The sequence below is a fragment of the Ensifer sp. ENS09 genome, assembly GCF_014852425.1.
Taxonomy (GTDB): Bacteria; Pseudomonadota; Alphaproteobacteria; order Rhizobiales; family Rhizobiaceae; genus Ensifer.
In genome coordinates this window covers 281,710-322,816 of record NZ_JACVBP010000007.1, presented here as the reverse complement: position 1 = coordinate 322,816, position 41,107 = coordinate 281,710, and the positions used below count along the sequence as shown (strand labels likewise).

Here is a 41,107-nt window from a genome sequence, read left to right as displayed (position 1 = left end):
GGGCGTCATAGGCCGAACCGCCGACCAGGCCCTCGTCGGTCACGAAGCCGGCAGAAAGCTCGGCATTCATGTAGGCGATGATTTTGCGGACTTCCGCCATGGCTTCCGGGCCGATGCCGTCGCCGGGCAGAAGGAAGAGGTTGCGCACAGTCATGGATAGTCCTTCTCGCGGGGGGAAAACCGGCTGCATGTTTCTTGAAATCGCAGTCGATTTAAGGAAACATGCAGCCCTCCTAAGTTCTGCAGCGGCCGCGGTGCGCCTGAACAGGCGCACCGCGCTGCCGGGCGCGTTCTAGCGCAACTTCGTATCGAGGGAAATCGGCGAAACGAAAGATTTGTGCGCGGCCGCGAGCGACATGTTCCCGACGGAACAGCTGATCAGCCGGGGGACTGCGATGATTTTTTCAGAAACCGCGTGCCTGCCCGGCCATCGATCCTCAAGGAGAAAGAACATGCGCAACTTCGTCCACGCCGTCGCCGCCCATATCCGCGCCACGACCAAGAACCTGACCTTTGCTGGCCGTCCGTCCGCCCGGCGCTCACCGGCCTCGTCCTATAGCTGGCTTAGCTTTCCTCTTGACTGAATCGGTGCCTCCGGATCGAATGCGGGCAACACAACTGGGAACCCGCCATGTCCGAGACGCTGCTGATCGGAGCCTTTCTCGCCGCCCTCTCCTATGTCCTTATTCCCGGGCCGGCGTTTCTGGCGCTCCTCGGCATCGGCGCCGGCCAGGGGCGCAAGGCAGGCGCTCTGTTCATGGGCGGGCATCTTGCCGGTGACGTTCTCTGGTCGACCCTGGCGCTGGTCGCAATCGTCGGCGCCCGCTCCGTCGGCACGACGATCTTCGATATCCTCGGTCTCTTCTGCGGCGCCTATCTCGGCTGGATCGGCTGGACGGCACTGCGCGCACGCCCCGCCGGCGAAAACCGTGCGCTCGTGACAGTCGAGCGCCCCCTAAGGCGCGGACTGATTTTCGGACTCACCAATCCCAAGGGTTATCCGGTGGCGCTCGCAACCTTCACCGCGCTGCTTGCCAGCTCGGCCAACGCGCTCGAGTTCGATGCGCTGCCGGCGCTGCTCGGCGTCTCGCTGATCGGATTTCTCTTGGCCGATCTGATCCTGATCGTCATCATCGGCACCTCGGTCGTGCGGCGTTTCTACCGACGCCACGAACTCACGATCGTCCGGCTCTCCGGTCTCCTGTTCATCGGCTTTGCCGTTCAGGCGGTCTGGCACGCTGCCCCCGGGCTTCTCGGTTTGCGCAGGCCTTGACGGCAAGCCGCCTCACGACCACCTCCATTGCCTCCGCGTCCTGATGTCATAGATCACGACGCCCCTCCCCGGCCCCGCGTCGGACCGCATGCGAAAGGATTTCTGATGACCACCAGCACCCCGCTCAATCCCGCGCTCACCGCATGGACCGGCCACGAAGGCCTGCCGCGTTTCGACCTGGTGAAGGACGAGGATTTTGCTCCGGCGTTCGACGCGGCTTTCAGGGAACATGAGGCGGAGATCGACGCGATTGCCGAAAACCCGGCGGCGCCGACCTTCGAAAACACGATCATTGCGCTGGAGATCGCCGGTGACGGACTGTCGCGCGTATCCTCGATCTTCTGGAACAAGGCCGGCGCCGACACCAACGAGACGATCCAGGCGCTCGAGCGCGATATCGCGCCGAAGATGTCCCGGCACTATTCGAAAATCGGCATGAATGCGGCGCTGTTCAAGCGCATCGACACGCTGTGGGAAGGGCGCGCAAGGCTTGGCCTCGATCTTGAAGCGACGCGCGTACTCGAGCGGCACTGGAAGGGTTTCGTCAAATCCGGCGCCCAGCTCGCGAAGCCCGAGCAGGAGCGGCTGGCAGCGATCAACGAAACGCTCGCCGGTCTCGGCGCCAAGTTCGGGCAGAACGTGCTCGCCGACGAGAAGAGCTGGGTTCTGTTCCTGGAGAGCGAGGAGCAACTCGCCGGGCTACCGGACTTCCTGCGTGACGCCATGGCCGCAGTCGCCGAAGACCGCGGCCAGAAGGGAAAATACGCGGTCACCCTGTCGCGTTCGATCATCGAACCGTTCCTGACCTTCTCCGACAATCGCGAGCTTCGCGAGCAGGCCTTCCGCGCCTGGATCGCGCGCGGTGAAAGCGGTGGCGCGACCGACAATCGCGGGCTGATCGCCGAGACGCTGGCGCTGCGGGCGGAAAAGGCAAAGCTGCTCGGATACGAAAACTTCGCGTCGCTGAAACTCGACGACACCATGGCGAAGACGCCTGATGCCGTGAACGGCCTCTTGATGCAGGTATGGGAAAAGGCGGTTGCCCGTGCGCGCGAGGAAGAGGCCGAGCTTGCCCGGCTGGTTGCCGACGAGGGCCGCAATCACGACGTCATGCCCTGGGACTGGCGCCATTACGCCGAGAAGCTCCGCGCCGAGAAGTTCAATTTCTCTGAAGGCGAACTCAAGGCCTACCTGCAGCTCGAAAAGATCATCGAGGCCTGCTTCGATGTCGCCAAGCGCCTGTTCGGCATTACCGCGACGGAGAAGAAGGGCATTGCCGCCTACCATCCCGACGTGCGTGTCTTCGAGATCAAGGATGCATCCGGCAAGCTGGTGGCGCTATTCCTCGGCGATTACTTCGCCCGGTCCTCGAAGCGCTCGGGTGCCTGGATGAGCTCGTTCCAGTCGCAGCACAAGCTCAAGCTGAAGAACGGTGCGGAAGGCGAACTGCCGATCATCTACAACGTCTGCAATTTCGCGAAGCCCGCCGAGGGCAAGCCGGCGCTGCTGTCGCTCGACGACGCCCGCACGCTCTTCCACGAGTTCGGACACGCCTTGCATGGCATGCTATCCAACGTCACCTACCCTTCGGTGTCGGGCACGGGTGTGTCGCGCGACTTCGTCGAGCTGCCGTCCCAGCTCTACGAGCATTGGCTGACGGTGCCGGAGATCCTCAAGCGCTACGCGGTGCACTACCAGACCGGAGAGCCGATGCCGCAGGCGTTGCTCGACAAGGTGCTGGCGGCGCGAAGCTTCAACTCCGGTTTTGCAACGGTCGAGTTTACCTCCTCCGCACTGGTCGACATGGCCTACCACACGGCCGCGGTGACGGCGGAACCGATGGCGCTCGAAGCCAAGAAGCTCGATGAGATCGGCATGCCGAAATCGATCGTCATGCGCCACCGCAGCCCGCATTTCCTGCACGTCTTCTCTGGCGACGGCTACTCGGCCGGCTACTATTCCTACATGTGGTCGGAAGTGCTCGACGCGGACGCGTTTGCCGCCTTCGAGGAAACCGGCAACGCCTTCGATCCGGCCATGGCCGCTCGTCTCAAGAACAACATCTATTCGGTCGGCGGTTCGATCGATCCGGAGGATGCCTACAAGGCCTTCCGTGGCAAGCTGCCGAGCCCGGATGCGATGCTGGCGAAAAAGGGCCTGGCCGCCTGAGCCGCGCCTATCTCCGATCACGCCATCCGGCGTGATCGGTTGTTCCAAAGTCCCCGCGCCGTCTCGCAAGCAGCCTCGTAGTCGTCGTGATTGCGCAGGCTGAGAAGGGCGGCAGCCGCCGTCGTGACGATGGTGGTTTCCGCGCGTTGGTCGCGGGCAGCACCGGTCCAGACGGCTTGCCAGTATTCGCGGCTGCTCAAGCCCGTGCGCGCTTCGGCTGGCGGCGCGATTTTCGCGGGAATGATGAGGTCCGATGGTTCGCCCCCGACAAGACGGAAAAGCGGCGTCTGGCGGTAGGGCGTGAACTCGGCGTGGTCGCGGGTGTTGCCGAGGATCGTCAGTTCGCTCGTTTCGAGCAATAGAGCGATGTCGCGGCTGAGCGTGCGGCTCGAAGGATTGGCGACGCCGAGCAGGCTTGCCCGCCCGCCCATCGGATTGATGAGGTGAATGGCGGCGTTCAGCGGCATGCGCATCTCCATCAGCCGATAGAGTCCCAGCAGACGATAGACCTGTGGGGCAAAGGCCGACAGCGGCAGGTAGGCGATGCCCGCGGACCCAAGTGCAGCCTTCGCCGCTGCGATCGACGTGCAGACCGGGATGCCGGCTGTGGAAGCGGCCACCTCGAGCTTGTGCCGCTCCTGACCCTTTTCACCGTAGCTTCCATGCAGCACGACGCGATGGCCGGCATCGGCGACGAGCCGTGCCGCATGCAGGAACCAGGGCGCAGTCTTCAATTTCGGCGAGAGGTAGCAGGGCCAGTCGAGGTCGGCGATCCCGCTTCCCGGTTCGATCGCACCGATATGGCGGCGCATGGCGCGCACGAAGCCGGCCACCTCCACCGCCGTCGGCCCGCGGTAGTGCAGCACCGTCATCAGCGCGCCGATCTGCACCGGATCAGCCTCCCCGGCAAGGATGATGGCCAGCGCGTCCTCTGCCTCCTCTTTGCTCAAGGGTCGGCTGCGGCCGGCGCCGGTGCCGACAGTCGCGATGCAGCGCGCCAAGCGTCGTTCAGGGGCGGCGTCGTCACCGATTTCGGCCAGCTTTGCGGCGAACTGTTCCGGCGCCGGCTCCCCCTCAAGCAGGCGGCTTGGCCGGACCGCCAGCGGTGGTGCGTCGGTCAGGGCCTGCCCTCCCCAACCGGCGTGACCCGTCGCTGTGGGGGCGGAGGCAGTGGAGCGTGCGTCAAGCAGGGCTTCGGTCTCTGCGGCAAGTGCGCGCACGCGTAGCCGCAGAGACTCGGCAAGCGGGGTCGGGCGCAGCCCGTGACCGGTGCGCAGAAACAGCGGATCAGCATAGTCCTCACGCAATTGACCGAGCAAGCGGCTCATCGCCGAGGGCTGCAGGCCGACGCTTGAGGCGGCACGGCTGACGCTGTTTTCGCGCAGCAGCGCGTCGAGCGCCACCAGCAGGCGCAGCTTGCTCAGATCCGTCTGACGTTCGTTCGAGACCGGCTTTCCAACTGCTTCGCCCGTTCGTTCTTCCGCCATGGTTCGTCCTGCCTTCCTGTCTCATCCGGCATATTCGCGGGCGCTGTTTTGCGTCGTTTCGTATTTGGAACCGTTCCAAAACAGCGTCGTTGACCGCCTCCCTCGCCAATAACTAAGTGGAGTTCATTACTCAAGATATATGCGGGGCGAAGATGATGAAGCGGATGGGGCTTGCGACCGAAACCGAGGGGCAGCGGCAAGGGGCCCGCCGGAACCGGTGCGGTCCGGGCGGATGGTCACGTCGTTTCGTCTGCGCCTGCCTTGCCGGCACGGCGTTGACAGTGCCGACGGACGCCTTGGCGCAGAAGGCCGAGGAAGAGGATAAGGAGAAAGCGACCGAGCTTGAGCAGATCGTGGTGACGGCGACCGGATTCGAGCAGAACGTCAAGGATGCGCCGGCGAGCATCACGGTGGTCACGGGCGAAGACCTGCAGAAGCGGTCGTTCCGCGATCTCACCGATGCGCTGCGTGACGCGCAAGGGGTGGCGGTGACCGGTGTCGCCAACGAGCGCGACATCTTCATCCGCGGCCTGCCCGGCTCCTACACGCTGATCCTCGTCGACGGCAAACGCCAAAGCACGCGCGACGCGCGCACCAACGGCAATTCCGGCTTCGAGCAGAGCTTCATCCCGCCCGCCGCCGCCATCGAGCGCATCGAGATCGTGCGCGGCCCGATGTCGTCGCTCTACGGTTCCGATGCCATGGGTGGCGTCATCAACATCATCACCCGCAAGGTCGCCGACAGCTGGACCGGCTCGGTCACCACCGACGGCACGATGCAGCAGCACAGGCAGTTCGGCAATTCAGGCCAGATGTCGTTCTACACCAGCGGTCCGATCCTGAAAGACACCCTCGGCGTGCAGATCTGGGGCCGCGGCCTGAAGCGCGGCGAGGACAAGTTCCTGTCCGGCATCACCGGCGCGAAGGAGCACGATCTGACGGCGCGGCTTTCCTATACGCCGAACGAGGATCACGACTTCTTCCTGGACGGCGGCACGGCGCGGCTGAAGCGCGACGCCAATGTCGGCAACACCATTGCGCCCGGTCCGCGCGCCGTCAGCACCTACAACGAAAACGACCGCGATCATTGGTCGTTTTCCCATACCGGACGCTGGGGCCCGACGACGTCCGACTTCTCCATCCTGCAGGAATGGGCGGAGCGTCGGAACTACAATTACAGCCAGGCGGACGGCCGTTTCATCAAGCAGCCACGCGCACCCGAAGTCCGCAACACCGTCATCGACGGCAAGTTCACCACCCCCTTCGATCTCGGCGGCAGCCACACGCTGGTGACCGGCGGGCAATATTTCGAGGCGCGGCTTTCCGACCAGAATCCGGGTCGACGCACGGGCAAAACCGAAACTTTCTCGGCCACCCAATGGGCGCTGTTTGCCGAGGACGAATGGCGCATGGTCGATGACTTCGCGCTGACCACCGGCCTGCGTCTCGATCACCACGAGGAATATGGCTACCATCTGAGCCCACGCATCTATGGCGTCTGGAACGCGACCGACATGCTGACGGTGAAGGGCGGCGTCTCCACCGGCTTCCGCGCGCCCGATATCCGCAGCATCGCCCCGGGCTATGCCTACACCACCGGTGGCGGCGGTTGCACCTACGGGCCGACCGGCACCTGCGGCGTCATCATCGCGGACCCGAACCTGAAGGCCGAATCGAGCACCAGCTATGAAATCGGCGCGGTTTGGGACAATGGCGATGTCATCCTCGGCGGAACCTATTTCTACACGGACTTCCGGGACAAGATCGCCAACATGCCGGTGATGGACGCCTCGGGCAATCCGGTCCGTTGGAGCGAGGAACCGAACTACCGCCTCTGGTACAACTACAACATCGACGACGCGATTATCCAGGGTGTGGAACTGACGGCGACCTGGAATGCGACCCCGGATCTGACACTTCGCGCCAGCTATACCTATACGCAGTCGGAACAGCAGACCGGAGATTTTGCCGGCTTCCCGCTGGCGCGCACACCGGAGCACATGGCCAATCTGAGAGCTGACTGGTTCACGCCGGTCGAAGGGCTCGAGGCCTGGGCATCGGTCAACTATCACGGCGAGGAAGTCTCTGCCGGCCCGCGTGTCTCGACCACCAGCGGCAAGCCTGTGAAGATCAACGGCAAAACGGGCTACAAGTATGATGCCTACACCACCGTCGATATCGGCACGAAATATGATGTCGGCGAAGGCCTGACGCTGAACGCAGCCGTCTACAACCTTTTCGACAAGGAAGTGGAGCCGACCGATTTCAACGCCGTCGGGGAAGGTCGCCGTTTCTGGTTGAGCCTGACGGCGACATTCTGATCATCCGGCCGGCCCTTCCCGGCTTCGGATCGAGAACAGACGGCGCCTTCCCGGGCGCCGTCTGCGCTTTTCTCAAGCGCCCCTCTTTCTCAAGCGTTTTGGTCCACGCCAAAAGTCGATAGCAGGCTTTGCATCCGCTGCGCCGCCAGTTCCGGCCGGTCGAGTACATTGGCGCGGTCGGCGAGGCGGAAGATGTCGGCGTAGTGCAGCACCCCGCGGGCGGACTGCATGCCGGCGGGCATGGTGAAGTGGCGCTGGTGACCGTTCAGCCAGGCGAGGAGAACGACGCCGGCCTTGTAGTATTGCGTCGGCGCTTCGAAGATCTTGCGGGACAGCGGCACGGTCGGCTCGATCACGCCGCGGAAGGTCGCTAGATCGCCTTTCGCGAGTGCCGCCAAGGCCTTGGAGGCAGATGGCGCCACCGCATCGAAGATGCCGAGCAGCGCGTGGCTATACTTCGTGCCGTCGCCTTCGATCAGTTCGGCATAGTTGAAGTCATCGCCGGTGAAGCAGAGCACCCCTTCGGGCAGGCGATTGCGCAGTGCCACTTCCTTGGTGTTGTCGAGCAGCGAGATCTTGATGCCTTCAACCTTGTCGCGGTTGGCCTCGATGATCGACAGCACCGTATCGAGCGCCTTGTCGAAATCCTCCGAACCCCAGTAGCCCCGAAGCTGCGGATCGAACATGTCGCCGAGCCAGTGCAGCACCACCTTTTTTCGGGTCTGGCCGAGGATGCGGCCATAGACGTGGCGATAATCGTCGGCGGAACGGGCGACGCGGGCAAGCGCCCGGCTTGCCATCATGATCGCCCTGCCCCCCTCGCCTTCGACAAAGCCGACCTGTTCCTCATAGGCCGCAATCACGTCGTCCAGCGACCGCGCGTCTGCCGGGGCGAGATGATCGGTGCCGGCGCCGCAGGCAAGATCAGCGCCTGGAATTTGCCGCGCTTCGCCGAGCGAGCGGCGGATCAGTTCCTGCGCGCCCGGCCAGGCAAGGCCCATGCCGCGCTGGGCGGTGTCCATCGCCTCGGCGATCTTGAAGCCCAGGCTCCAGAGGTGATGGCGAAACGCCATGGTCGCGTCCCAGTCGATCGCCGGATTGCCCCAGGGATCGAGGTCGCGAAGCGGATCCGAAACCACATGGGCGGCCGCATAGGCGATGCGGTTGAAGGTCGGCGGCGTGCTGGGCCGTTCGATCGGCGTTCCGGTCAGACGATACTGTTCAAGCGAACCGTCTTGGCACGGCAGCGTCAGGCTTGTCATTGGGGTTGGTCTCCTCCGCGGACGTTTGTCTTGGAATACTTTGGATCGTTCCAAATGGCAAGCGACAATGTTTTTCAGGTGAGTGCCTCTCCTCTTGGTGATTGCGAATTTCCGATAATATTATTGAAATTCAATCGAATATTCTGCCTATAGCGCAAATCTTAACGTCTCTCTGGATGTCTTGTCTCTGCGTCGGGCGCGGCCGGACTCGAAAAAAGTGATCAGCGAACACTTGACGAAATTGGAACGTTCCAATTATGAAAGAGAAAAGCAGGCAGAAGAATTCGGGAGGATGCTGTGGTCAAGGAGAGGGTAACGGTCATCGATATTGCGCGCGCCGCCGGCGTGTCGAAGTCGACCGTGTCGCTCGTTCTTCAGGGCAGCTCGCTCGTCAACGAGACGACACGCGCCAAGGTGAATGCCGCCATCCGCGATCTCGGCTACGTCTATAACCGTAGCGCCGCCAATCTTCGCCAGGCGAAGTCCAAGATCATCGGCATCGTCGTCAACGATCTCACCAATAGCTTCTTTGCGGAGCTCGCCGTCGGCGTCGATGCGGTCGTGCAGTCGGCTGGCTTCGTGCAGTTCCTTGCCAATACCGGCGAAAAGATCGAGCGCCAGCGTGAAGTGGTGGCGTCGATGCGTGAGCACGGTGTTTCCGGTCTCATCGTCTCCCCGGCGCGCGGCACGGAAGCGGCCGATCTCGCGCCGCTGGTCGATAGCGGCATTCCGGTCGTGCTGGTCGTGCGCGATATCGCGGGTGCTGAGGTTTCCTCGCTGATTTCAGACAACCATGCCGGCGCCATGGCTGCTGTGCGTCACCTGATCGAGCGTGGCCACCAGCGCATCGCCTTCCTTGGCGGCTTTCCGGATACGGCCGTTTTCGAGGCGCGCATGCGCGGCTACCGCGACGCTCTTGTCGAGGCCGGCATGCCGGTTTCCGAGGCGCTGATCATCGGTTCGGCGCCGTCGCGTGCCGGCGGGGTGACGGCGGTGGAGCAGGCGATGATGCTCGCCGACCGGCCGACGGCCGCTCTCTGCTTCAACGATGCGGTCGCTTTCGGCGTCTGCGATGGTCTCCGGGCCCGGCGGCTGGAGCCGGGCGCAGACTTCGCCGTCATCGGTTTCGACGATGTGATCGAGGCGAAGACAGCAGTTCCGGCGCTGACGACGGTGTCCGTCGATCCACAAGGCATGGGCCAGCGGGCCGCCGAGTTGCTGTTGAAGCAGATCAAGGCCGGCAAGGCGGAGCCGGAAACGATCGTCGGTTCGGTCCGTCTCGTCGTTCGCCAGAGCTGCGGCGCTGCAGTCGAGAGAAAAAGGGAGGCACTGGCATGACGCGATGGGGTCTGATCGGCGCGAGCACGATTGCGCGTGAATGGGTGATCGGCGCGATCCGCGCCGCCGGAGGCGATGTCGTCTCGGTCATGAGCACCAGCGCCGAGCGCGGCGCGGCCTATGCCGAGGAGAACGGCATCGCCAAGTCGGTGACTTCGCTTGCCGAACTGGTCGGCGATCCCGATGTCGATGCCGTCTATGTCTCGACCACCAATGAGCTGCATCGCGAGCAGACCCTGGCGGCGATCGCCGCCGGTAAACACGTGCTTTGCGAAAAGCCATTGGCCATGACGCTGGAGGATGCGCGCGACATGGTGAGCGCGGCGCGGGAAGCGGGTGTGGTGCTTGCCACCAACCACCATCTGCGCAATGCCGCCAGCCATCGGGCGATGCACGATGCGATCGCCGAAGGCAAGATCGGCCGGCCGATTGCTGCTCGCGTCTTCCATGCGGTCTATCTGCCACCGCATCTCCAGGGCTGGCGGCTGGAGCGGCCGGATGCCGGCGGCGGCGTCATCCTCGACATCACCGTGCACGACGCCGATACGCTGCGCTTCATCCTCAATGACGACCCGATCGAAGCGGTCGCCATCAGCCATAGCGCCGGCATGGGCAAGGAAGGCCTGGAGGATGGCGTCATGGGTGTCATCCACTTCCGCTCCGGCGTCATCGCCCAGTTCCACGATGCCTTCACCACCAAATATGCCGAGACCGGGCTTGAGGTGCATGGCACCGAAGGTTCGCTCATCGGCCGCAACGTGATGACGCAGAAGCCGATAGGCACGGTGACGCTGCGCAACGCCGATGGCGCGAGCGAGCTTCCGCTCGACCATGCCAATCTCTACGAAACCGCACTTTCCGCCTTCCATGCTGCCGTCAGGGGCGAAGGCCGTGCTTCGGCGACAGGCGAAGACGGCGTCTGGTCGCTGGCAACGGGCCTTGCCGTCGTCAAGGCGGCGGCCACCGGCCAAGCCGTGGCGATCGAAACGGGACTTTGAACTGATGTCGATGAGCAAGCATATCTCGCCGGCCGAAGCGGCCGCCCTGATCCCGGATGGTGCCGTCGTTTCCGTCTCCTCGTCCAGCGGACTCGGCTGCCCCGACCTGATGCTGAAGGCGATCGGCGAGCGGTTCGAGACGACCGGCCATCCGCGCGACCTGACGACGCTGCACCCGATTGCCGCCGGCGACATGAGCGGCATCAAGGGTGTCGACTACATCGCCAAGAAAGGTCTGCTGAAGAAGATCATCGGCGGCTCCTACCCTTCCGGCCCGTCGAGTGCCGAACCGCCACTGATCTGGCAGATGATCGGCGCTGACGAAGTGGCCGCCTACAACGTGCCGTCCGGCATTCTCTTCGACATGCACCGCGAAGCGGCAGCCAAGCGCCCGGGCGTGATGACCAAGGTCGGCCTCGACACCTTCGTCGATCCGTCGCGCGAAGGCTGCGCCATGAACGCTTCTGCTGCGGCTGAGCCCGTGGTGAAGAAGGTCTCGTTCGAAGGCGAGGACTGGCTCTACTTCAAGGCGATCGCGCCGCAGGTGGCGATCATCCGCGCGACGACGGCCGACGAGCGCGGCAACCTCACCTATGAGCACGAGGGCGCCTATCTCGGTGGGCTCGACCAGGCGCTTGCCGCCCGCAACAATGGCGGAATCGTCATTGCCCAGGTCAAACGCATCACCAAGGAAGGTTCGTTGAAGCCGCATGACGTGCGTGTGCCGGGCGTGCTGGTGGATTACGTCATCGTCGACCCCGACCAGAAGCAGACAACGCAGACGCTCTACGATCCGGCGATCTCCGGCGAGATCTTCCGGCCGCTCGACAGCTTCCGGGTCCCAGAATTCAATATCCAGAAGGTGATTGCCCGCCGCGTGGCGCAGGAGCTGCAAGCCGGCAGCGCCGTCAATCTGGGCTTCGGCATTTCGGCCAACGTGCCGCGCATCCTGCTCGAAGAAGGGCTGCATGGTGCGGTCACCTGGGTGATCGAGCAGGGTGCCGTCGGCGGCGTGCCGCTTCTCGACTTTGCCTTCGGCTGCGCTTCCAATGCCGATGCCTTCATGCCCTCGCCCTACCAGTTCACCTACTTTCAGGGTGCGGGCTTCGATGCCTCGTTGCTTTCGTTCCTTGAGATCGATCGCCACGGCTCGGTCAACGTCTCGAAACTCTCCTTCCGTCCGCATGTGACGGCCGGTGCCGGCGGCTTCGTCGACATCACCGCACGGGCAAAGAAGATCGTCTTCTCCGGCATGTTCAATGCCGGCGCCAAGCTTTCGATCGCCGACGGCAGGCTGGTGATCGAGAAGGAAGGCAAGCTGAAGAAGCTGGTCAACGAAGTCGAGCACATTACCTTCTCGGGCCGTCGCGGCATCGAGCAGGGCCAGGACATCACCTATGTGACGGAGCGCTGCGTAATGAAGCTGACGCCTCAAGGGGTGATGTTGACCGAGATCGCGCCTGGCGTTGATCTGCAGGCGCATATTCTCGACCAGTCGGAATTTCCGCTGATCGTTTCCGACAGGCTGAAGACGATGGATGCTGCCCTGTTCCAAGAAGCGTTGATCGGATTGGAGCTGCCGAAAAAGCCGGCGCGCCGGCTTCAGGGAGGCGGTCGTGGCTGAGGGCCGTATTCGCATCGAGGTTGATGGGCCGATCGCGACCATGACGGTTGCCCGTCCAGACAAGCTCAACGCCTTCGACATCGACATGCTGAAGGCGCTGGCAGCCGCCTGCGATACGGTCGAGGCCGACCGCAACGTGCGCGTCGTCATCCTCACCGGCGAGGGCAAGGCGTTTTCGGCCGGTGGCGACATCAAGGCGTGGGGCGGCATGGATGCGCCTGAATTCGGGCATGACTGGGTGCGTTTCGGTCACCGCGTGTTCGAGCGGCTGGCGACCCTGCGCATGCCTGTCATTGCGGCCCTCAACGGCCACGCGCTCGGCGGCGGGCTGGAGCTTGCGGCGGCCGCCGATATCCGGATGGCCGAGGCGCAGATCAAGATCGGCTTGCCGGAGACGAGCCTTGGCATGGTGCCCGGCTGGTCGGGCACGCAGCGTCTCGTCTCACGCTTCGGCGCCCAGATCATCAGGCGCATGGTTCTTGGCGGCGAGATGTTAACCGCCGAGGCTGCCCGCACTGAGGGTTTGGTCGACGCCATCGTCGAGACCGGTACGGTGCTTGCCGCCGCCCGCGACTACGCAGCGCGTGTCGCCAAACGCGGGCCTGCGGCGCTCGAGATTTCGAAACTGATGCTCGCTTCGGCGAATGGCGAAGACAACGGATCTGCGGTCGAGGCACTCGGCTCGATCCTCGTCGCCAAGACCGGTGATCTTAAGGAAGGCGTCGCCGCCTTCACCGAGAAGCGTGAAGCTCAATTCAAGGGAGAATGGTAATGACCGTGCTCGTGAAGCCCAAGCCGATCGAAGGCCACAAGGTTCGCGCCTTCCAGATGCTGATCGACGGCAAGTGGGTGGATAGCGCCGAAGGGCGCACGATCGAGCGCGTGGCGCCGGGCCATGGTGTTGTCGTGAGCCGCTATCAGGCCGGCACCAAGGCCGACGCCGAAAAGGCGATTGCCGCTGCCCGCCGCGCTTTCGACGAAGGCGCCTGGCCGCGCATGACCGCATCCCAGCGGTCGCTGGTACTGCTGCGTGCCGCCGACATCATTGCCGAGCGTGCCGACGAACTCGCCTATCTCGATGCGATCGAATCCGGCAAGCCGATCAGCCAGGCCAAGGGCGAACTCGGCGGTGCCGCCGATATCTGGCGTTATGCGGCGGCCCTTGCTCGCGACCTGCATGGCGAGAGCTACAACACACTCGGCGACGGCACGCTTGGCGTCGTCTTGCGCGAGGCGATCGGCGTCGTCTCGATCATCACGCCCTGGAATTTCCCGTTCCTGATCGTCAGCCAGAAGCTGCCCTTTGCGCTTGCGGCGGGTTGCACCACGGTCGTCAAGCCGTCGGAACTGACCTCGGCTTCAACGCTGTTGCTCGGCGAGATCCTCGAAGCCGCCGGCGTCCCCGCCGGTGTCGTCAACATCATCACCGGCACGGGGCCGGAGGTCGGCGCGCCGATGACGACGCATCCTGATGTCGACATGGTGTCCTTCACCGGCTCGACCGGCGTCGGCCGCCTGACCATGGCCAATGCTGCACAGACGCTGAAGAAGGTCTCGCTGGAACTTGGCGGCAAGAACCCGCAGATCGTCTTCCCGGACGCCAATCTCGATGAGTTCATCGATGCCGCAGTGTTCGGCGCCTATTTCAATGCCGGCGAATGCTGCAATGCCGGCTCGCGGCTGATCCTGCATCGCGATATCGCCGACGAGGTGACGCGCCGCATTGCCGAGCTCTCGGCCAAGGTCAAGGTCGGCGATCCGCTTGATCCGGAAACCCAGGTGGGCGCGATCATCACGCCCCAGCATCTGGAGAAGATTGCCAGCTATGTTTCTGCCGCGTCCAAGGACGGCGCCGCGGTCGCTCATGGCGGCACGGCGCTCGATCTCGGCATGGGCCAGTTCATGGCGCCGACGATCCTTTCTTCCGTGCGGCCGGACATGGCAGTGGCGCGGGAAGAAGTGTTCGGGCCGGTTCTTTCCGTTTTGACCTTCGAGACGACCGAGGAGGCGATCCGCATCGCCAATGCGATCGACTACGGCCTTTCGGCCGGCGTCTGGAGCCGGGACTTCGACACCTGCCTGACGATCGGCCGCCGCGTGCGTGCTGGCACCATCTGGATGAACACCTTCATGGACGGTGCGTCGGAACTGCCCTTTGGCGGCTACCGCCAGTCCGGCCTCGGCCGTGAACTCGGCCGGCATTCGGTCGAGGACTACACCGAGACGAAGACGCTCAACATGCATATGGGGCCGCGCACCGGCTGGTGGATGCCGCGCTAAGGCTGAAACAAGGGAGGAGAGGACATGCGGACGACGGGGGGAGCAATGGGGCAGGAGGCAGCGTCACGCGACGCCGTCCTGCACGCCGTGTTCGCCCGCTCAGCCGGCCGTGCCGAAGCTCGATGGGATCTGCGGACAGAGCAGCAGCTGGAGCTTGCTGATGTCGCTCTCGCCGCCGATCTTCTGCAGAAGCACCCGGCCCATGTCTTCGCCGGTCGCCGTCAGGTCCTCGTAGATCGTTTCGACCTGCGGCTGGATGGCGCTCAAGAGGTGCGAGGTCTGCTTGGCGACGATGTCGTATTCGCGCCCGAGCGTCAGGCCGCAATCGCTCATGCCGGTGATGGTCGCCAGCGCACAGACCTCGCCGCCGCACATGAAACTATCCGGCGGATCGGGCTCGGCATAGCGCTGGCGCACACGGTCGCGGATCGCGCCAGCGGGGCTGTCGAGGTCGATGCCGGAGAGGATTTCGTAGGCGCAGCCCGCCTCGCGCACGGCGGTCATGAAGCCGTGCTGCAGATGGCCGGCAAAGGTGAAGTCCGCCGGCCCGCTGATCAGCGCGGGCTTGCGCCTGCCCTTGGCGATCAGGCGCTTCGTCGCCTGGTAGGAGAAGGTGAAGTTGTCGTAGTCGACATAGGGATGTGGGGTGGAAAGCTCCGTACGCCCATGGGTGACGAAGGGAAAGCCGAGATCGGACAGCAATCGGACGCGGGGATCGAGCGGTTCCGTGCGCGAGAAGATCAGGCCATCGGCCATCGCGTTGCGGGTAATGTAGTTGACCGCTTCGACATTGGTCGAGTTCAGGAAATTCGGCATGACGATCAGGTGGTAGGCGGTGCCCTGCAGCGCCTTGGCGATGCCGCTCATGATCGAGGTGCCGTAGCCGAGAATTTCTTCGTGCGGATCGAGCAGCACGCCGATGACATTGGTGCGGCCGGTCTTCAGGCGCTGGGCGGCCCGGTCGGGCGAGTAGCCGATCTCGTCGGCGACCTCGCGCACCCGCTTTCGGGTCTCGATGGAGATCTGCGGTGCATCGGAGAGCGCGCGCGAGACGGTGGTGACCGCAAGGCCGGTGATTTCCGCGATCGTGCGAAGGGTCGGCTTGCCGCGCTTGGCGGTGGCGCCGCTGTCTTCGTGGTGGGCGGGCTTGGAGGGATCGGCCAATGCTAGTCATCCTGAGAACGGGCAAGAGCGGGTTTTGTAACGTGGCGCGAACGCTTAGGCAATCGAATCATGAAAACGTTTTAAATCTCGCATCGCGGCATGGATTGCTGCGCTGCAATAGCTAATGTGAGCTATATAATTCAGTAAATTCAAACGGTTCCGAAGGTGCTAAAGTACAAAATGGCGGAATGCTTGACTTGCTGAATTTATAACGTTTTAAATGGCCAGCCGCTGGCTTAAGCGGCGCGAATTCCGGGGTGGAGGAGGTTCCGCCTCGTTAACTTGCAAACGGGAGGAAAACGATGCGCAAGTTGATGACGACGACGGCCGTTGTGGCGCTGATGATGGCGGCCACCGCCGCGCGCGCAGCCGAAAATGTGGAAGTTCTGCACTGGTGGACATCGGGTGGCGAAGCCGCCGCACTCGACGTTCTGAAGAAGGATCTGGAAAGCAAGGGCATCACCTGGACCGACATGCCGGTCGCCGGCGGTGGCGGTACGGAAGCCATGACGGTGCTGCGCGCGCGCGTCACCGCAGGCAACGCTCCGACCGCCGTGCAGATGCTCGGCTTCGACATTCTCGACTGGGCCAAGGAAGGCGCACTCGGTAACCTCGACGAGACCGCTTCCAAGGAAGGCTGGGACAAGGTGATCCCGACCGCCCTGCAGCAGTTCTCGAAGTATGACGGCCACTGGATCGCAGCACCGGTGAACGTGCATTCGACCAACTGGGTCTGGATCAACAAGGCTGCCCTCGACAAGGCAGGCGGCAAGGAACCGACCAACTGGGACGAACTGGTTGCCCTACTCGACAACTTCAAGGCTCAGGGCATCACGCCGATCGCCCATGGTGGTCAGCCGTGGCAGGATGCGACGATCTTCGACGCCGTCGTGCTTTCACTGGGCACCGACTTCTACAAGCAGGCTTTCATCGACCTCGACCCGGCAGCGCTCGGCGGCGACAAGATGAAGGAAGCCTTCGACCGCATGACGAAGCTGCGCTCCTATGTCGATGACAACTTCTCGGGCCGTGACTGGAACCTCGCTTCCGCCATGGTCATCGAGAATAAGGCCGGCCTGCAGTTCATGGGCGACTGGGCCAAGGGCGAGTTCCTGAAGGCCAAGAAGGTGCCGGGCACCGATTTCGTCTGCATGCGCTTCCCGGGCACGCAAGGCTCCGTGACCTTCAACTCCGACCAGTTCGCGATGTTCAAGGTTGCCGACGACAAGGTTCCGGCCCAGCTCGCCATGGCTTCGGCGATCGAAAGCCCGACCTTCCAGTCGGCCTTCAACGTCGTCAAGGGCTCGGTCCCGGCTCGCACCGACGTTCCGGATACGGACTTCGACGCCTGCGGCAAGAAGGGCATCAAGGACCTGGCGGAAGCCAACACCAACGGTAAGCTCTTCGGCTCCATGGCCCATGGCCATGCCAATCCGGCTGCCGTCAAGAACGCGATCTACGACGTCGTGACGCGTGAGTTCAACGGCGAACTGACGTCCGAAGAGGCCGTCAAGGAACTGGTCTCGGCCGTCGAGGCCGCGAAGTAACGGGCTCGCTCCGGGGCGCGTACTGCATAATTCCTTAGATCCGCATGGATTAAAGGACAAAATTATGCAGCAACTTAGGTGTTGCAGCGACCTTAGCATGTCTTGCGAGACACGCGGCGCTGCTAGGCGCCCCGGGCACCCCATTCCGACATGCAAGCGCCGTCGAACCACCGTGGCCAATAGGACGCGGGGAGGGGCGCTTTGATACCCAGAACCTCGCGCGGATGCCGATATCAGGGTTGTGCCCGACGGCCGCGCCAGAAGTGGTGAACGTTCATGGATAGCCGCAGTCGCCTGCAGGACCTGATACCGAAGCTGGTGCTTGCCCCGAGCTTCCTCATCGTCCTGATCTTTGTCTATGGTTTCATTGCCTATACCGGCTTTCTGTCGATGACGGACAGCAAGATGCTGCCGTCCTACAATTTCGTCGGTTTAAGCAACTATACGAAGCTGTGGGCGCTGCCACACTGGTGGCGGGCGGTGAGCAACCTGGCGATCTTCGCCGCGCTCTATATCGCCATCTGCTCGGTGCTTGGCCTCGGCCTTGCGATCCTGCTCGACCAGAAGATCCGCGCTGAAGGCTTCCTGCGGCCGATCTATCTCTATCCGATGGCGCTTTCCTTCATCGTGACCGGTACGGCCTGGAAGTGGTTCCTCGACCCTGGCATCGGCCTTGAGAACACCATGCATCTCTGGGGCTGGGAGAGTTTCTCGTTCAACTGGATCAAGGACCGCAACTACGCGATCTACTGCGTCGTCATCGCCGCCGTCTGGCAGTCGACCGGCTTCATCATGGCGATGTTCCTGGCCGGCCTTCGCGGCGTCGACAACGAGATCATCAAGGCCGCCCAGATCGACGGCGCCAAGACCTCGACGATCTATCGCCGGATCATCATTCCCTTGATGCGGCCGGTGTTCCTCTCCGCCTTCGTCGTGCTCGCGCATCTGGCGATCAAGGCCTACGACCTGATCATCGCGCTCACCGGCGGTGGGCCGGGGCAGGCGACCGAGCTGCCCGCGACCTTCATGTATTCCTACACCTTCACCCGCAACCAGATGGGCATCGGCGCGTCCTCGGCGATCATCATGCTGGTGATGATCTTCTCGATCATCGTTCCTTATCTCTATTCCGAAATCCGGGGAGCAAGACGCTGATGAGCGCTCCGAGCCCAGACAACATCATCTCGCACAACCGCCTTACCCGCGCGCTGATCTACACCGCGCTGATCCTCTTTGCGCTCTATTCGCTGCTGCCGCTCTATGTGATGCTGGTGAACTCGGTGAAGCCGCTCGACGAGATCCGCCAGGGCGGCATGCTCAACCTGCCGCAGACCTTTACGCTCGAGCCCTGGCTGCAGGCCTGGTCGACGGCACAGATCGGCGTGCAGCCGACGGGTCTCAAGCCCTTCTTCATCAACTCGATCCTGATGGTCGTGCCGGCCGTGGCGATCTCGACGATCATCGGCGCGCTCAATGGCTACGTGCTGACGAAGTGGCGCTTTCCCGGTGCCAACATCTTCTTTGCCATGCTGCTGCTCTCCTGCTTCATCCCGTTCCAGATCGTGCTGATCCCGATGGCGCGCATTCTCGGCATTCTCGGGCTCGCCGGTTCGATCTGGGGCCTGATCTTCGTCCATGTGATCTACGGCCTCGGCTTCACGACGCTCTATTTCCGCAACTACTACGAGGCGTTCCCGACCGAGCTGGTGCGCGCGGCGCAGATCGACGGGGCCAGCTTCTTCCAGATCTTCTGGCGCATCCTGCTGCCGTCGTCCGGCCCGATTATCGTTGTCTCCGTCATCTGGCAGTTCACCAACATCTGGAACGACTTCCTGTTCGGCGCGTCTTTCTCCGGCCCCTATTCGACGCCGATGACGGTCGCGCTCAACAACCTCGTTTCGTCCTCGACAGGCGTCAAGGAATACAACGTTCACTTCGCGGGCGCGATCCTCGCCGCCCTGCCAACGCTCATCGTCTACATCGTGTCCGGCCGCTACTTCGTTCGCGGCCTGATGTCGGGCGCCGTGAAAGGATAAGCTCATGTCTTTCTTGAAAATCAGCAACCTGCGCAAATCCTATGGCTCGCTCGAGATCCTGAAGGATATCAACCTGGAGATCGAAGAAGGCGGCTTCCTAGTGCTGGTCGGCCCCTCCGGCTGCGGCAAGTCCACACTTCTCAACACCATTGCCGGTCTGGAGCCGATCACATCGGGCGAGATCGCCATCAACGGTCGCTCGGTTGCCGATCTGCATCCCTCGAAGCGCGACATCGCCATGGTGTTCCAGTCCTACGCGCTCTACCCGAACATGACGGTCGCCGGAAACATCGCCTTCGGCATGGAAATCCGCGGCGTGCCGAAGGACGAGCGCGATAAGGCGATCAAGCAGGTGGCGGACATGCTGCAGATCGGCCATCTGCTCGACCGCAAGCCGAGCCAGCTCTCCGGTGGTCAGCGCCAGCGCGTCGCCATGGGCCGGGCGCTGGTGCGTAACCCGCAGGTCTTTCTGTTCGACGAACCATTGTCCAACCTCGATGCCAAGCTGCGCGTCGACATGCGCACCGAGATCAAGCGGCTGCATAACCGCATGAAAACGACGATCGTCTACGTGACCCATGACCAGATCGAGGCGATGACGCTGGCGACGAAGATCGCCGTTCTGAAGGACGGCGTGCTGCAGCAGTTCGGCACGCCGGCCGAGATCTACAACAACCCGTCCAACATGTTCGTCGCTGACTTCATGGGCTCGCCGGCGATGAACCTTTTGACCGCGCGCATCGAGAAGAGCGGCTCCGATATCGCGGTTGCGCTGGCGCGCCCGAATGCCGAGCCGCTGAAACTCGCGGTGCCGCAGGCCAACGGTGCGCTGTCGGCCTATGCCGGCAAGGATGTCGTCTTCGGCATCCGCCCGGAAGCGCTGACCGATCCTGACGGCGCCGACCGCAACGCCAAGGTGGTTGCCGAGGGCGAATGCCTGATCGAAGTGGTCGAGCCGGCCGGTTCCGACACCTTTGCGGTCACCCGTCTCGGCGGCAAGGAAATCGTTGCCCGGCTGAGGGCGGATGCCCGCATCGCGGCCGGCCAAACGTCGCGGCTTGCCTTCAACCTCGACAAGGCGGTGTTCTTCGACCCGCAGAGCCAGCAGCGGATCGCGTAACCGATCATGCAGGAGCAGCCGGACATCGTCATCATCGGGTCGGGGATCGGCGGCTCCACGCTTGCGGCGGGGCTTGTCGGCTCCGGTGCCCGCATCGCCATCCTCGAGCGTGGCGAGCGCCTGCCCGACACGCCGGAGGCGCGCAGCTACAGTTCGATCTTCGTCAAGGGCCATTTCCGACCGAAGGAGATGTGGCGCGAGCCCGACGGGACCGCGTTCAATCCGGGCAACTTCTATTTCGTCGGCGGCAATTCCAAGCTCTTCGGCGCGGTGCTTTTGCGCTACCGGGCCGAGGATTTCACCGAGATGCAGCATCTCGGAGGTGTTTCGCCGGCATGGCCCTTCCCCTATGAAGAGCTGGAACCGTGGTACGGCAAGGCCGAGCAGCTGTTCGAGGTGCGCGGCGAACTGGGGGACGACCCGACGGAACCGTTCCATAGCTCCCCGTATGCTTTCGGCCCGGTGCCGGACGAGCCGGCCATCGCCCGTGCCCGTGCCGAGTTGAAGGCGCAGGGGCTACATCCGGCGACCTTGCCGCTCGGCGTCGATATCGACACGTGGCTTGCCGGCGGGCGCACGCCCTGGGACGGGTTCCCGAACACCGGCAACGGCAAGAAGGATGCCGAAACCGCATCGCTCGCCGTCGCGCTGAAGGATCCGAACATCGAGCTGATCACCTCGGCGCATGTCGACACGCTGGAGGCAGGCCCGGGTGGTCGGATCGAGGCGATCCACTACACCCACAGGGGCGAGAAGAAGACGCTGTCGCCGAAGCTGGTGATCCTGTCGGCCGGCGCGATCAATTCCGCTGCCATCCTGTTGCGCTCCCGCGACGGCAAAGGGCTTGCCAACGCCTCCGACCAGGTCGGCCGCAACTTCATGAACCACAATTGCAGCGCCATGCTGGCAATCAACCCGTTCAAGCGCAACGACAGCATCTACCAGAAAACGCTGATGCTGAACGACTACTACCTGACCGGCGGCCGGGACGGTCTGCCGCTCGGCAACGTCCAGCTTCTCGGCAAGATCAACGGCGACATCCTGAAGGCCAATGCGCCGGTCTGGGGCCCACGCTTCGCCTTCGACCTCATGGCCGGCCATGCGATCGACTGGTACATGATGACGGAGGACCTACCGAACCCGGAAGGCCGCATCATGGTCGACGGCAAGGGCATCATCATGCAGTGGCGGCGCTCTAACATGGAGGCGCTTTCCAGTCTTGAAGCGAAAATGCGCGCGCACTTCAAGGCGGCCGGCTATCCGATCGTGCTCTCTCAGCCCTTCGACAAGCGCACGCCGTCGCATCAGTGCGGGACGGTGCGGATGGGCAAAGACCCGAAGGACGCGCCGCTCGACGTCTATTGCCGCGCCTTCGACCATCCCAACCTCTTTGTCGTCGACGCCGGCTGCCTGCCGACATCGGCGGCCGTCAATCCGGCGCTGACGGTTGCTGCCCAGGCGCTCAGGGTCGCCGACCATATCCTTGCGAAGGAGATCCGATCATGACGTCATCGACGCGTCCCGTCGCCATCGTCACCGGCGGCCGCCGCGGCATCGGTCTCGGCGTCGCCCGCGCGCTCGCCCGCGAGGGCTTCGACATTGCGCTTACCGGCCTGGGTGCGGCAGACGCGACGACCGCCCAGACGCTATCGGAACTATCCGGTGAGCATGGACGGGCCATCTACATCGAGGCGAATCTGGCCGATGTCGGCGGTCATGCGGCGACGGTCGAGCGCGTCCGCGCCGAGCTCGGCCCGATCCGCTGCCTCGTCAACAATGCTGGTATTGCCTCGGTGGTGCGGGGTGATTTCCTCGATATGCTGCCGGAAAACTTCGACACGATCGTCGCCACCAATCTGCGCGGTACGGTGTTTTTCACCCAGGCCGTGCTCGTTTCGATGCTGACCGACCCGGCAGACCGAACGCCGCGCTCGATCATCAACATCACCTCGGTTTCGGCGACGATGACCTCGCCGGAGCGGCTCGACTATTGCATGACCAAGGCCGGGCTTGCCGCCTTCAGCCAGGGGCTGGCGCTTCGGCTTGCCAATACCGGCATCTCGGTTTTCGAGATCCGTCCGGGCATCATTCGCTCCGACATGACCGCCGGCGTCTCGGCGAAATACGATGGCTTGATTGATGGCGGACTGGTGCCGATGCGGCGCTGGGGCGAGCCCGACGATATCGGCAATATCGCGGCCGGGCTTGCCGGCGGCAAATTCGCCTTTGCCACCGGCTCGGTCATCCAGGCGGATGGCGGGCTGTCGATCGGCCGTCTCTAGGAACAGGCAGGACTTTTGAGGCTCGCAAGCGGGCAGGGTTTGAGTTGAACACGTCGAAAATTTGGAACGTTCCAAATAGATGGCGGCGGAGGGACGACAGGGAATGAGCTACGACTACATCATCACCGGCGCCGGCCCGGCCGGCTGCGTTCTCGCCAATCGCCTCTCCGAGGACCCATCGGTTCGCGTGCTTCTGCTCGAAGCCGGTGGCGGCGACTGGAACCCGCTGTTCCACATGCCGGCCGGTTTTGCCAAAATGACCAAGGGCGTCGCCAGCTGGGGCTGGGAGACCGTGCCGCAGAAGCACATGAAGGGCAGAGTGCTGCGTTACACTCAGGCCAAGGTGATCGGCGGCGGCTCGTCGATCAATGCCCAGCTCTATACCCGTGGCAACGCTGCCGACTACGACCTCTGGGCCTCCGAGGACGGCTGCACCGGCTGGGACTATCGCAGCGTGCTTCCCTATTTCAAACGCTCGGAAGACAACCAGCGCTTTGCCGACGACTACCATGCCTATGGCGGACCGCTCGGTGTCTCGATGCCCACGGCGGCGCTGCCGATCTGCGACGCCTATATCCGCGCCGGACAGGAACTCGGCATTCCTTACAATCACGATTTCAACGGCCGCCAGCAGGCGGGTGTCGGCTTCTACCAGCTCACCCAGCGCAACCGCCGCCGGTCGAGTGCGTCGCTCGCCTATCTCTCGCCGATCAAGGACCGCCGCAATCTGACGGTCCGCACCGGCGCGCGCGTGGCGCGGATCGTGCTCGAAGGCACTCGCGCCGTCGGCGTCGAAGTCGTCTCGGCCAAGGGCAGCGAGATCATCCGGGCGGATCGCGAGGTGCTCGTAACCTCCGGCGCCATCGGTTCGCCGAAGCTGCTTTTGCAGTCCGGCATCGGGCCGGCCGATCACCTGAAATCGGTGGGCGTCTCGGTGAAACACGACCTGCCCGGCGTCGGCGGCAATCTGCAGGATCATCTCGATCTCTTCGTGATCTCGGAGTGCACCGGCGACCACACTTATGACGGTGTAGCGAAACTCCATCGTACGCTATGGGCTGGATTGCAGTATGTGCTCTTCCGCTCAGGCCCGGTGGCGTCCTCGCTGTTTGAGACCGGCGGTTTCTGGTACGCCGATCCGAACGCCCGTTCGCCGGATATCCAGTTTCATCTCGGTCTCGGCTCCGGCATCGAGGCGGGCGTCGAGAAGCTGAAGAATGCCGGCGTGACGCTGAATTCCGCCTATCTGCATCCGCGCTCGCGCGGCACGGTGCGGCTCTCGTCTTCCGATGCGGCGGCAGCACCGCTGATCGACCCCAACTACTGGGAGGATCCGCACGACCGCAAGATGTCGATCGAGGGCTTGAAGATCGCCCGCGAGATCATGCAGCAGGCGGCACTGAAGCCCTTCGTTCTGGCGGAGCGCCTGCCGGGCAACTCGGTCATGAGCGACGAGCAGTTCTTCGAATACGGCTGCGCCAACGCCAAGACCGATCATCACCCTGTCGGCACCTGCAAGATGGGGACGGATGCCTCGGCCGTAGTCGGGCTGGACTTGAAAGTGCGAGGGCTCGAAGGCCTTCGCGTCTGCGACAGCTCGGTGATGCCGCGCGTTCCCTCTTGCAACACCAATGGGCCGACGATCATGATGGGTGAGAAGGGCGCCGATATCATCCGTGAGCGCCAACCCCTGCCGCCGGCGATCTTCGCCCACGAACGCAACGACAGCCGCCCGCGCGCCCGCGCCGATATCCGTTGAGGTCCTCCATGATCCGCCACTGCGTCTTTATCCGCTTCCGCCCTGAAATCACACGTGGCGAGAAGGCGGCGATTTTTGCCGAGATATCCGCGCTGAAGTCCCGGCTACCCGGCTTCATGGCGGCCCATATTGGCAGCAACGTCAGCCCGGAAGTGGGCATGGACAAGGGCTTTGGCGAAGGCTTCATCGTCGACTTCACCGATGCGGCCGCGCGCGACGCCTATCTGGAGGACGAGGAGCACCGCAGGACCGGCGCCAAGATCGTGGCGGCCGCCGAAGGCGGCATTGCCGGCATCTTCGTCTACGACCTCGAAATTGCCGGCTGAGTGGCAGCGATGGTCGAAGCGCGTCCCTTCCTGACAGAGCTCTTCGAGGCCGCCGTGCGGGCCGCCGATCCCTATGAGGCGATCAAGGCGCATCTGCCCGAGCCGCCGAAAGGGCGGACCGTGGTGGTCGGCGCCGGCAAGGCGGCAAGCCAGATGGCAGCCGCTTTCGAGAAACTCTGGAAGCATCCCTTCTCCGGCACGGTGGTGGCGCGCCATGGACCGATCGAACATTGCGCGACAATCACGGTGCTGCAGTCGGCCCATCCGGTGCCGGATGAGGCGGGGCTTGCCGCGTCGGATGTCTTGCTGAAGGCGGTTGCAGGTCTGACGGCGGACGACCTCGTCATTGCGCTGATCTCCGGTGGCGGCTCGGCCCTGCTGCCGGCGCCGCCTGAAGGCTTGACCCTCGCTGACGAGATCGCCGTCAACAAAGCGCTGCTGGCCTCTGGCGCGCCGATCTCGGCGATGAACGTCGTGCGCAAGCACGTCTCGCGCATCAAGGGCGGTCGCCTCGCTGCCGCCGCCTTCCCGGCTCGTGTCGTCAGTCTCGTCGTTTCGGACGTACCCGGCGATAGCCCGGCCTTCGTCGCCTCTGGGCCGACCGTTCCGGATCGTAGCACAGCGGTGGAAGCACTCGACATCGTCGCCCGCTACCGAATGGAACTGCCGGATGCTGTCATCGCCCATCTGCGCTCGGAGACAGCATCAGCGCCTGCCCCCGATGATGCGCGGTTTGCCGGGCATGCGTGCCACGTCATCGCCTCGGCAAGCGTCTCATTGGAAGCGGCCGCGGCCAAGGCGCGGGAACTGGGCATTGAGGCGCATATCCTCTCCGATGCGATCGAAGGCGAAGCACGCGACATCGGTCGCATGCATGCAGCCCTTGCTCGCGAAGTGGCGCTGAGGAATCGTCCCTTCGCCAAGCCGGTCGTGCTTTTATCCGGCGGCGAAACGACGGTGACGATCTCCGGTGAGGACTATGGCAAGGGCGGGCGCAACAGCGAATTCCTGCTGTCGCTGGCGCTCGACATCGATGGTGTTGCAGGCATCGATGCACTTGCCGCCGATACGGATGGCATCGACGGTTCGGAAGACAATGCCGGCGCCTTTGCGGATGGGCAGAGCATCGCGCGCATGCGGGCGGCAGGTTTCGACCCGCGGCTCCATCTCGCCCGTCACGACGCCTGGTCGGCCTTTTCGGCGAGCGGCGATCTGTTCGTATTGGGCCCGACCGGAACGAACGTCAACGATTTCCGGGCGCTGTTGATCCGCTAGGGTGCGGCTCTTCTGTCGAGACGTTAGCCGGATTCAGCACTGTACCTGAAATGACAACGCCGCCGCCGAGATCTTCGGCAGCGGCGTTGTTTTGATTTGCGGCGTTTCGACTTACTTGGCGCGCTTCAGAGCGTCGCCAAGGATCGAGACGATCTCGCCAAAGTGCTTCTCTTCGGCGATCAACGGCGGCGAGAAGGCGATGATGTCGCCGGTGACGCGGATCAGCAGACCCTTCTCGAAGCAATCAACGAAGACGTCGTAGGCGCGGGCACCGATTGCGCCGTCGCGCGACTGCAGCTCAATGCCGGCGATCAGGCCGATCGTGCGGATATCGATGACGTTGGGCAGGCCCTTCAGCGAATGCATGGCATCGTGCCAGGCGTCCTGGAGCTCGACGGCGCGGGTCATCAGGCCCTCGTCGCGGTAGATGTCAAGCGTCGCGATACCGGCGGCGCAGGCGGCCGGATGGCCGGAGTAGGTGTAGCCGTGGAAAAGCTCGATCGCGTTTTCCGGACCGTGCATCAGCGCGTCATGCACCTTGCGGCTGGCAAAGACCGCGCCCATCGGGATCGCGCCGTTGGTGAGGCCCTTGGCCGCCGTCACCATATCGGGGGTCACGCCGAAGAAGTCGGTCGCGAAGGCTGCGCCCAGGCGGCCGAAGCCGGTGATGACCTCGTCGAAGATCAGGAGGATGCCGTGCTTGTCGCAGATGGCGCGCAGGCGCTCGAGATAGCCCTTCGGGGGGATGAGCACGCCGGTCGAGCCGGCGACCGGCTCGACGATGCAGGCGGCGATGGTCTCGGCGCCATGCAGCGCCACCAGCCGCTCGAGATCGTCGGCAAGCTCGGCGCCGTGATCGGGCTGGCCCTTGACGAAGGCGTTCTTGGCGGGGTCATGGGTGTGGCGCAGGTGGTCGGAACCGGGAAGCTGCGGGAAGACGCGGCGGTTGTTGAGGATACCGCCGACCGAGATGCCGCCGAAGCCGACACCGTGATAACCGCGCTCGCGGCCGATGAGGCGGGTGCGGGTGCCCTGGCCGATCGCACGCTGGTAGGCGATCGCGATCTTGAGCGCCGTGTCTACCGATTCCGAACCGGAGCCGGTGAAGAACACGCGGTCGAGCTTCTGTCCTTCAGGACCCGGAGCGATTTCGGCGAGGCGCTCGGCAAAGTCGAAGGCGATCGGGTGGCCCATCTGGAAGGAGGGGGCGAAATCCATCGTAGACAGCTGGCGCTCGACGGCGGCGGCGATCTGGCGGCGGCCATGGCCGGCATTCACACACCAGAGCCCGGCGGTACCGTCGAGGATCGTGCGGCCATCGGTGCTGGTGTAGTGCATGCCCTCGGCCGAGGCCAGCAGGCGCGGGGCCTGCTTGAACTGCCGGTTGGCGGTAAACGGCATCCAATAGCTGTCGAGAACGGGGGCGTTGGGTTTGGTGTGCTGGTTCATGGCATCCTCCTGAGGTTGGCGATTGACGCCATGATTTGATTTGCCAAACAAGTCCTTTTCTGCTGTCAGTTAAGTCATTGAAATAAATCACGCTGTTTCATCGTGTTTGCGCTATTTCGAACAACCTGAACACCAAGGGTTCGGATCATATGACCGTCGATATCGGAAACCGGCTTCGTCATCTCCGCCTGATGCACAATCTGTCGCAGCGCGAACTGGCCAAGCGCGCCGGCGTCACCAATTCGACGATCTCGCTGATCGAGTCGAACGCCTCCAATCCTTCCGTCGGTGCGCTGAAGCGTATTCTCGACGGCATTCCGATCGGGCTTGCGGAGTTCTTCTCCTTCGAGCCGGAGAAGCCGCGCAAGGCGTTCTATGCGGCGGAGGAACTGGTCGAGATCGGCAAGGGGCCGATCTCCTACCGGCAGATCGGCGAAAATCTCTTCGGCCGCAGCCTGCAGATCCTGAAGGAGGTCTATCAGCCGGGCGCCGATACCGGAAAGGTGCCGCTGGTGCATGACGGCGAGGAGGGGGGCATCGTGTTGTCGGGCCGTATCGAGGTCACCGTCGACGATGAGCGGCGGATCCTGGGACCGGGGGATGCCTATTATTTTGAAAGCCGGCGGCCGCATCGTTTTCGCTGCGTCGGGCCGGTGCCCTGCGAAGTGATCAGCGCTTGTACGCCGCCGACGTTTTGAGGGCGGACGGCGCTGATGCGCCGTCCGGAGTTCGTCACGAAAGCCGCGCGCAGGCGTCTGCGATGCGCTTCAGCGCTTCCTTCAGTTCCGCTTCAGAGGTCGCATAGGAGATGCGGAAGAACGGCGAGAGACCGAAGGCCGAGCCCGGAACGACGGCGACATGGGCGTCGTCGAGCAGGTAGGCGCAGAAGTCCGTATCCGTTGCGATCGTCTTGCCCGACGGCGTGACCTTGCCGAGCATGCCGGCGCAGCCGGAGAAGGTGTAGAAGGCGCCTTCCGGAACGCGGCAGTCGAGACCATCGATGGCGTTGAGGCCATTGACGACGAGATCGCGGCGGCGCTGGAAGCTGGCGGTGCGTTCCTTGAGGAACTCCTGCGGGCCGGTCAGCGCGGCAACGGAAGCGGCCTGGCTGACGGAGGAGGGGCAGGAGGTCGCCTGGCTCTGGACCACGGCCATCGCCTTGATCAGGTCACGCGGGCCGCCGGCATAGCCGATGCGCCAGCCGGTCATGGCATAGGCCTTGGAGACGCCGTTGACCGTCAGCGTGCGGTCCTTGAGCCGGGGCTCGAGCTGGGCCGGCGTGACGAAGCGGAAGCCGTCATAGACGATGTGCTCGTACATGTCGTCGACCAGCAGCCATACATGCGGATGCTTGAGGAGCACGTCGAGCAGCGGCCGATAGTCGCTCGCGCTATAGGCGGCACCCGACGGATTTGACGGCGAATTCAAGAGCACCCAGCGCGTCTTAGGTGTAATTGCGGCCTCGAGCTTGTCGGCCGTCAGCCGGAAGGCGGAGGAGGCGTCACAGGGGATCAGCACCGGCTTGCCTTCGCAGATCTGGACGATATCCGAATAGGAGGTCCAGTAGGGCGTCGGGATGACCACTTCGTCGCCGGGGTTGATCGACGCCATCATGGCGTTGAACAGGATCTGCTTGGCGCCGGTCGAAACCGTGATCTCGTCCTGCTCGTAGGCAAGGCCGTTTTCACGCTGGAACTTTTCGCGGATCGCCTTCTTCAGTTCCGGCGTGCCGTCGAGGGCGGTGTACTTGGTGTCACCGCGCTTGATCGCCTCGCAGGCGGCGTCCTTGACGAAGTCGGGCGTGTCGAAATCCGGTTCGCCCGCACCGAGGATGATGACCGGCTTGCCTTCGCGCTTCATGGCCTGCGCGCGGGCGCCGATCTTGAGGATTTCGGACACTCCGATCGAGGAGATCCGCGAGGCGGGCTCAAAGCCCGCCTCCTTGACCGTTGCGTTGATGGTCATGGTCTCTACCTACCTGGGTGCGCCGATTATTCGATGTCGAACGACACGCCCTGCGCCAGCGGCAGGGCCTTCGAATAGTTCACCGTGTTGGTGGCGCGGCGCATGTAGGCCTTCCACGAGTCCGAACCGGATTCACGACCACCGCCGGTTTCCTTCTCACCGCCGAAGGCGCCACCGATTTCGGCGCCCGAGGTGCCGATGTTGACGTTGGCGATACCGCAATCCGAACCGTCGACGGCGAGGAAGCGTTCGGATTCCTGCATGTCGCGGGTGAAGATCGAGGACGACAGACCGGCTGCGACCGCATTGTGATCGGCAACGACGGCGTCGAAGTCGCTGTACTTCATGACGTAGAGGATCGGCGCGAAGGTTTCTTCGAGAACCGGCCCGGCCTGCTTGGGCATTTCGACCAGAGCGGGTTTGGCGTAGTAGCCGTTGTCGTAGCCGAGCTCGACGCGTTCGCCGCCGGTGACGGTGCCGCCATGCGACTTCGCCTCAGCGATCGCTTTCTGCATGCCGTCGTAGGCAGCCTTGTCGACGAGCGGGCCGACGAGGGCGGTGGTTTCGAGCGGGTTACCGACGGAGACCGAACCGTAGGCCTTCTTCAGGCGCGGAACGAGCTGGTCGTAGACGCTTTCATGCACGAACAGGCGGCGCATGGTGGTGCAACGCTGGCCGGCGGTGCCCATGGCGCCGAAGGCGATGGCGCGCAGCGCCATGTCGAGATCGGCCGACGGGCAGACGATGCCGGCATTGTTGCCGCCGAGTTCGAGGATCGCGCGGGCGAAGCGCTTGGCAAGGCGCGGACCGACGTCGCGGCCCATGCGGGTCGAGCCGGTTGCCGAAACGAGCGGTACCTTCGGGTTGTCGACGAGAACTTCACCGACGGTGCGGTCGCCGATCAGGACCTGCGACAGGCCTTCCGGCGCATCGCCGAAGCGGGCGAGTGCGCGCTCGAAGATCGCCTGCGAGGCAAGCGCCGTGAGCGGCGTCTTTTCAGACGGCTTCCAGACGACGGAGTTGCCGCAGACGATGGCAAGTGCCGCGTTCCACGACCAGACGGCGACCGGGAAGTTGAAGGCCGAGATGACGCCGACGACGCCGAGCGGGTGCCAGGTTTCCATCATGCGGTGGCCGGGACGTTCGGTGGCGATTGTCAGGCCGTAGAGCTGGCGGGAAAGGCCGACTGCGAAATCGCAGATGTCGATCATTTCCTGGACTTCGCCGAGGCCTTCCGAGGTGATCTTGCCGGCTTCGATCGAAACCAGGCGGCCAAGGTCAGACTTGAAGGCGCGCAGTTCTTCGCCGAGCAGGCGGATCAGTTCGCCGCGCTTCGGCGCCGGAACCAGGCGCCAGGCCTTGAAGGCTTCATGGGCCTTTTCGATCTTGGCGGCAGCTTCAGCAGCCGAAACCGTCTTGAGGTTGCCGATCTTTTCGCCGGTAACCGGGCTGAAGGACGGCATGTCGCCGCCGGTGTAGAGTTCCTTGGCGACGCCCATCTTTTCGAGAAGCGCTGCGGCTTCCTTGGTCACGTCGACTTTCTTGGTTGCGATGTTCATGGTCTGACTCCCGTCTTATTGGTTTAGATCATTCGATGGAGCGGTATGGGGCGGAAAACCGCACACAGTATTTCGCCCTGGCCTATCCGAAACGCACGCTGCCGAGCTTTCCCGGCGAGGTCAGCGTCTTCAGGCCTGCGGCCATGTCCTTGAGTTTGTCTGGTGTATAAAAGTCGTAATAGGCCTGATTGCGGCGGCCGATCGCGTGTTCCGCGCTGAAGCTGCCGTGGTACTCCTCGACGGCGACTGCGAAAACCCACTCGCGCAGCCGCGGTTCGAAGGTCTCGTCCTTGAGAAGGTCGCTGTCCTTCGGCACGACGAGGTTGAAGTGCACGCCGCCGTCGCCGATATGACCGAAATCGCAGACGGTGACATCAGGGAATTTCGAGGGCATTTCGGCCTTCATATGGTCGCAGAAGGCCATGATGTCACCCCTTCGGAAGGAGACGTCAAAGGCGATCAGCTTGCCGAGATGCTTGACGCCCTCGGACAGTGCGTGGCGCAGCGCCCAGATCTCGTGCGGCGGGCCGACGAAGGCATCGGCGAGCGGTGCCTCCTCCATCTCCCAGATCTCGGCGAGCGCCGTCTCCAGCACGGCGTCGAGCGACAGTTCGCCCTCGCGCGGTGCCCAGGTGCGGCTGATTTCGGCGAGGATGACGTAGTCAGGGACGTTACCGCCCTGGAACGGGTTCTTCATCGACGGCACATGGGCAAAGGCGGCCGTTACGGCGTTCTTCGACATGCCCTCGAAGGCCGAAAGATAAGCGCCGAGGCGTTCTTCCATGGCGCGCAGCAGCGGCAGCACATGGGCGCCGCTCGCCGGAACGAGCAGGGCGGTCGCGGTCTGCTGCGGCAGGCGCTCGAGGTTCAAGACGCATTCGGTGACGATGCCGAAGGCGCCCGAGGTGCCGACGAAGATCTGTTTCCAATCGACGCCGGTGTTGTTCTTGCGCAGGTCGCATTGCAGGTCGAGCACGGTTCCGTCCGCGTCGCCAAGAACGACCTTGAGGCCGAGCGTGTTGCGGCGCACGTCGCCGTATTTGAGGAACCGCGAACCGCCGGTATTGGTGGCGATCATGCCGCCGATGCGCGGGTCGGCGCCGAGGTCGATCGGGAAGAACAGGCCGTGTTCTTCCAGCCGCCGGTTGAGATCGGACAGCCGGAAACCGGCGTCGAGCCGCACAGAGCGGTTGTCGAGGTCGAGTTCGAACCGCTTTGCCAGCCGGTCGAGGCTGAGGATGGCTTCGTCGCCCGACTGATCCGGGGTCGAACCGGAGACAAGCCCGGTGTTGCCGGACTGCGGGATCAGCGCAATGCCGTTCGCAACGCAGTAGGCGACGGCAGCAGAGACCTCTTCGGTCGTTGCCGGCCGCAGAACGAGCGAGGTCCGGCCGCGATCGTAGCGCGCGCCGGTCTCATAGGCTTCCAGGTCTTCAGGACGCGTCAAGACACCCTTGTCTCCAAGGATGCCAGTGAGCGCGTCGATGTGCAGTTGATCGATCATAGGATCAGTATCATTCCGCAGCGATGGCGCCGGTCAAGACCCGGAGGCAGCTTTCGATCGAAGCCTGCTCGATGCCGGCATAATGATCGAACTCGTTGAGCACGGTCGCGCCGAGATCGCTCTCGAAGCGCTTCTGGTTCGGGCTGGCAACAAAGTCCTGCTGGGCGCCGTCACCGAGGTTCGACTGGAAGATACCCGCGGCGCTGACCGGCAGGAAGTCTTCGTAGACGATCGCGTCGAACTGAACGAGGCCGGCTGCGATCAGCGCTTCGATGTCGCGTGCAGCAGAGATGCCAGCCTTGCGGCCTTTTTCCGTCAGCGAATAGCTGAAATAGCCGAGTCCGGCTTCGCGGATGCCTGCCCAGGTGTCCGGGAACGGCTCGAAAGCCCCTGCAAGCGCCGCTTCGTATTCGCGGGCGTTGGAACCGTCGGCGGCCGGCCGAACGATCTTGCGCGAGGCGTCGAGCAAGTCGTCATAGAGCGCGCGGCCCTTCGGGGTCAGCGCGATGCCGCGCTGTTCGATCTCGCCGAAGCGGGCGGTGTGCGAACCTTCCTTCCAGGTGCCATCGGCGTTTTTGAAGGAGACCGCCTCTTCGAGCGCCTTGAACGAGGTCTGGCGCAAGAGGATCGGGCACTTGCGGGTCGGCGGACCCTCGACGACGGCCTTCGGGGCAATCGCGTATTCCGGCATCAGCGCCTGCACCTTGTCGATGTCGAGCGTGCGCGGGGTGAGATGATTGATGTGCGGGCCCTTGAAGGAGACGACGTCGGCGATCAGGCGATGGGCGTCATGCAGGCGCTTGTACATGTCAGGGCTGACATTGGCCTGGTCGTGCCAACGGAAGGTTTCTAGTACTTCCGAAACGAAGCGCTCGGCATCGGCCTTGTCGAGACCACCGTCGCGCTCGGCCTTTTCCGTGAGCTCGACGGCGCCCGTCGTGAAGATCTGGCGCGCAGCCAGAATGACGTCGGCTTCGGTGCGCAGCGCTTCGTCGGCGATCAGGTCGAGGCGCAGCAGCGAGGTGAACACGCGGAACGGGTTGCGCTTCAGCGCGGCGTCGCCGACCGGACGGAAGGCGGTGGAGTGAACCGGAACGCCGGCAGTCGAGAGATCATAGTAGCCGACCGGGTACATGCCCATGACGGCGAATACGCGGCGCATCATCGCAAGTTCGGCAGGCGTGCCGAGCCGGATCGCACCGTGGCGTTCCTCGGAGATGCGGTCGAGCGTATCCGTCGCGTCGAGGCGCTCCTTCAGCTTGGGATCGGCGGCGAGCGTATCGTCGTTGACCTTGGCGACCAGCTCCATCAGCGTGCCGTAAGCCGGCACCTCTTCGCGGTACATGACCGACATGGCTGCGGAAAAGGCCGAGCGGATGTCGTCGGCGGATACGAAACTATTCTCTTTCACTGGGGCTCGCCTCGCGCTATGGGTGAAGGACAAGGTCATTCTCATTTCGGATCATATCCGATCGATCTGGCCATTGATTGCGTTGCTTCTGACTATGTTGATGCGAGGGCGGAATGAAGTTGAGCCGCAGACTGGTTCCCGACGTGACGACGCTGCAGGCGTTCGAATGCGCGGCGCGACACGGCAGCTTCACGCAGGCCGCCGCCGAGCTGAACCTTACCCAGAGCGCTGTCAGCCGCCAGATCAAGGATCTCGAGAACCAGCTCGGCGTGCTCCTGTTCGAGCGCGTGCGCCAGCGGGTGATCCTGTCCGATGCCGGCCAGAAGTTTCTGCCGGAGGTGCGCCGTCTGCTCAACCAGACCGAGGAACTGATGGTGCGGGCGATGGCGTCTGCCCGGGCGGATTCGACGCTCTCGATCGCGTCGCTGCCGACCTTCGGCAGCCGCTGGCTGGTGCCGCGCCTTCCCGACTTCCTCAAGCGCCATCCGGACACGGTGATCAACATCGCCTCGCGCTCGGCGCCGTTCGATTTCGAAGAGCAGAATTTCGATCTCGCCATTCATTATGGCCAGCCGGTCTGGGCACGCGCCACCTGCAGCTACCTCTGCAGCGAGATCATCGTGCCGGCCGCAAGCCCTGCCCTGCTCGCTGACCATCCGATCGCAACCCCGGAAGACCTGGTCGCCGGTCCGCTCCTGCATCTGGCCACTCGGCCCAAGCTCTGGGCGCAATGGTTCGAGGCCAACGACATGGACGGGCGAGGGGCCTATCGTGGCAACCGCTTCGACCAGTTCTCCATGGTGATCGAGGCGGCGACCGCCGGCCTCGGTTTTGCGCTTCTGCCGCGCTATCTGATCGAGCAGGAGATTGCCGCCGGCACGCTGCGGATCGTGCTCGACCGGCCGATGCAGACGGAAAACAGCTATTATCTCGCGGTGCCCGAGGGCAAGCTCGAAAACCCGATCAGCCTGGCGTTTCGCGAGTGGATTACTGAGCAGGTGGGCTGACCGATCGACGTTTTGTCGAAAATTCGTGGGAACCTTCCTCGCCCCCATCACGTTTCGCCTCGTCTGCCACCCGCATGAAGCTTGAAAGAGGGCGTTTGAGAGAGCTGTATCCTAGTGCCATTGGGGGCGCGTCCAGCGGCCTGTTCCGGCCTGTTTCGTCTGTGCGCAAATCGACCAATCTTGTATGAGCAATCCTTGCAAGCTGTTGGCACCACGGCTAAAAAATGCCATTTTCATGCATCACGCGGCCTTGAAAACCAATGCGCCGCCGGCTTTGCGATCTCCGATGCCCAGTCGTGGGCGGTGCCTGTTACCGCCAGGTCCCGGTTTCCCGGGAAATGACGGTGGATGGGAGGACACATGACCGTGTCTAGCAACGCGCCGGCTCAGCCTGATTTCTCAGGTCCGCAGCCAACCCGGCACCCCGACGAGGGCCGGGCCGATCAACCCCGGTTGGATTCAGAACCCGTACCCATGCAGCTCCAAACTACGCCGCCCACCTCTCCGCGCGAACCGGAAGCGAAGCAGATCGATTACAACGATTCGATCCGCGCCACCTTCTTCTCGATGGAGGACCTCCGCCAATGCGGCGAGGATCTCGCGGCCAAGGGTGTCTCCTCGCTGCCGGGTTTCTTCCCGTTCGAGTTCCGTCCGCGGCATCGCGAGAACGAGAACGAGATCCTGCGCGTCTACCGGGCGACGGCCGCGGACGTCGAGGCCGGAGCAACGATCACGCCGGCTGCCGAATGGCTGCTCGACAACCATCACGTCGTCGAAGAGGCGATACAGGAAGTGCGACGCGATTTCCCGCGCCGGTTCTATCGCCAGCTCCCGACGCTTTCGGTTTCGGGCACGGTGATCCCGCGCACCATGGCGCTCGCCTGGCTCTATGCCGCCCATACCCACAGCACGGTGACGCGTGAAAGCATCACGGCGATGGTCGAGGGCTTCCAGAAGCACGAGACCTTCAAGATCGGCGAACTCTGGGCCTTGCCTTCGATCCTGCGCTTCGTGCTGATCGAAAACCTGCGCCGGATTGCCATCCGGGTCGAACGCTCGCGCGGCATGCGGCGCAAGGCCAACGATGTCGCCGACCAGATCATTCGCCTCAGCGATCCGGAAAAGTCGCGCACGCTGCTTGCGGAATCGGAGGCATTGGCGGCCGACAACACCTTCGTCGCGCAGCTGCTCTACCGCATGCGTGATGGGTCGCAGACCTCGGGCGCCGTCATCGGCTGGATCGAAGAACAGCTCGAAAAGCGCGGCAGCGACGTCGAAAGCGCGCTGGTCGCCGAGCAGAACCGCCTGTCGTCCGGCAACGCGACGATGAGCAACATCATCCGCAGCCTGCGCGAGATCGACGACACCGACTGGGCCGTCTGGTTCGAAAGTGTCAGCAAGATCGACGCGGCACTGCGTGAAGGTTCCGACTACGCGGCGCTCGATTTCGGCTCGCGCAACAAGTACCGCGACACGATCGAAAAGCTGGCGCGCCGCTCGGGGCACAGCGAATTCGAAGTGACGCAGATCGCCATCCAGATGGTGCGCGAGGCGGAAGTCGCGGCGGAGACGGAAGCGCCGCTGCAACAGCCGAATGTCGGATCGTTCCTCGTCGGCAAGCAGCGCAAGCTGCTGGAAAAGAAGATCAGCTACCGGCCGTCGGTGCTGCAGAGCATCATTCGCCTCAGCCGCAAGCTCGACTGGTTTGCGATCGCCGGGCCGAACATCCTTCTGACCATCCTGGCGATGATCGCCGTCTATTCCTTCGTCAGCCCGATGGAGATCCCGAACGGCGCGAAGCTGATCATGCTGCTGCTCTTCGCGCTGCCGGCTTCGGAAGGTGCGATGGGCCTGTTCAACACGCTGGTGACGCTGTTTGTCAAACCGTCGCGGCTGGTCGGCTACGAGTTCCTCGAGGGGATCCCTCAGGACGCCCGCACGCTCGTTGCGGTGCCGTGCCTGATTTCCAAGCGCGATCACGTCGACGAACTGGTGCGCAATCTCGAGGTCCATTACCTCGCCAACCCGCGCGGAGAGATCTACTTTGCGCTGGTCAGCGACTGGGCCGACAGCAAAGACGAGGAATCGAGCGCCGACGCCGACGTGCTCGACTATGCCAAGCGCGAGATCGCCCAGCTTTCGGCGCGTTATGCCTATGACGGCAAGACCCGCTTCTACCTGCTGCATCGCCGCCGCCTGTATAACGAGCAGGAAGGCGTGTGGATGGGCTGGGAGCGCAAGCGCGGCAAGCTGCACGAGCTGAACATGCTCCTGCGCGGTGACCGCGATACCTCGTTCCTGCAGGGCGCCAACACGGTGCCGGACAACGTGCAATACGTCATGACGCTCGATTCCGACACGCGCCTGATGCGCGACGCGGTGACGAAGCTCGTCGGCAAGATGTATCATCCGATCAACCGTCCGGTGGTCGATCCGAAGACCCAGGACGTGATCGCCGGCTACAGCCTGTTGCAGCCGCGCGTGACGCCGTCGCTGACGACCGGCAGCGAAGCCTCCGCCTTCCAGCGCATCTTCTCTTCCAACCGCGGCATCGACCCCTATGTCTTCACCGTGTCCGACGTCTACCAGGACATCGCCGGCGAAGGCAGCTTCACCGGCAAGGGCCTCTACCATGTCGACGCCTTCGAGGCGGCACTGAAGGGACGCATCCAGGAAAACGCCGTTCTCAGCCACGACCTGCTCGAAGGGTCCTATGTGCGCTGTGCGCTCGTCACCGACGTCGAGCTCGTCGAGGACTTCCCGACCCGCTACGAGGTCGAGATGTCGCGCCAGCATCGCTGGGCGCGGGGCGACTGGCAGCTCCTGCCCTACATCTTCAATTTCTCGAACGGGCTGTCGATGCTCGGTCGCTGGAAGATGTACGACAACCTGCGTCGCTCGCTGATCCCGCTCGCCTGGCTCGTCGCCTCGGTCATGGGCTGGTACTACATGGAGCCGACCGAAGCGCTGATCTGGCAGATCGTGCTGATCTTCAGCCTGTTCGTGGCCCCCACCCTGTCGCTGATCAACGGCCTCCTGCCGCGTCGCAACGACATCGTCGCCCGCGCGCATCTGCATGCGGTCCTGACCGAAGTCCGCGCCGCCAACGCGCAAGTTGCTCTTCGCATCGTCTTCATCGCCCACAATGCGGCGATGATGGGCGACGCCATCGTGCGTTCGCTCTACCGCACCTTCGTCAGCGGCAAGCTGATGCTCGAATGGCGCACGGCGGCGCAGGTGCAAAGCGCCGGCCACGGCACCATTGGCGACTATTACCGCGCCATGTGGATCGCGCCGGCGCTGTCGGCGATCTCGCTGGCCCTTGCGGCGATTTCCGACACCGGCCTGCCGTTCATCGGCATTCCCTTCGCGCTGCTCTGGGCGCTGTCGCCCGCCGTTGCCTGGTTCGTCAGCCAGTCGGCTGAAACAGAAGACCAGCTCGTCGTTTCCGACGAGGCGATCGACGAGATGCGCCTGATCGCGCGCCGCACCTGGCGCTACTTCGAGACCTTCGTCACTGCCGAGCAGCACTTCCTGCCGCCGGACAACTTCCAGGAAACGCCGCAGCCGGTTCTCGCCGAGCGGACGTCGCCGACCAATATCGGCGTCTATCTGCTCTCCGTCATGTCGGCGCGCGATTTCGGCTGGATCGGCTTCGAGGAGACGATCAACCGCCTGGAGCAGACGATCGCCACCATCGACCGGATGCCGAAATATCGCGGCCACCTGTTCAACTGGTACCGGACGAACACGCTCGAAACCATGGAACCGCGCTACATTTCGTCGGTCGACAGCGGCAATCTTGCCGGTCATCTGATCGCCGTGTCGTCAATGTGTCGCGACTGGGCGGAAGCGCCGTCGGCGCATGTCCAGGGCAGCCTTATCGGCATCGGCGACGTCGCTGCGATCCTTCAGGAAGTGCTGCGCGACCTGCCCGACGACCGCAAGACGGTGCGTCCGTTGCGCCGCCTGATCGAGGAGCGCATCGTCGGCTTCCAGAATGCGCTCGCCGCGATCATGCGCGAACATGAGTTCGCCTCGATCCGTGTGATCAACCTGGCCGTTCTGGCGCGCGACATGCACAAGCTCACGGTCAATCTCGACCACGAGGTGCGCACACCGCAAAGCAGCGAAGTGACGAAGTGGGCCAACTCGCTCGTCACCACCTGCGAAGCGCATATCGCCGATGGCGTCTTCGACCTCGGCGCAATCGAATCGCTGCGCCAGCGCCTGCTGGTGCTGAAGGATCGGGCGCGCGACATCGCCTTCTCGATGGATTTCGGCTTCCTCTTCCGTCCGGAGCGGCGCCTGCTGTCGATCGGCTTCCGCGTCAACGCCAACGAGCTCGACGAGGCTTGCTACGACCTTCTGGCGTCGGAAGCGCGTCTCACCAGCCTGTTTGCCATCGCCAAGGGCGATCTGCCGACCGAGCACTGGTACAAGCTCGGCCGACCGATCGTGCCGATCGGCGCGCGCGGCGCGCTGATCTCCTGGTCCGGCTCGATGTTCGAATATCTGATGCCGCCGCTGGTCATGCAGGAGCGTCAGGGCGGTATCCTCAACCAGACCAACAATCTGGTCGTGAAGGAGCAGATCAATCACGGCCGTCGCCTCGGCACCCCGTGGGGCATCTCGGAAGCGGCGTTTAACGCGCGCGACCACGAACTGACCTACCAGTACACCAACTTCGGTGTGCCGACGCTCGGCCTCAAGCGTGGTCTCGGCCAGAACGCGGTCATCGCGCCCTACGCCTCGATCCTCGCCTGCATGTACGATCCGAAGTCGGCGCTCGCCAACCTCGGGCGTCTTCGCGAGGTCGGTGCGCTCGGCGCCTACGGCTACCACGACGCCGTCGACTTCACGCCGACGCGCGTGCCCGAGGGGCAGAAGTGCGCGGTCGTTCGCAACTACTATGCGCACCATCATGGCATGTCGATCGCGGCTGTGGCCAACGTCGTCTTCAATGGCCGCCTGCGCGAGTGGTTCCACGCCGATCCGGTGATCGAGGCTGCCGAACTGCTGCTGCAGGAAAAGGCGCCGCGCGACATTCCGATCATGAATGCCAAGCGCGAGCCGGAATCGGTCGGCAAGGGCCAGGACGATCTCCTGCGCCCTGAGGTCCGCATCATCGAGAACCCGCTTTCGCAGGACCGCGAGACCGTGTTTCTCTCCAACGGCCACTACTCGGTGATGCTGACGGCCAACGGTGCGGGTTATGCGCGCTGGAACGGCCAGTCCGTCACCCGCTGGAAACCGGATCCGGTCGAGGACCGTACCGGCACCTTCATCTTCCTACGCGATACGACGACCGGCGATTGGTGGTCGGCGACCGCGGAGCCGCGGCGTGCCGTCGGTGAGAAGATGCTGACCCGCTTCGGCGACGACAAGGCGGAATTCGTCAAGACCGTCGGCGACCTCACCAGCGAGGTCGAGTGCATCGTCGCCACCGAGCACGATGCCGAAGGCCGTCGTGTCATGCTGCTCAACACCGGCACCCAGGACCGCTTCATCGAAGTTACCTCCTATGCCGAGCCGGTGCTTTCGACCGACGAGGCCGACAGCGCCCACCCGGCGTTTTCGAAGATGTTCCTGCGCACGGAAATCAGCCGCCGCGGCGACGTCATTCGTGTCAGCCGCAACAAGCGCAGCTCCAGCGATCCGGACATGGAAGTGGCGCATCTCGTCACCGACAATGCCGGCAGCGACCGCCATACGGAAGCCGAGACCGACCGTCGCCGCTTCATCGGCCCGGGCCGCACGCTTGCCGAAGCCGCCGCCTTCGATACGGATGCGGCGCTTTCGGGCACGGACGGCTTCACGCTCGATCCGATCATGTCGCTGCGCCGGGTCGTGCGCGTACCCGCCGGCAAGAAGGTCAGCGTCGTCTTCTGGACGATCGCTGCCCCAAGCCGCGAGGAGGTCGATCGCGCGATCGATCGCTACCGCCATCC

The 41,107-nt window shown here is 63.7% G+C and carries 30 protein-coding genes (1 of these 30 cut by a window edge); 21 read left to right on the top strand and 9 right to left on the bottom strand.

What is annotated here, in order from left to right; all coding sequences use genetic code 11:
- Window positions 1-154: isocitrate/isopropylmalate family dehydrogenase (locus tag IB267_RS30325; protein ID WP_246810896.1), on the bottom strand; the 154-nt coding region annotated here is incomplete at its 3' end.
- Window positions 155-452: 298 nt separating this feature from the next.
- On the opposite strand from IB267_RS30325, the gene IB267_RS33800 reads away from it, so the two are divergent.
- From IB267_RS33800 to IB267_RS30315, 3 genes are all read left to right on the top strand, one after another.
- Window positions 453-584 carry a hypothetical protein gene (locus tag IB267_RS33800; RefSeq protein WP_256436981.1) on the top strand — a complete coding sequence of 44 codons (132 nt, stop codon included), beginning with the start codon at window positions 453-455 and terminating at the stop codon, window positions 582-584.
- Window positions 585-631: 47 nt separating this feature from the next.
- The gene (locus IB267_RS30320; protein WP_192451104.1) at window positions 632-1,273 is read left to right on the top strand and encodes a LysE family translocator; all 642 of its coding nucleotides are present in this window, start codon (window positions 632-634) and stop codon (window positions 1,271-1,273) included.
- A gap of 105 nt (window positions 1,274-1,378) precedes the next feature.
- Window positions 1,379-3,442: a M3 family metallopeptidase gene (locus IB267_RS30315; protein ID WP_192451103.1), complete on the top strand. Its 2,064-nt coding sequence runs from the start codon at window positions 1,379-1,381 to the stop codon at window positions 3,440-3,442.
- Window positions 3,443-3,459: 17 nt separating this feature from the next.
- Here the strand turns inward: IB267_RS30315 and IB267_RS30310 are convergent, their stop codons facing one another.
- Window positions 3,460-4,929 carry a glycosyl transferase family protein gene (locus IB267_RS30310; RefSeq protein WP_192451102.1) on the bottom strand — a complete coding sequence of 490 codons (1,470 nt, stop codon included), beginning with the start codon at window positions 4,927-4,929 and terminating at the stop codon, window positions 3,460-3,462.
- 152 nt (window positions 4,930-5,081) lie between these two features.
- Here IB267_RS30310 and IB267_RS30305 point away from each other — a divergent pair, with 152 nt between their 5' ends.
- Window positions 5,082-7,250, top strand: a complete 2,169-nt coding sequence (locus IB267_RS30305; protein WP_246810892.1) for a TonB-dependent receptor domain-containing protein — start codon at window positions 5,082-5,084, stop codon at window positions 7,248-7,250.
- Between the two features lie 89 nt (window positions 7,251-7,339).
- Here the strand turns inward: IB267_RS30305 and IB267_RS30300 are convergent, their stop codons facing one another.
- A complete protein-coding gene (locus IB267_RS30300) occupies window positions 7,340-8,512 on the bottom strand; it encodes a dihydrodipicolinate synthase family protein (protein ID WP_192451101.1) in 1,173 nt (390 codons plus the stop codon).
- Between the two features lie 297 nt (window positions 8,513-8,809).
- Here IB267_RS30300 and IB267_RS30295 point away from each other — a divergent pair, with 297 nt between their 5' ends.
- Genes IB267_RS30295 through IB267_RS30275 form a run of 5 tightly spaced genes read left to right on the top strand, consistent with a single transcriptional unit; the run spans window position 8,810 to window position 14,752 of the window.
- Entirely contained in the window at window positions 8,810-9,850 is a 1,041-nt protein-coding gene (locus IB267_RS30295) for a LacI family DNA-binding transcriptional regulator (RefSeq protein WP_192451100.1), read from the top strand.
- On the top strand, window positions 9,847-10,848 hold the full coding sequence (locus IB267_RS30290; protein WP_192451099.1) for a Gfo/Idh/MocA family protein: 1,002 nt from the start codon (window positions 9,847-9,849) through the stop codon (window positions 10,846-10,848). Before IB267_RS30295 ends, IB267_RS30290 begins: the two co-directional genes overlap by 4 nt.
- Window positions 10,849-10,852: 4 nt before the next feature.
- Window positions 10,853-12,472 (top strand): acyl CoA:acetate/3-ketoacid CoA transferase, encoded by a 1,620-nt coding sequence (locus IB267_RS30285; RefSeq protein WP_192451098.1) that lies wholly within the window; start codon window positions 10,853-10,855, stop codon window positions 12,470-12,472.
- Window positions 12,465-13,244, top strand: a complete 780-nt coding sequence (locus IB267_RS30280) for an enoyl-CoA hydratase/isomerase family protein (protein ID WP_192451097.1) — start codon at window positions 12,465-12,467, stop codon at window positions 13,242-13,244. The genes IB267_RS30285 and IB267_RS30280 overlap by 8 nt, the downstream gene beginning before the upstream one ends.
- Complete coding sequence (locus IB267_RS30275; protein WP_192451096.1) at window positions 13,244-14,752, top strand: aldehyde dehydrogenase family protein; 1,509 nt, start codon at window positions 13,244-13,246, stop codon at window positions 14,750-14,752. Before IB267_RS30280 ends, IB267_RS30275 begins: the two co-directional genes overlap by 1 nt.
- 99 nt (window positions 14,753-14,851) lie before the next feature.
- On the opposite strand, the gene IB267_RS30270 is transcribed toward IB267_RS30275, so the two are convergent.
- Window positions 14,852-15,916: a LacI family transcriptional regulator gene (locus tag IB267_RS30270; RefSeq protein ID WP_192451095.1), complete on the bottom strand. Its 1,065-nt coding sequence runs from the start codon at window positions 15,914-15,916 to the stop codon at window positions 14,852-14,854.
- Window positions 15,917-16,230: 314 nt separating this feature from the next.
- On the opposite strand from IB267_RS30270, the gene IB267_RS30265 reads away from it, so the two are divergent.
- The 9 genes from IB267_RS30265 to IB267_RS30225 all read left to right on the top strand — a co-directional run bounded on the left by IB267_RS30265 (window position 16,231) and on the right by IB267_RS30225 (window position 26,261).
- Entirely contained in the window at window positions 16,231-17,463 is a 1,233-nt protein-coding gene (locus tag IB267_RS30265) for an ABC transporter substrate-binding protein (protein WP_370689582.1), read from the top strand.
- A gap of 276 nt (window positions 17,464-17,739) precedes the next feature.
- Complete coding sequence (locus IB267_RS30260; protein WP_192451094.1) at window positions 17,740-18,618, top strand: carbohydrate ABC transporter permease; 879 nt, start codon at window positions 17,740-17,742, stop codon at window positions 18,616-18,618.
- Complete coding sequence (locus IB267_RS30255) at window positions 18,618-19,499, top strand: carbohydrate ABC transporter permease (RefSeq protein ID WP_043625398.1); 882 nt, start codon at window positions 18,618-18,620, stop codon at window positions 19,497-19,499. Before IB267_RS30260 ends, IB267_RS30255 begins: the two co-directional genes overlap by 1 nt.
- Window positions 19,500-19,503: 4 nt before the next feature.
- Window positions 19,504-20,619, top strand: a complete 1,116-nt coding sequence (locus IB267_RS30250) for an ABC transporter ATP-binding protein (protein ID WP_192451093.1) — start codon at window positions 19,504-19,506, stop codon at window positions 20,617-20,619.
- 6 nt (window positions 20,620-20,625) lie between these two features.
- Window positions 20,626-22,125, top strand: a complete 1,500-nt coding sequence (locus tag IB267_RS30245) for a GMC oxidoreductase (RefSeq protein ID WP_192451092.1) — start codon at window positions 20,626-20,628, stop codon at window positions 22,123-22,125.
- Complete coding sequence (locus IB267_RS30240; RefSeq protein WP_192451091.1) at window positions 22,122-22,901, top strand: 3-ketoacyl-ACP reductase; 780 nt, start codon at window positions 22,122-22,124, stop codon at window positions 22,899-22,901. The genes IB267_RS30245 and IB267_RS30240 overlap by 4 nt, the downstream gene beginning before the upstream one ends.
- Before the next feature lie 103 nt (window positions 22,902-23,004).
- The gene (locus IB267_RS30235) at window positions 23,005-24,660 is read left to right on the top strand and encodes a GMC family oxidoreductase (RefSeq protein WP_192451090.1); all 1,656 of its coding nucleotides are present in this window, start codon (window positions 23,005-23,007) and stop codon (window positions 24,658-24,660) included.
- Between the two features lie 8 nt (window positions 24,661-24,668).
- Window positions 24,669-24,986, top strand: coding sequence for a Dabb family protein (locus IB267_RS30230; RefSeq protein ID WP_192451089.1), 318 nt, complete (start codon window positions 24,669-24,671; stop codon window positions 24,984-24,986).
- 9 nt (window positions 24,987-24,995) lie between these two features.
- On the top strand, window positions 24,996-26,261 hold the full coding sequence (locus IB267_RS30225; protein WP_192451088.1) for a glycerate kinase: 1,266 nt from the start codon (window positions 24,996-24,998) through the stop codon (window positions 26,259-26,261).
- A gap of 111 nt (window positions 26,262-26,372) precedes the next feature.
- Here the strand turns inward: IB267_RS30225 and IB267_RS30220 are convergent, their stop codons facing one another.
- Window positions 26,373-27,710 carry an aspartate aminotransferase family protein gene (locus IB267_RS30220; protein WP_192451087.1) on the bottom strand — a complete coding sequence of 446 codons (1,338 nt, stop codon included), beginning with the start codon at window positions 27,708-27,710 and terminating at the stop codon, window positions 26,373-26,375.
- Between the two features lie 149 nt (window positions 27,711-27,859).
- Here IB267_RS30220 and IB267_RS30215 point away from each other — a divergent pair, with 149 nt between their 5' ends.
- The gene (locus IB267_RS30215; RefSeq protein ID WP_192451086.1) at window positions 27,860-28,408 is read left to right on the top strand and encodes a cupin domain-containing protein; all 549 of its coding nucleotides are present in this window, start codon (window positions 27,860-27,862) and stop codon (window positions 28,406-28,408) included.
- A gap of 34 nt (window positions 28,409-28,442) precedes the next feature.
- Here the strand turns inward: IB267_RS30215 and IB267_RS30210 are convergent, their stop codons facing one another.
- From IB267_RS30210 to IB267_RS30195, 4 genes are all read right to left on the bottom strand, one after another.
- A complete protein-coding gene (locus IB267_RS30210) occupies window positions 28,443-29,675 on the bottom strand; it encodes a pyridoxal phosphate-dependent aminotransferase (RefSeq protein WP_192451085.1) in 1,233 nt (410 codons plus the stop codon).
- A gap of 26 nt (window positions 29,676-29,701) precedes the next feature.
- Complete coding sequence (locus IB267_RS30205; RefSeq protein WP_192451084.1) at window positions 29,702-31,234, bottom strand: aldehyde dehydrogenase family protein; 1,533 nt, start codon at window positions 31,232-31,234, stop codon at window positions 29,702-29,704.
- Window positions 31,235-31,316: 82 nt separating this feature from the next.
- Window positions 31,317-32,738, bottom strand: a complete 1,422-nt coding sequence (locus IB267_RS30200) for an FAD-binding oxidoreductase (protein WP_192451083.1) — start codon at window positions 32,736-32,738, stop codon at window positions 31,317-31,319.
- Window positions 32,739-32,748: 10 nt separating this feature from the next.
- The gene (locus IB267_RS30195; protein WP_192451082.1) at window positions 32,749-34,149 is read right to left on the bottom strand and encodes a VOC family protein; all 1,401 of its coding nucleotides are present in this window, start codon (window positions 34,147-34,149) and stop codon (window positions 32,749-32,751) included.
- A gap of 113 nt (window positions 34,150-34,262) precedes the next feature.
- Between IB267_RS30195 and IB267_RS30190 the strand changes: the two genes are divergently transcribed.
- Window positions 34,263-35,156, top strand: a complete 894-nt coding sequence (locus IB267_RS30190) for a LysR family transcriptional regulator (protein ID WP_043625779.1) — start codon at window positions 34,263-34,265, stop codon at window positions 35,154-35,156.
- Window positions 35,157-35,516: 360 nt separating this feature from the next.
- A protein-coding gene (gene ndvB / locus IB267_RS30185; RefSeq protein ID WP_192451081.1) for a cyclic beta-(1,2)-glucan synthase crosses the window boundary here: on the top strand, window positions 35,517-41,107 show its 5' portion. 3,037 nt of this gene lie beyond the right edge of the window; the window shows 5,591 of its 8,628 coding nt (coding positions 1-5,591); it begins with the start codon at window positions 35,517-35,519; its stop codon lies off the right edge, out of view.

Bases quoted from the DNA above. Each gene is read 5' to 3' on its own strand.
- IB267_RS33800 (WP_256436981.1), top strand. From the start codon at position 453: ATGCGCAACTTCGTCCACGCCGTCGCCGCCCATATCCGCGCCACGACC.
- IB267_RS30320 (WP_192451104.1), top strand. From the start codon at position 632: ATGTCCGAGACGCTGCTGATCGGAGCCTTTCTCGCCGCCCTCTCCTAT.
- IB267_RS30315 (WP_192451103.1), top strand. From the start codon at position 1,379: ATGACCACCAGCACCCCGCTCAATCCCGCGCTCACCGCATGGACCGGC.
- IB267_RS30310 (WP_192451102.1), bottom strand. From the start codon at position 4,929: ATGGCGGAAGAACGAACGGGCGAAGCAGTTGGAAAGCCGGTCTCGAAC.
- IB267_RS30305 (WP_246810892.1), top strand. From the start codon at position 5,082: ATGATGAAGCGGATGGGGCTTGCGACCGAAACCGAGGGGCAGCGGCAA.
- IB267_RS30300 (WP_192451101.1), bottom strand. From the start codon at position 8,512: ATGACAAGCCTGACGCTGCCGTGCCAAGACGGTTCGCTTGAACAGTAT.
- IB267_RS30290 (WP_192451099.1), top strand. From the start codon at position 9,847: ATGACGCGATGGGGTCTGATCGGCGCGAGCACGATTGCGCGTGAATGG.
- IB267_RS30285 (WP_192451098.1), top strand. From the start codon at position 10,853: ATGTCGATGAGCAAGCATATCTCGCCGGCCGAAGCGGCCGCCCTGATC.
- IB267_RS30275 (WP_192451096.1), top strand. From the start codon at position 13,244: ATGACCGTGCTCGTGAAGCCCAAGCCGATCGAAGGCCACAAGGTTCGC.
- IB267_RS30265 (WP_370689582.1), top strand. From the start codon at position 16,231: ATGACGACGACGGCCGTTGTGGCGCTGATGATGGCGGCCACCGCCGCG.
- IB267_RS30260 (WP_192451094.1), top strand. From the start codon at position 17,740: ATGGATAGCCGCAGTCGCCTGCAGGACCTGATACCGAAGCTGGTGCTT.
- IB267_RS30255 (WP_043625398.1), top strand. From the start codon at position 18,618: ATGAGCGCTCCGAGCCCAGACAACATCATCTCGCACAACCGCCTTACC.
- IB267_RS30250 (WP_192451093.1), top strand. From the start codon at position 19,504: ATGTCTTTCTTGAAAATCAGCAACCTGCGCAAATCCTATGGCTCGCTC.
- IB267_RS30245 (WP_192451092.1), top strand. From the start codon at position 20,626: ATGCAGGAGCAGCCGGACATCGTCATCATCGGGTCGGGGATCGGCGGC.
- IB267_RS30240 (WP_192451091.1), top strand. From the start codon at position 22,122: ATGACGTCATCGACGCGTCCCGTCGCCATCGTCACCGGCGGCCGCCGC.
- IB267_RS30235 (WP_192451090.1), top strand. From the start codon at position 23,005: ATGAGCTACGACTACATCATCACCGGCGCCGGCCCGGCCGGCTGCGTT.
- IB267_RS30230 (WP_192451089.1), top strand. From the start codon at position 24,669: ATGATCCGCCACTGCGTCTTTATCCGCTTCCGCCCTGAAATCACACGT.
- IB267_RS30225 (WP_192451088.1), top strand. From the start codon at position 24,996: ATGGTCGAAGCGCGTCCCTTCCTGACAGAGCTCTTCGAGGCCGCCGTG.
- IB267_RS30220 (WP_192451087.1), bottom strand. From the start codon at position 27,710: ATGAACCAGCACACCAAACCCAACGCCCCCGTTCTCGACAGCTATTGG.
- IB267_RS30215 (WP_192451086.1), top strand. From the start codon at position 27,860: ATGACCGTCGATATCGGAAACCGGCTTCGTCATCTCCGCCTGATGCAC.
- IB267_RS30210 (WP_192451085.1), bottom strand. From the start codon at position 29,675: ATGACCATCAACGCAACGGTCAAGGAGGCGGGCTTTGAGCCCGCCTCG.
- IB267_RS30205 (WP_192451084.1), bottom strand. From the start codon at position 31,234: ATGAACATCGCAACCAAGAAAGTCGACGTGACCAAGGAAGCCGCAGCG.
- IB267_RS30200 (WP_192451083.1), bottom strand. From the start codon at position 32,738: ATGATCGATCAACTGCACATCGACGCGCTCACTGGCATCCTTGGAGAC.
- IB267_RS30190 (WP_043625779.1), top strand. From the start codon at position 34,263: ATGAAGTTGAGCCGCAGACTGGTTCCCGACGTGACGACGCTGCAGGCG.